This window comes from Actinospongiicola halichondriae (assembly GCF_049103745.1).
GTDB classification, from domain to species: Bacteria; Actinomycetota; Acidimicrobiia; order Acidimicrobiales; family Salinilacustritrichaceae; genus Salinilacustrithrix; species Salinilacustrithrix halichondriae.
On sequence record NZ_CP171622.1, the window covers coordinates 1068594 to 1126264 of the forward strand.

48 protein-coding genes (2 of these 48 cut by a window edge) are annotated in these 57671 nt (G+C 68.8%); 38 read left to right on the top strand and 10 right to left on the bottom strand.

Going from position 1 to position 57671, the window contains the following annotated elements; all coding sequences use genetic code 11:
• From AB8619_RS05465 to ispG, 9 genes are all read left to right on the top strand, one after another.
• Positions 1-1346: the 3' portion of a peptidoglycan DD-metalloendopeptidase family protein gene (locus AB8619_RS05465; RefSeq protein WP_436795450.1), read on the top strand. 250 nt of this gene lie to the left of the window's left edge; only the last 1346 of its 1596 coding nucleotides appear in the window; its start codon lies beyond the left edge, outside the window; the stop codon is at positions 1344-1346.
• Between the two features lie 197 nt (positions 1347-1543).
• Entirely contained in the window at positions 1544-2521 is a 978-nt protein-coding gene (rpsB, locus tag AB8619_RS05470) for a 30S ribosomal protein S2 (protein WP_436795451.1), read from the top strand.
• A 5-nt stretch (positions 2522-2526) separates the two neighbouring features.
• Positions 2527-3321 (top strand): translation elongation factor Ts, encoded by a 795-nt coding sequence (gene tsf, locus AB8619_RS05475; protein ID WP_436795452.1) that lies wholly within the window; start codon positions 2527-2529, stop codon positions 3319-3321.
• A gap of 47 nt (positions 3322-3368) precedes the next feature.
• Positions 3369-4088 (top strand): UMP kinase, encoded by a 720-nt coding sequence (gene pyrH / locus AB8619_RS05480; RefSeq protein ID WP_436796347.1) that lies wholly within the window; start codon positions 3369-3371, stop codon positions 4086-4088.
• 94 nt (positions 4089-4182) lie between these two features.
• On the top strand, positions 4183-4740 hold the full coding sequence (frr, locus tag AB8619_RS05485; RefSeq protein WP_436796348.1) for a ribosome recycling factor: 558 nt from the start codon (positions 4183-4185) through the stop codon (positions 4738-4740).
• 21 nt (positions 4741-4761) lie between these two features.
• Positions 4762-6273, top strand: a complete 1512-nt coding sequence (locus tag AB8619_RS05490) for a phosphatidate cytidylyltransferase (protein WP_436795453.1) — start codon at positions 4762-4764, stop codon at positions 6271-6273.
• Between the two features lie 42 nt (positions 6274-6315).
• The gene (locus AB8619_RS05495; protein ID WP_436795454.1) at positions 6316-7491 is read left to right on the top strand and encodes a 1-deoxy-D-xylulose-5-phosphate reductoisomerase; all 1176 of its coding nucleotides are present in this window, start codon (positions 6316-6318) and stop codon (positions 7489-7491) included.
• A complete protein-coding gene (locus AB8619_RS05500) occupies positions 7488-8822 on the top strand; it encodes a M50 family metallopeptidase (RefSeq protein WP_436795455.1) in 1335 nt (444 codons plus the stop codon). The genes AB8619_RS05495 and AB8619_RS05500 overlap by 4 nt, the downstream gene beginning before the upstream one ends.
• 6 nt (positions 8823-8828) lie before the next feature.
• Complete coding sequence (gene ispG / locus AB8619_RS05505; protein ID WP_436795456.1) at positions 8829-10058, top strand: flavodoxin-dependent (E)-4-hydroxy-3-methylbut-2-enyl-diphosphate synthase; 1230 nt, start codon at positions 8829-8831, stop codon at positions 10056-10058.
• A gap of 92 nt (positions 10059-10150) precedes the next feature.
• On the opposite strand, the gene recD is transcribed toward ispG, so the two are convergent.
• Genes recD through recC form a run of 3 tightly spaced genes read right to left on the bottom strand, consistent with a single transcriptional unit; the run spans position 10151 to position 18848 of the window.
• Complete coding sequence (gene recD / locus AB8619_RS05510) at positions 10151-12022, bottom strand: exodeoxyribonuclease V subunit alpha (protein WP_436795457.1); 1872 nt, start codon at positions 12020-12022, stop codon at positions 10151-10153.
• Positions 12019-15396 (bottom strand): UvrD-helicase domain-containing protein, encoded by a 3378-nt coding sequence (locus tag AB8619_RS05515; protein ID WP_436795458.1) that lies wholly within the window; start codon positions 15394-15396, stop codon positions 12019-12021. Before AB8619_RS05515 ends, recD begins: the two co-directional genes overlap by 4 nt.
• Positions 15393-18848 (bottom strand): exodeoxyribonuclease V subunit gamma, encoded by a 3456-nt coding sequence (gene recC, locus AB8619_RS05520; RefSeq protein WP_436795459.1) that lies wholly within the window; start codon positions 18846-18848, stop codon positions 15393-15395. The genes AB8619_RS05515 and recC overlap by 4 nt, the downstream gene beginning before the upstream one ends.
• A gap of 105 nt (positions 18849-18953) precedes the next feature.
• Between recC and proS the strand changes: the two genes are divergently transcribed.
• The 6 genes from proS (at position 18954) to AB8619_RS05550 (ending at position 25936) form a co-directional block, all read left to right on the top strand.
• The gene (gene proS / locus AB8619_RS05525; RefSeq protein WP_436795460.1) at positions 18954-20363 is read left to right on the top strand and encodes a proline--tRNA ligase; all 1410 of its coding nucleotides are present in this window, start codon (positions 18954-18956) and stop codon (positions 20361-20363) included.
• 122 nt (positions 20364-20485) lie between these two features.
• Positions 20486-21010, top strand: a complete 525-nt coding sequence (rimP, locus tag AB8619_RS05530; RefSeq protein ID WP_436795461.1) for a ribosome maturation factor RimP — start codon at positions 20486-20488, stop codon at positions 21008-21010.
• The gene (gene nusA, locus AB8619_RS05535; protein WP_436795462.1) at positions 21007-22308 is read left to right on the top strand and encodes a transcription termination factor NusA; all 1302 of its coding nucleotides are present in this window, start codon (positions 21007-21009) and stop codon (positions 22306-22308) included. Before rimP ends, nusA begins: the two co-directional genes overlap by 4 nt.
• Positions 22305-22589 (top strand): YlxR family protein, encoded by a 285-nt coding sequence (locus AB8619_RS05540; protein ID WP_436796349.1) that lies wholly within the window; start codon positions 22305-22307, stop codon positions 22587-22589. Before nusA ends, AB8619_RS05540 begins: the two co-directional genes overlap by 4 nt.
• A gap of 153 nt (positions 22590-22742) precedes the next feature.
• On the top strand, positions 22743-25640 hold the full coding sequence (infB, locus tag AB8619_RS05545) for a translation initiation factor IF-2 (protein ID WP_436795463.1): 2898 nt from the start codon (positions 22743-22745) through the stop codon (positions 25638-25640).
• A complete protein-coding gene (locus AB8619_RS05550) occupies positions 25640-25936 on the top strand; it encodes a DUF503 domain-containing protein (RefSeq protein WP_436795464.1) in 297 nt (98 codons plus the stop codon). The genes infB and AB8619_RS05550 overlap by 1 nt, the downstream gene beginning before the upstream one ends.
• Positions 25937-26011: 75 nt before the next feature.
• Here AB8619_RS05550 and AB8619_RS05555 read toward each other — a convergent pair whose 3' ends face one another.
• From AB8619_RS05555 to AB8619_RS05570, 4 genes are all read right to left on the bottom strand, one after another.
• On the bottom strand, positions 26012-27259 hold the full coding sequence (locus AB8619_RS05555) for a DUF222 domain-containing protein (RefSeq protein WP_436795465.1): 1248 nt from the start codon (positions 27257-27259) through the stop codon (positions 26012-26014).
• 62 nt (positions 27260-27321) lie between these two features.
• Entirely contained in the window at positions 27322-28536 is a 1215-nt protein-coding gene (locus tag AB8619_RS05560) for a hypothetical protein (RefSeq protein WP_436795466.1), read from the bottom strand.
• Positions 28533-29048, bottom strand: coding sequence for a sigma factor-like helix-turn-helix DNA-binding protein (locus tag AB8619_RS05565; RefSeq protein WP_436795467.1), 516 nt, complete (start codon positions 29046-29048; stop codon positions 28533-28535). Before AB8619_RS05565 ends, AB8619_RS05560 begins: the two co-directional genes overlap by 4 nt.
• A 66-nt stretch (positions 29049-29114) precedes the next feature.
• A complete protein-coding gene (locus tag AB8619_RS05570; RefSeq protein ID WP_436795468.1) occupies positions 29115-30302 on the bottom strand; it encodes an acyl-CoA dehydrogenase family protein in 1188 nt (395 codons plus the stop codon).
• Between the two features lie 86 nt (positions 30303-30388).
• Between AB8619_RS05570 and rbfA the strand changes: the two genes are divergently transcribed.
• The 16 genes from rbfA (at position 30389) to AB8619_RS05650 (ending at position 48763) form a co-directional block, all read left to right on the top strand.
• Positions 30389-30808 carry a 30S ribosome-binding factor RbfA gene (rbfA, locus tag AB8619_RS05575; protein ID WP_436795469.1) on the top strand — a complete coding sequence of 140 codons (420 nt, stop codon included), beginning with the start codon at positions 30389-30391 and terminating at the stop codon, positions 30806-30808.
• The gene (gene truB / locus AB8619_RS05580) at positions 30805-31701 is read left to right on the top strand and encodes a tRNA pseudouridine(55) synthase TruB (protein ID WP_436795470.1); all 897 of its coding nucleotides are present in this window, start codon (positions 30805-30807) and stop codon (positions 31699-31701) included. Before rbfA ends, truB begins: the two co-directional genes overlap by 4 nt.
• Positions 31702-31881: 180 nt before the next feature.
• On the top strand, positions 31882-32307 hold the full coding sequence (locus tag AB8619_RS05585) for a TadE/TadG family type IV pilus assembly protein (protein ID WP_436795471.1): 426 nt from the start codon (positions 31882-31884) through the stop codon (positions 32305-32307).
• Positions 32292-33881 (top strand): pilus assembly protein TadG-related protein, encoded by a 1590-nt coding sequence (locus AB8619_RS05590; RefSeq protein WP_436795472.1) that lies wholly within the window; start codon positions 32292-32294, stop codon positions 33879-33881. Before AB8619_RS05585 ends, AB8619_RS05590 begins: the two co-directional genes overlap by 16 nt.
• Before the next feature lie 117 nt (positions 33882-33998).
• Positions 33999-34835 carry a hypothetical protein gene (locus AB8619_RS05595; RefSeq protein ID WP_436795473.1) on the top strand — a complete coding sequence of 279 codons (837 nt, stop codon included), beginning with the start codon at positions 33999-34001 and terminating at the stop codon, positions 34833-34835.
• Positions 34832-36010: an AAA family ATPase gene (locus AB8619_RS05600; protein WP_436795474.1), complete on the top strand. Its 1179-nt coding sequence runs from the start codon at positions 34832-34834 to the stop codon at positions 36008-36010. The genes AB8619_RS05595 and AB8619_RS05600 overlap by 4 nt, the downstream gene beginning before the upstream one ends.
• Positions 36011-37399, top strand: coding sequence for a CpaF family protein (locus AB8619_RS05605; protein WP_436795475.1), 1389 nt, complete (start codon positions 36011-36013; stop codon positions 37397-37399).
• Positions 37396-39333, top strand: coding sequence for a type II secretion system F family protein (locus tag AB8619_RS05610; RefSeq protein ID WP_436795476.1), 1938 nt, complete (start codon positions 37396-37398; stop codon positions 39331-39333). The genes AB8619_RS05605 and AB8619_RS05610 overlap by 4 nt, the downstream gene beginning before the upstream one ends.
• Positions 39334-39341: 8 nt before the next feature.
• The gene (locus AB8619_RS05615; RefSeq protein WP_436795477.1) at positions 39342-40256 is read left to right on the top strand and encodes a type II secretion system F family protein; all 915 of its coding nucleotides are present in this window, start codon (positions 39342-39344) and stop codon (positions 40254-40256) included.
• A 41-nt stretch (positions 40257-40297) separates the two neighbouring features.
• On the top strand, positions 40298-41284 hold the full coding sequence (locus tag AB8619_RS05620; RefSeq protein WP_436795478.1) for a bifunctional riboflavin kinase/FAD synthetase: 987 nt from the start codon (positions 40298-40300) through the stop codon (positions 41282-41284).
• 83 nt (positions 41285-41367) lie between these two features.
• Positions 41368-42573: an alpha/beta fold hydrolase gene (locus AB8619_RS05625; protein WP_436795479.1), complete on the top strand. Its 1206-nt coding sequence runs from the start codon at positions 41368-41370 to the stop codon at positions 42571-42573.
• 236 nt (positions 42574-42809) lie between these two features.
• Positions 42810-43082, top strand: coding sequence for a 30S ribosomal protein S15 (gene rpsO / locus AB8619_RS05630; protein ID WP_436795480.1), 273 nt, complete (start codon positions 42810-42812; stop codon positions 43080-43082).
• Positions 43083-43332: 250 nt separating this feature from the next.
• Entirely contained in the window at positions 43333-45795 is a 2463-nt protein-coding gene (locus AB8619_RS05635; protein WP_436795481.1) for a polyribonucleotide nucleotidyltransferase, read from the top strand.
• A 79-nt stretch (positions 45796-45874) separates the two neighbouring features.
• Positions 45875-47131 carry a M16 family metallopeptidase gene (locus AB8619_RS05640; protein WP_436795482.1) on the top strand — a complete coding sequence of 419 codons (1257 nt, stop codon included), beginning with the start codon at positions 45875-45877 and terminating at the stop codon, positions 47129-47131.
• 274 nt (positions 47132-47405) lie between these two features.
• A complete protein-coding gene (gene dapB / locus AB8619_RS05645) occupies positions 47406-48200 on the top strand; it encodes a 4-hydroxy-tetrahydrodipicolinate reductase (protein ID WP_436795483.1) in 795 nt (264 codons plus the stop codon).
• Positions 48197-48763, top strand: coding sequence for a DUF421 domain-containing protein (locus tag AB8619_RS05650; protein WP_436795484.1), 567 nt, complete (start codon positions 48197-48199; stop codon positions 48761-48763). The genes dapB and AB8619_RS05650 overlap by 4 nt, the downstream gene beginning before the upstream one ends.
• On the opposite strand, the gene AB8619_RS05655 is transcribed toward AB8619_RS05650, so the two are convergent.
• Positions 48745-50001 (bottom strand): M48 family metallopeptidase, encoded by a 1257-nt coding sequence (locus AB8619_RS05655; protein WP_436795485.1) that lies wholly within the window; start codon positions 49999-50001, stop codon positions 48745-48747. The genes AB8619_RS05650 and AB8619_RS05655 overlap by 19 nt on opposite strands.
• A 129-nt stretch (positions 50002-50130) precedes the next feature.
• On the opposite strand from AB8619_RS05655, the gene AB8619_RS05660 reads away from it, so the two are divergent.
• Positions 50131-51072 (top strand): hypothetical protein, encoded by a 942-nt coding sequence (locus AB8619_RS05660; RefSeq protein WP_436795486.1) that lies wholly within the window; start codon positions 50131-50133, stop codon positions 51070-51072.
• 67 nt (positions 51073-51139) lie between these two features.
• Positions 51140-52150 carry a hypothetical protein gene (locus AB8619_RS05665; RefSeq protein WP_436795487.1) on the top strand — a complete coding sequence of 337 codons (1011 nt, stop codon included), beginning with the start codon at positions 51140-51142 and terminating at the stop codon, positions 52148-52150.
• A gap of 88 nt (positions 52151-52238) precedes the next feature.
• Here AB8619_RS05665 and AB8619_RS05670 read toward each other — a convergent pair whose 3' ends face one another.
• Positions 52239-52994, bottom strand: coding sequence for an SDR family NAD(P)-dependent oxidoreductase (locus tag AB8619_RS05670; protein ID WP_436795488.1), 756 nt, complete (start codon positions 52992-52994; stop codon positions 52239-52241).
• Positions 52995-53103: 109 nt separating this feature from the next.
• Here AB8619_RS05670 and AB8619_RS05675 point away from each other — a divergent pair, with 109 nt between their 5' ends.
• Complete coding sequence (locus AB8619_RS05675) at positions 53104-54045, top strand: hypothetical protein (RefSeq protein ID WP_436795489.1); 942 nt, start codon at positions 53104-53106, stop codon at positions 54043-54045.
• A gap of 33 nt (positions 54046-54078) precedes the next feature.
• On the opposite strand, the gene AB8619_RS05680 is transcribed toward AB8619_RS05675, so the two are convergent.
• Entirely contained in the window at positions 54079-54810 is a 732-nt protein-coding gene (locus AB8619_RS05680) for a DedA family protein (RefSeq protein WP_436795490.1), read from the bottom strand.
• A 149-nt stretch (positions 54811-54959) separates the two neighbouring features.
• On the opposite strand from AB8619_RS05680, the gene AB8619_RS05685 reads away from it, so the two are divergent.
• The 4 genes in view from AB8619_RS05685 to AB8619_RS05700 are tightly spaced (at most 51 nt apart) and all read left to right on the top strand, a layout consistent with a single transcriptional unit that may run on beyond the window.
• Entirely contained in the window at positions 54960-55901 is a 942-nt protein-coding gene (locus tag AB8619_RS05685) for a DUF5995 family protein (protein ID WP_436795491.1), read from the top strand.
• A 51-nt stretch (positions 55902-55952) separates the two neighbouring features.
• On the top strand, positions 55953-56714 hold the full coding sequence (locus tag AB8619_RS05690; RefSeq protein ID WP_436795492.1) for an SURF1 family protein: 762 nt from the start codon (positions 55953-55955) through the stop codon (positions 56712-56714).
• Entirely contained in the window at positions 56711-57265 is a 555-nt protein-coding gene (locus tag AB8619_RS05695; RefSeq protein ID WP_436795493.1) for a TetR/AcrR family transcriptional regulator, read from the top strand. Before AB8619_RS05690 ends, AB8619_RS05695 begins: the two co-directional genes overlap by 4 nt.
• 51 nt (positions 57266-57316) lie before the next feature.
• A protein-coding gene (locus tag AB8619_RS05700; protein WP_436795494.1) for a TetR/AcrR family transcriptional regulator crosses the window boundary here: on the top strand, positions 57317-57671 show its 5' portion. 305 nt of this gene lie beyond the right edge of the window; only the first 355 of its 660 coding nucleotides appear in the window; its start codon is at positions 57317-57319; its stop codon lies off the right edge, out of view.

Genomic DNA, 57671 nt, shown 5'->3' on the forward strand with positions numbered 1-57671 from the left:
GGACCCGACATGTGACCGTGCTGCACGCCGACGGGCTGCGGACCAGCTATTCGTTCCTGGAGTCGGTCGTCGTACGTCGGGGGGTCGACGTGTCGGCCGGCGACATCGTCGGCACCGGGGGAGTCGGGTTCCACTTCGGGGTGCGCGACGGCGACGTGTACCTCGACCCGGCATCGTTGTTCGGCGTCGTCGAGGTCCGCGTCCGGCTCGTGCCTCACGACGAACCGCGGCCGCCGACCGACGAGGGGCTGCTCCGAGAGCGGATCGCCCTCACGCGGACAGTGCGGGAGAAGGGACTGGTCCGCCGTGCCGTCGAGTGGGGCACCGACCTCGCCGAACGTCGAGTCGAGCGGGCGTTGGGCACCGTCCACGTCCTGCGCCAACTCGATCCGTCGAGCATCGTCGTCGACGGCATGCGGTCGCTCCTCGAGCAGCGACTGCAGGACTGTACGGACGATGCCATCGAGACGCCGGTGCGCCCCGCCGCCGACCACGTGGCCCTGCTCGTGGCCGGCTACGGGTCGGATTCGCGTTCGGCCGCCGTCGACGACATCGCCACCAGCGAGCTCGGCTACGCCGACGACGACGTCGCCCGGTTCAGCTATGCGGGCGGCCGTACGCCGCCGGACGAACCCGGTGGGAGCGCCCTCACATCCCTCCTGACCAGGGACTACACGGCTGACGACACCTTCACCGACCTCCGTCTCCACGGCGTCGCGCTGGCCGACCTGGTCGAGGCCGCAGCGGCCGCCCGCCCCGGTGCCCCCATCGACCTGCTCGCGCACAGCCAGGGTGGGATCGTGGTCCGGTTGGCGTTGCTCGAGTTGGAGGAGCGGGGTCGACTCGACCTCCTCGGGTCCGTCGTCACCATCGGGTCACCACATCGCGGGGTCGACCTCGGCACCGGGGCGCTCCTCGCAGACCCGCTCGTGCACGGCCTGCTCGCTCCGGTCGCCGAGTGGACGAACGGTGGCGTGGACTCCGATGCGCCGTCGGTCCTGCAGATGGCCGAGACGTCGACCGTGATGCTCGAACTCGAGCGCGACGGCGTGCCCGACGGCGTCGACTTCCGCACGATCGGCGCCGTGGGCGACCTGGTCGTCACCGGCGACAAGACCACGGTTCCGGGTCACCCCGCAGCGTTGGTCGATCTCCGCGGGCCCGGTGCGCACGGGGACCTGCCCGGTGCGGCGTCCACGACCCGGGAACTCGCCCTCGCCCTGGCCGGTCGCGATCCCGGATGCCGCAGGTTCCGGGAGTCGGTCGTCGGCGCGTTCGTTCCGCAGACGATCTCGTTCGTCGAGAACGCCGTCCTCGCCTCCATGGTGGCCTCGACGCCGCCGTGATCCGGTCGCGCCGACCCGACCCGGTTTCCCCGCAGGCCCGGGGGTCCCTACACTGGCCCGTCGGCCCAGGCGTCCGCCCGAGCCGCAACGAAGCAACCAATCCTCCCGTCGGGTCACCCCACGGTCGCAGCGTCCCTTCCGGGGCCGGTGCGCCGGCCTGGCGGCAGTTCAACCGAGGGGCAACAAGAGGAGTACCCGTGGCCGTCGTCACGATGAAGCAGCTGTTGGAAGCCGGAGTCCACTTCGGTCACCAGACCCGCCGGTGGAACCCGAAGATGAAGCGTTTCATCTTCGGTGAGCGCAACGGCATCTACATCATCGATCTCGATCAGACGCTCGATCGCATCGAGACCGCCTACACCTTCGTCCGCGACCTCGTCGCCGACGGCGGCACGATCATGTTCGTGGGCACCAAGCGCCAGGCGCAGGACGCCGTGCAGTCCTACGCCGAGAAGTGCGGCATGCCCTACGTCAACCACCGTTGGCTCGGCGGCATGCTCACCAACTACCAGACCATGTCGAAGCGCGTCGCCAAGATGCAGGAATACCGACGCATGAAGGTCTCCGGTGAGTTCGAGGCCATGCCCAAGCGTGAGGCCCTCCAGAAGAGCCGCGAGCTCGACAAGCTCGAGAAGTACCTGTCCGGCATCGCCGGCATGGAGCGCCAGCCCGACGCCGTGTTCATCCTCGACACGAAGAAGGAGCACATCGGCGTCACCGAGGCCAACAAGCTCGGCATCCCGATCGTGGCCGTCGTCGACACCAACTGCGACCCGGACACCGTCCAGTTCGTGATCCCCGGAAACGACGACGCCATCCGCTCGGGCACCCTGATGTGCCGCGTGATCGCCGACGCCGTCGCCGAGGGTCGCTACATGGCGTCGCGCAAGGCCGAGGCCGACCAGGCCCGCAGCCTGCTCGACGAGGACAAGGTCGCGGCCGAGCAGGCCGAGGCCCGCCGCCTCGCCCTGGCCGAGGCCAAGGCCCGTGAAGCCCGCCTCGCCGGTGCTCCCACCGCGCCGTCGGTCGCCAACGCCGCTCCCGAAGAGGTCGCGGCTGCCGCGGCCGATCAGCAGGCTGCTGCCGCCGAGACGGCTGCTGCCGTGGCCCCCGCCGCCGATGAGGCGCCGGCCGAGGCCGCTCCCGAGACCACCCCTGACACCACGGAGGCCTGAGTTCGATGGCCGAGTTCACCGCGAAGGACGTCCAGGCGCTCCGCCAGGCCACTGGCGCCGGCATGATGGACGCGAAGAAGGCGCTCGTCGAGGCCGAAGGCGACTTCGATGCAGCCGCGAAGAAGCTGCGTGAGAAGGGTCTGGCCAAGGCCGCGACCCGCGCCGACCGAGACAACGTCGAAGGCGTCGTGGCGGTCGCCGACAGCGATGCCGGCGCAGCGATCATCCAGCTCAAGTCCGAGACCGACTTCTCGGCCAAGTCCGACGACTTCGTCGCTCTCGCCCAGGCGATCGCCGACGCGGTCGCTGCCGGTGGCCCTTCGGCCGCCGACGGGCTCCAGAGCCGGATCGACGACCTCAAGGTCACGCTCAAGGAGAACATCGAGCTCGGCTCGGTGACCCACGTGGCCAAGTCGGCCGAGACCGTCATCGACACCTACGTCCACGTCCAGGACGGACGCGGCGTCAACGGTGTCATCACCGTCCTCGAGGGCGGCGACGCCGACCTCGCCCACGACATCTCGATCCACATCGCCTTCACCAAGCCGGCGTACCTCACCCGCGACGAGGTCCCGCAGGCGGCGATCGACGAGGAGCGTGAGACGCTCACCGAGATCACCCGCAAGGAGGGCAAGCCCGAGGCGGCGCTCGAGAAGATCGTCGAAGGCAAGCTCGGCGGTTGGTTCCGGGATCAGGTGCTCATCGAGCAGAAGTTCGTCCGTGACGAGAAGCAGACGATCGAGAAGCTCCTCGGTGACGCCAAGCTCGTGAAGTTCGAACAGGTCGTCATCGGCGCCTGATCGTGTCCTCGACCGATCTGCCGCCAGCCCCCACGCCCGACGAACCCGTGCCCGAGACCCGTTGGAAGCGGGTCCTGCTCAAGTTGTCGGGCGAGGCGTTCGCCGGAGAGGCCGGGTTCGGCATCGACGGTGACACCGTCGGCCAGATCGCCGAAGAGGTCCTCGACTGCCGCCGCATGGGCGTCGACGTCGCCGTCGTCGTCGGTGGCGGCAACCTGTGGCGTGGCATGACCGGTGCCGGCAAGGGCATGGATCGTGCCCAGGCCGACTACATGGGCATGCTCGGGACGGTCATGAACGGCCTCGCGCTCCAGGACATCCTGGAGCGCAAGGGCCAGCCGACCCGGGTGCAGACCGCCATCCACATGGCCCAGGTCGCCGAGCCCTACATCCGTCGCAAGGCGATCCGGCACCTCGAGAAGGGCCGTGTCGTCATCTTCGCCGCAGGCACGGGCAACCCGTTCTTCACGACCGACACGACGGCGGCGCTCCGTGCCGTCGAGATCGAGGCCGAGGCCGTGCTCAAGGGCTCGCACTCCGGCGTCGACGGCATCTACACCGCCGATCCGCACAAGGATCCCGACGCGACCAAGATCGACGAGTTGTCCTATCTCGACGTGCTGAATCGTGGCCTCGCCGTGATGGACAGCACGGCGATCACGCTGTGCATGGACAACCACCTGCCGATCCTGGTCTTCGACCTGATGACGCCCGGCAACGTGCGGTCCATCTTGTCGGGTGAGGCGATCGGTACGCTGGTTTCGTGACCGTCGTTCGTCGGCCCCTGGGGGGCCTCCTCTCTGTCGAGTTGCTCGGCAGAGCCTCGCAACTCGCCGCCGGAGGTGTCTCGTGAGTGACGAGATGGTGGAGCTCATCCTCGACGACGTCCGCGAGAAGATGGCCGCGACCGTGTCGCACACCCGTGCCGACTTCTCGACCATCCGTACCGGCCGTGCATCGCCGGCGCTCGTCGAGAAGATGACCGTCGAGTACTACGGGTCCGAGGTGCCGATGCAACAGCTGGCCGGATTCAGCGTGCCCGAGGCCAGGACGCTCGTGATCACGCCGTTCGACAAGGGTGCGATGGCCGACATCGAGCGGGCCATCCAGCAGTCGGACCTCGGTCTGAACCCCGCCAACGACGGCGCGGTGATCCGCCTCCTCTTCCCGCAGCTCACCGAGGAACGACGCAAGGACTTCGTACGGGTCGTCAAGCAGAAGGCCGAGGACGGCCGGGTCCAGATCCGCAACCAGCGTCGGGCGGCGCGCCAGGAACTCGAAGCACTCCAGAAGGACGGCGACCTCTCCGAGGACGACCTGCGTCGAGCCGAAGCGGAGCTCGACAAGGTCACGCAGTCGAGAGAGGCCGAGATCGACAAGGCACTCGACCAGAAGGAGCAGGAGCTTCTCGAGGTCTGAGTCGCCGGAGGTGAACCCCCTATGACTGACGACGCAAACCCTGACGAGCCCCGTCGCCCCGATCCCGAGGGCGTGCGGATCATCGGCGCCGACGAGGCCGAGGCCGCGCTCGAACGCGACGACATCGCTCGTCGCCGCGGACCTGACGATCCCCGGCCCGGTGATCGGCCGCGCCGACCACCAGCCGACGCACCAGAGCCGGTGCTCCGGTTCCCGCTCTCGTCGACCGCAGGTGACGTCGAGGAACCGGCGCCCGACCTCCCACACTGGTCCGACCCGCCCACGGGCGAGTTCGGCGCGATCGGCGGCAGCCTCTTCGACGACGAACCGGCCGCGACCTCGGACTCCGAGTGGTCCGCACTCTCCTCTGGAGCGCCGCGGTGGCGCGACGGCGACGACGCCTGGTCCGACGAGCAGGACGTCCGCACCTTCGGGGACGACGACACCCGTATCGGCGCACTCGACGAGTCGGATCGCCCCGACCCCGAGGACTTCTTCAGCTTCGACGAGATCGCCGATCCGACACCAGGCCGGTCGGTCTTCGACGAAGGCGCTCCCGAGGAGTTCTACGACGACGACGCCGCCGAGTACTACGACGACGAGATCGACGATCCCGGCGATCCCCGCAAGATCGTCGTCGGTGGTGGACGGGTGACCCCCGGCGCTCCGGCCCGAGCCCGTGGCACCGCCGCCGCAGGCGTGGGGGGCGATCGAGACATCCGCCAAGCCGCCATCGTCGGCGTGGGCCTCATCGCCGTCGCCGCGATCCTGTTCATCCTCGGACCGGCATGGGCGACGATCCTCGTGGTCACCGTGGTCACGCTGGCCGCGGCGGAGTTCTTCACCAAGGTGACCGAGTTGGGCTACCAGCCGGCGACGCTCCTCGGCGTCGTCGGTACCGCCGGTGTCGTCATCGGGGCCTATCACCGCGGCGAGGCGGCGATCCCCGTCGCGATGTTCCTGATGCTCGCCGGCTCGATGTTGTGGTTCCTGATCGGCGCCGGCAAGGGACAGGCCACGCTGAACATCGGTGTGACGCTGCTCGGGTTCGTGTGGGTCGGTGTCTTCGGCTCCTTCGCCGCGGCGCTGCTCAGTGTGCAGGGCGGCGAAGGCGTGGGTTACGCCGGCAAGGGCATCCTCTTCGGCGCCATCCTCGCCACCGTCGGCTACGACGTCGGCGGCTACTTCGTGGGCCGGGGCATCGGGACGTCCACCTTCTCCGCAGCCTCCCCGAACAAGACCATCGAAGGGCTGATCGGCGGCTTCGTCTGCGCCCTCTCGGTCGGGATCATCTATGGCTTCCTCTCCGAGCCGCTCGGGACGTTGGGGGACGGATTCGTGCTCGGGCTGACGGTGGCCATCGTCGCCCCGCTCGGCGATCTGTGTCAGTCGATGATCAAGCGTGATCTCGGGATCAAGGACATGGGGTCGGTGCTCCCCGGTCACGGAGGGCTGCTCGACCGCTTCGATGCCCTCCTCTTCGTGCTCCCGGCGGTCTACTTCAGCGCCAAGCTGAGCGACTTCTTCCTCTAGGCCACGGCATCGTGTCGCCGTCACGTCGGTAGCCTCGTGGCTGTGACGACGACTGTCTCCATCGCCGGTTCGACCGGTTCCATCGGCACCCAGACACTCGAGGTCGTCGCCGCCGAACCCGACCGGTTCGAGGTCGTCGCCATCGGTGCCAACAGCTCGGTCGAGCTGCTGGCCGAGCAGGCCCACGCCATCCGGCCCAAGGTCGTGGCCATCGCCGACGACTCGCGAGCCTCCGAGCTCGCCGATGCCGTCCCTCCCGGTACCGAGGTCCACGCCGGGCCCGACGCGCTGGCCGACATCAGCAGCGCAGCCGACGTGTGTGTCAACGGTGTCGTGGGCTTCGCCGGCCTCCCCGTCACCCTGGGCACGCTCCACGCCGGCAAGCGGCTCGCGTTGGCCAACAAGGAGTCGCTCATCGCCGCTGCGCCGGTGGTGCAACAGGCCCGCCAGACCCCCGGCGCCGAGTTGGTGCCGGTCGACTCCGAGCACTGCGCCGTGCACATGTGCCTGCGGGCCAACGACAACGACGAGCGCATCGAGCGGGTGGTGCTCACCGCGTCGGGCGGCCCCTTCCGTGGCCGGACCCGTGACGAACTGGCCGAGGTGTCGATCGACGACGCCCTCGCTCATCCGACCTGGAGCATGGGCCCCAAGATCACCATCGACTCGTCGACGCTGATGAACAAGGGGCTCGAGGTCATCGAGGCCCACGAGTTGTTCGGTGTCTCCTACGACGACATCGACGTCGTCGTGCACCCGCAGTCGATCGTCCACTCGATGGTCGAGTACACCGACGGTGCCACGATCGCCCAGCTCTCGATGCCCGACATGTGCCTGCCGATCGCCTACGCCCTGGCCTACCCGGATCGCATCGGGACGCCCTTCGGTGCCATGGACTGGACCGCGGTCGGGCGACTGGACTTCGAGCCACCGGACCTCGAGGCCTTCCCGTGTCTGGGGTTGGCCTACCGGGCCGGACGGGCCGGAGGATCGGCCCCGGCGACGTTGAACGCCGCCAACGAGGTGGCCGTCCAGGCGTTCCTCGACGGGCGGATTCGCTGGGTCGACATCCCTGACGTACTCGATGCGGTCCTCGACCGGCATGATGGAGGGAGCGCCGACACCCTCGACCAGGTCCTGGACGCCGACGCATCTGCCCGACGGGTCGCCGCCGACATCATCGACGCCCGCTTCACCGACACAGGGTTCCGCTCGTGACCGATCTCCAGAAGCCAGAGCATCCGCCGACGCCGCCGGCCCCCGAGGGTCGACCGGCGGAGCCCGCTGCCGAGGGATCCTCGCCGGCGAAGCTCGGCATCCTCGCGGCACTCCTCGCGGTCGCCGGCTACTTCGGCGGGCTGTCGATGGTCATCGTGATCCTCTCGGTCGTGGTGATGATCTTCCTCCACGAGCTCGGCCACTACCTCGCCGCTCGCTGGGCCGGGATGAAGGTCACCGAGTTCTTCATCGGCTTCGGGCCGCGCATCTGGTCGTTCCAGCGGGGCGAGACCGAGTACGGGCTGAAGGCGATCCCCGCCGGTGCCTACGTCCGGGTCATCGGGATGAACAGCCTCGACGACACCCACGACCCCGCCGACGAGCCGCGGACCTATCGTCAGGCCTCGTTCCCCAAGCGATTCATCCTCGCCGTCGCCGGCTCGGGTATGCACTTCGCCCAGGCGTTCATCGCCCTCGTCGTGGTCTTCGCGATCGTCGGCATCCCCGGCGGACGGGACTTCGATCCCGACACGGTGGTCGAGCCCGCCCCGGTGATCGACCGCGTGCTCGGCGACTCCGCCGCAGCCGCCGTCGGCCTCCAGCCGGGCGACACGATCCTCGAACTCGACGGCGTGCCGGTCGACAACTGGAACCAGTTCCGGGCCGAGATCGGGGAGCAGCCGAACGACCAGGTCGAACTGACGATCCTCAGCGGCGGGGCCGTCTCGACCGTGCAGGTCGACCTGCAGGAGATCGCCGACCCTGACGGCGGAACGCGCGGGTCCCTCGGCGTGTCGCGGGTCCCGCCGGAGCGACCGCTCGCCACCGTGGGCCCCATCGACGCGGTCGGCGACGCCGCCTCCGACTTCAAGTACATCGGCGGTGAGGTCTTCGGGTTCCTCGGTCGGTTCTTCTCGCCCTCCGGCCTCAACGACTTCAGTGACGTCGTCGTGAACGCCGACACGAGCAACGACACCGTGTCCGCGGTCACCGGCGGCAGCGCCGTCGCCGAGGACGTCGCCGATCGACCGATGTCGCTCGTCGGCGCGGTCCGTCTGGGCTCCGACATCACCGACGCCGGCCTGTGGGGATTCCTCCTCTTCTACGCGCAGATCAACATCACCATCGGGATCATCAACCTGATGCCGTTCCCGCCGCTCGACGGAGGCCATGTGGTCGTCGCCGTGTACGAGCGAATCCGTGAGGGACGACGCGGCAAGCGCCACATCATCGACTACCGCCGTCTGATCCCCGTCGCCTACGCGATGTTCGTGTTGCTGGGACTCGTCTTCGTGACGACCACCTACCTCGACATCCTCGACGCGGTCTAGGCGCCCGTGGAGATCGGCGAATCGTCCTACCCGCGTCGCGAGACGCGGCAGATCATGGTCGGCGACGTCCCCGTCGGGGGCGGCGCACCGATCACCGTTCAGTCGATGACGATCACCAAGACGGCCGACGTCGACGGGACCCTCCAGCAGATCTACGCGCTGGCGGCGGCCGGTTGCGACATCGTCCGCTGCACGTGCAACGAGCCCGAGGCCGCCGAGGGCCTGGCACGCATCATCCCGCGCTCACCGGTGCCGATCGTCGCCGACATCCACCACCAGTACAAGCGAGCGCTCGAGGCGCTCGAGGCCGGCGTCCACTGCCTGCGACTGAACCCCGGCAACATCCGTAAGCCGGAGCACATCAAGGCCGTCGCGATGGAGGCCAAGGACCGGGGCGTGCCGATCCGCATCGGCGTCAACGGCGGCTCGCTCGATCCGGAGCTCTACGAGAAGTACGGCGACAAGGTCACGGCCGAGGCCATGGTCGAATCGGCCAAGATCGAGATCGGTCACTTCGAGGACGTCGGCTTCGACGACATCAAGATCTCGGTGAAGGCGTCGTCGGTGCCGCTGATGATCGAGGCGTACCGCCTCCTCGCCGACACCGTCGACTACCCGCTCCACCTCGGCGTCACCGAAGCCGGTCCGCCGCCCGGTGGCCTCATCAAGGCCACGGCCGGCATCGCCACCCTGTTGGCCGAGGGGATCGGCGACACCATCCGCTACTCGCTCACCGCCGACCCGGTGCAGGAAGCCAAGGCCGGACGCCAACTGCTCGAGGCGCTGGGTCTGCGTGAGCGCAAGAACGTCGACCTCATCGCCTGCCCGTCGTGTGGTCGGGCCGAGATCGACGTCTACAAGGTCGCCGAGGAAGCGCAAGCCGCCTTCGGTGATCTCGAGATCCCGCTCCAGGTCGCGGTCATGGGTTGTGTCGTCAACGGGCCGGGCGAGGCACGCGACGCCGACATCGGGATCGCCGCCGGCAACAAGCGTGGCCACCTCTTCGTCCGCGGCACCAACGTGGCGGTCGTCCCCGAGGACGAGATGGTCGACACGCTGGTCGAGTGGGCGACCTTCATGCACGAACACGGTGTCGAGAAGGCGATGGCGAAGGCCGACCTCACCGCCGCCAAGGAGGCCGCCGAGGCCGATCGAGCCCTCCTGCTCGAGGAGCAGGGCGACGACGCCAACATGTCGGAACAAGTCGTCGACCTCATCCGCAAGCACCGTGACTGACCCCAGTTCCTGGTTCTGGCCCTGATTTCTGGTTCTGGGTGCGCGATCGGGACGCTCAGCGTCCCGATCGCGCACCCGGAACGAACAAGGGGTCAGGGCCAGAGGCGGTCGCGGAGGCCGGAGGCTCGGCTGACCGGGCGGTCGACCGCGGCCCGTACCGATGCCTCCGTCGCGACGAGGGTCACCGAGGTCTCGGCCCGGGTCACGGCGGTGTAGAGGAGTTCGCGGGTCAGGATCGGCGACGACTCGTCGGGGAGGATCACCACGACCTGCTCGAACTGCGAGCCCTGGCTCTTGTGGATGGTCATCGCGTAGAGCGTCTCGACGGCGGAGAGTCGGGTGGGGGACACGTGGACGATCTCGCCCCGCCGTTCGAACGCGCTGGCCAACCGATCGGTCTCGGTGGCCACGACCACGCCGGTGTCGCCGTTGAACAGCCCGAGGTTGTAGTCGTTGGCGGTGATCAGCAGCGGCCGCCCGGCGTACCAGCCGTGGGGCGTGTACCCGTCGATCGACTGGGTCAGCCACCCCTCGATCCGGCTGCGCCATGTCGACACGCCGTGGGGTCCCCGGCGGTGGGCGCAGAGCAACTGGACCCGCCGCATGGCCGCCAGCGCTGCCGCTGCATCGCCTCGGCGGCTGGCCTCGACGACGTCGGTCGCGGGACCGACGATCGCCGCTCGGACGGCCGAGTCGACCGGGCCGTCGTGCGCGTCGGTGCCGGCATCGTGGTCGAGCCACGTGACGCCCTCGGCTCCCTCGGTGAGGAGGCCGACGACCGCGTCGGCGTCGCCGCCCTCGATGGCGCGGGCGAGGGTCCCGATGCCGCCGGCGAACCGGTGCACGGTCCGGAGCACGACGATGCCTTCGGCCAACGGGCCGTGTGCGTCGTCGTCGTCGACCGCCGGACCGACGAGGTCGCCGAGCACCGCGCCCGCCTCGACCGACGCGAGCTGCTGAGGATCGCCGACGAGCACCAGTCGGGCGGTGGGGCGCACGGCCTCGATGAGACGTGCCATCAACGACAGCGAGACCATCGACGTCTCGTCGATGATCACGACCTGATGCGGCAGTTGGTTCGTCCGGTCGTGGCGGAACCGACTGTTGCTCCCCGGCGCCCGACCCAGCAGGCGATGGATCGTCGAGGCCTCGGTGGCGAGGATGGCGTCACGGATCGCCGGTTCGAGGTCGAGTCGCAGCGCCTGGGCGTGCACCGCCTCGGTGAGGCGAGCCGCCGCCTTGCCCGTCGGCGCGGCGAGCGCGATGCGCGGTGGCGTGCCGCCGGCAGCGACCTGCTCGTGCAGCAGCGCGAGCACGGCCGCGACCGTGGTGGTCTTGCCGGTGCCCGGTCCGCCGGCGATGACGGAGAACGAGCGCCGGACAGCGGTCTCGGCTGCGGCTCGCTGCGCGTCCGGCCCGTCGTCGGGGAACAGGCGAGCGAGACCGCGGGCGAGCGCGGCGCCGTCGATCTCGGGAACCGTCGTCTCGATCCGGCCGAGGACGTCGGCGACGATCGCTCGCTCGTGGCGCCAGTACCGGTCGAGTGCCAACCGGGTCCCGAGCAGTCGCACTGGACGAGCGTCAGCCTCGACTCGATCGGGGGCGTCGTCACCGACCGCGACCAGCGGCGACGCTTCGACCGCCCGGACCCATGCGACCGGGTCGGGCCACGGGAGTGCCGTCACATCGATGTCGACGCCCTCGTCGACCGTGGCCGTCGTGGCGATGGTGGCGAGGTCGACGGTGACGCTTCCGAGTCGCACGGCACGCACGGCGAAGGCGATGCCGAGCGCCACCAGTCCCGCAGTGTCGTCCTCCGACTCCGCGAGCCGGACGAGGGCACGCGCGACGTGGACGTCGGCGGCATCGAGCACCGTGGCCTCTGCGAATGCTCCGAGGAGCCCAGCGGCTGCGTGCGCTCGCCGAGCACCATCGAGGTCGACCACGGTCAGCGGCTGCGTCATCGGGCCGCCTCGTCGCGGCCGCGGTCCAACACGTCCGAGAGCCCGGTCACCAGCGCGACCGGCGGCTTCCACGCGAAGACCCCGCAGGGCTGTTCGTCGACCCGAGGGGTGTCGGGGCCGACCATGCCGCGCAGGAACAGGTACAGGACCCCACCGAGGTGCGTCGCCGGGTCGTAGTCGGGCTGGCGCCAGCGGAGGAACCGGTGCAGCGAGACGGAGTACAGCATTGCCTGCAGCGGGTAGTGGGCGGCCACCATCGCATCGCGGAGTGCGTCGGGGCGGTAGTGCCACGCCGACAGTTCTTCCCCGTCGACACCCAACCAGTTGCTCTTGTGATCGACCACGTAGAAGCGGGAGCCGGAGCGGAGCACGATGTCGATGGAGCCGCTGAGATAGCCCCGGACGGTCTGGTCGAGCTCCGGTGCTCGCAGGTGTTCGTCGTAGCCGTGGAGGACGTCGTCGTCGGGCAGCGTGCGGGCGACGACATCGGCGATGGCGTCGACCGACAACCGGTCGGCGCCGTTCGGTCGGTCGCCGCCGACGAGGGGAAGTTCGAAGTGCATCTCGTCGAGACGGTCCGCAGGCGCGACATCCCGTAGGGCCAGATCGTCGATGATCGGGCCGAGTGGGGTGTGGACGGCGGCGACGAGACCGGCCACCAGGCGGTCGGCGTCGATCTCGTCGTGGCCGCTCTTGTGGGCGGCCGACAGGGTCGAACGGATCTCGCCCGGGAGGTCAGAGGCCGTGAAGTCGACCTCCTCGAGCACGGCGTGGACGAGGGTGCCGAAGCGGGCGCCGCCGGCCATCTCCCCGAACACCGAGGGCACGGAGCGCAGCGTCTCCTCGCGGTCGTCGTCCGACCCGGCGGGGGAGGTCGTGTCGATGGTCAGGCGCTCGTCCTCGATCCCACGGTCGTCGTGTTCCGGGGCGAATCCGCCGGCATGGGCTTCGTAGGCCGCGGCCGTCAGCGCCGAGTACGAGGTCCGGCGCCACGACGTGTCGACGTCCCGTCCGAACCGGCGAACGCCGAGGGAATCGGCGGTCTCGTCGGCCGGCTGCCACGTGACCCCGGTTCCGCCGCTGGCCACCTCGATCGCCACGTCGCCGGGCGCCGACGCCGCCACGAGGTCGAGGATCGTGCGCGCCTTGTCGTCGTCCGGCGTGCGGGGCTGTTCTCCCGAGGACCGTCGCGGGTCGAGGAGGAGTGCGCCCAGCGGCGACTCGAACGCTCCGTACGTCGATGCCCACCACACCACGACCTGGTGCTTCGCCCGGGTCAGCGCCACGTAGGCCAGACGGAGTTCCTCGCCACGTGATTCCGCGATGTGTCGATCGATGTTCTCCTGGTGCCCGCGGCGGCTCCCACCCACGTCGATGCAGCGTTCGCCGTCGACGGGGTCGTGGTACAGCGGCGGGGCGTCGGGCGGGATCCACGCAGGACGCCACAGGAACGGCACGTGCACGATCGGGAACTCGAGTCCCTTGCTGCGGTGAATCGTCCACACCTGCACGGCCTGCGCGTCGGTGTCGAGCCGACGACTCTGCGCCTCGGCGTCTCCCTCTCGCTCGCTGTGCCGGATCCGTTCGCGCAACCACGCGATCAACGTCGACGGAGCGGTGTCGGCCGCCGTCCCGTGCTGGTGCAGCAACTCGGCGACGTGGCGGATGTCGGTGAGGGTGCGCTCGCCCCCCAGGACACCGAGGAGGCGCCCGGGGAGCTGCTCACTGCCGTTGACCTGCTCGAACAGCGCGGCGACGCCATGGGCCGCCAGCACCTGACGCCACTCGTGGAGCCGTCCGTGGACCTGGTCCCAGGCGGCGTCGTCGTTGGTCGCGACCTGCTCTGCGGTCCACCCGAAGAACGCCGTCATCGCGGCACTCCGCACCCGGGTCGTCGCTGCGGGCTGCTCGATGGCCTCGAGCAACGCCAGCCACTCGCGCGCGGCGACGGTGTCGAACACGCTTCCCGCGCCGTTGACCACCGTGGGCACACCGACCTCGGCCAGCGCGTCGCGGACGAGGTCGGCGTCCTTGTGGCGTTGGACGAGCACGGCGATGTCGCCAGGCCGGATCGGCCGTGTCGACTCCGAGCCATCGGGCCGGCGCTCGATCAGGGTCGCATCGCCGGAGAGTTGGAGGACGACGTCGGTGGCGAGGTCGCGTGCGACGAACGCGCGCGCCCAGTCCATCTGGAGGTCGCCGCTGTTGGGGGTGTGCGCCGCGCCGCCCACGTCGCGGCGGACGTGTCGGATCCGCAGTGGCGTGGTCCGGCGATCGCCGACCAGGCGCGATTCCTGGTGATGGGGCGCAGCGTTCGTCGACACGTAGGCGATGTCGGGATGCCCGAGCGTGGACTCGCCGAACACGGCATCGAGTCCGCGGAGCAGTCCGGCGTCGCTGCGCCAGTTGGTGGTCAGCGCCTCGGTCTTCTCGGCGCCATCCTTCGCGGCGAGGTAGGCGTGGACGTCGGCACCCCGGAACGCGTAGATCGCCTGCTTGGGGTCGCCGACGAGCACCAGCGACGTGCGGGACCCGGTGAAGGCATCGCGCAGGATGTGCCACTGCACCACGTCGGTGTCCTGGAACTCGTCGACCACGACCAGGCGGTACTGCTCCTCGAGACGACCCCGGACCACGTCGGCCTGGGGCCCCGACAGCGCTCGCTCGAGGCGGGTCAGCAGGTCGTCGTAGCCGATGACCCGCAGCTCGCGCTTGCGCTGTTCGAGTCGCTTGCGGACGGCGGCGGCGAAGCGCGAGCGCATCGCTCCCCAGGGGCTCTCGTCGTCGGGGCCGGGGACGATCCGAGCGTGGGGGTTGGTGATGACCTCGTCGGCGATCTGGCGAGCGATGCCACGCTCGAACGTGAACGCCACGTCCTTGTGGAACCGCTGCACGAGGAGGTCGTCGACGACCTGCTCGGTGAGGTCCCTCGGGTCCTCGAGGAACTCGACGTCGCGCTCGACGTCGCCGGCGAAGCCGACACGGCTGAGCACCTGCTCGCAGAAGCCGTGGATCGTGGCGATGGTGGCGGCGTCGAACTCGGCGACGACGCCGCGGAGTCGATCGCGGCGGAGCTGCACGGTGGCCGGGTCGCCCTCGCAGAGCCGCTGGCTCACCTCGTCGGCGGGCAAGACCCCGACGGCGAGGAAGGTCGCGAGGTCCGCCTCGGTCGCGACCAACCGTTGCCAGACGCGGTCGCGGAGTTCGCCCGTCGCCGCACGCGTGAACGTCACGAGGAGCAGTGCGTCGACGGGGAGTCCGTCGGCCACGGCCTCGACGGCCAACGAGGTGACCCGGTGGGTCTTGCCGGTGCCGGCGCTGGCTTCGATCACCGTGATGCCCGGAGCGATCCCGGCGATCGTCGTGGTGCTCATCGCCGACGCTCCACTGCGAGCAACGGATCCCACAGTCGACGGGAGAGGCGTCCGAGTCGGGAGGGTTCGTCCTCGGCCCAGCCCTCGCCTCGTTCGGCTGCCGTGGGTTCCATCGCGACCAGTTCGTCGAGACGACGGACGCCGCCGAACACGATCTGGTGGCTGCGGTCGGCGTCCTCGCCCGGGAACCGGTGGTTGGATTCCCAGTCACGAGCCGCGGACTTCTCGGGCTCCCGGCCGCGAGCACGTGCCTCGGCCCACGCTCCGGCCGTCTTGCACGGGATCGGGAGCGGCTCGCGCAGGCCTTGGCTGCGGAGTCGCACGAGGTCGGTCAGGTGGCCGATCGCCACCTCTCGCCGTCGATCCGGCGGTCCGTCGATCGGCCCCACCTCGACCACGCCGCCGCCGTTGCGCTGCTTGCCGACGGTGAGCGCCCGCCAGGGGCTTTCCGGTCGAGCGGCCGACAGCGCCAGCAGCCGGACCCACGCAACCAGCCGCTGGCGGGCGCCGATGCTGCTGAAGGACACCTGGCTGGTGGCGTCTCCCCGGATGCCCGTCACCGTCCCGACCAGCGACACGCTTCCGAGCGCGTCGACCTCACCCAGTGGGACGTCGATCTCCACCGACGACGTCACCCCGGCGGCGTCGACCGACTCGGCGACAGCGTGGATCCGGCTGGCGATTCCCTCGATCGACTCGATCGTCGCCCGGCCCATCGCCTGCGGAGGGAGCGCCCCGACCGCGAGTTCGGCCTCGACGGCCGCTTCGATCTCGTCGCCGGCGAGCAGTCGCTGGAGCAGGCGTTGACCGATCGCCCATCGCTGGAGCGCGTCGAGTTCGACGGGGATCGCATCGTCGAGCGCGTCGTCGTCCTCCCAGACGTTGAGGCCGAGGCGCTGCCGGAGGAACTCGCGCACCGGATGCTGCACGAAGCGCACGAGGTCGTCGAGGGCGATGACGGCGGTGGTCGGCGCCGGCGGCAGCGTGACGGGGAGGAACCGTGGCGCGGCCGAGCGGGGGGCCTGTACGGCACGGGCGCCGGCCAGGCCGACCAGGTCGAACGCCCACGGACCGCGGTCTCCGTCCACGCGATGCGCCGCCGGGTCGAACGGCTGGAGCGGATGCGATGTGGTGACGGCAGCACCGCCGTCGACCCCGTCGCTGGTGACCGCGGTGCGGTCGATCACGTCGAGCAACTCCGACAGCGGGACCGCCGGCGGTCGAGGCTCGTTGGTGCGCACGTCGGCGCCGGTCGTGGTGATGATCAGCCGGTCGGTCGCCGCGAGGAGTGCGTCGAGGAGCAGTTGGCGGTCCTCGGTGCGAGGGTCGCGGTCGCCGACGTGGGGGAGTCGCCGCAGCAGGTCGTCGCCGTCGGCGCGACCCGTACGAGGGAACGTCCCGTCGTCGAGCCCGAGGATGCAGACCACGCGGTGGGGCACCGCCCGCATCGGCACCAGGGTGCACATCGTGATCGCTCCGGTCCGGAAGTCGGCGCGCGTGGGCATGCCGCGCAGCCGATCGCGGAGGAGGGCACGGACCTCGGCCAACGACAGCGGCCCCTGCGCCGACTCGCCGTCGGCGGTCGCCTCGTCGAGCACCTCGCGGAGGACGTGGTCGACCTGCACGCGCTGCCAGGCATCGGCCGGTCGTGCGGCCATGAGGAGATCGACGCTCCGGCCGAGCAGTTCGACCCATTCACCGATGGGGTGCGCTTCCGCCGCCGAGCCGACGACGGTGTCGATGCGGTCGAGCACCTCGGCGAACCGTCCGGCGAGGTCGACGTCGCCGCTCTCGACGTCGTCGAGGGGGAGTCGTCCGCCCAACAACCGCGATCCGTCGGTGCTCATCGCCACGCCGAGCAGGACGCGGTCGAGTCCCGCTCTCCACGTGTTCGCGTCGACGTCGGCGAGTTGGTAGCGGGCCCGACGTGCACCGTCGAGCCCCCATCGCGCCCCGCTGGTCGACGTCCACTCCGCGATGCGCTCGATCGCGTCGTCGTCGAACTGGAACCGGGTCCGCACCGGTTCTCGGCCGATGAAGCTGATGAGGTCGGGGGCGGTGAGCCTGCTGTCGACCAGCGCGAGGAGCGTGTCGAGCGAGGCGAGCAGGGGGTTCGTCTGACGCAGCGACCGGTCGGCGAGGCGGTAGGGGAGGTACGGGACGCCGCGCTCGGGCGGTGCCGGCGCGCCGGGGTCCGGCCGCGGCGCAGCAGCACCGAACGTGGCGTGAAGCAGCGGCGCGAACTTGTCGATGTCGGGACACAACACGATGACGTCGCGCGGCTCGAGCGTCGAGTCGTCGGCGAGCGCGTGGCAGATGGCGTCGCGGGCGACCTCGACCTGGCGCGCCCGGCCGTGACACGAGTGGACCTCGATCGAACGATCCCGGTCGTCGAGCACGTGCCGCTCGTCGTCAACCCCAGGTCGTGGCCGGCCGACCGGTGCTCGGTCGTCGCGGACGTCGGCCTGGACGCGCTGCAGGAGGGATGTCGGCGGGCCGTCGTCGATCGGATGATGTGCGTGCACCGCGTCGGCGGCCGCCGTCAGCACCAACTGCATCTCACGCGTGTCGGTGCCCCAGGTCCGCAGCAGCGGGTTCTCGGCCAGGCCGGCCGTCGGGTCGTCGGCGCGAGGCAGGGGGAGCGGGGGGACCGACGTGGCTGCGACACGGTCCCACAACGTCGACGAAGGGTGGAGCGCGAAGAGGTGCACATCACGGCTCACCGCGATGGCGCGGAGCACGTCGAGGTAGGTGGCCGGCAGCCGGGTCAGTCCGAAGAGCGAGATCCGATCGGGCAGGTCGACCTCGATCGTGCCGGCCCGCAGACGCGCGCATGCCTGGGCGATGCGCTCCGGAGGGCTCGGCGTGGCGACCCGATCGCGGAGCGCCAGCCACAGCCGTGGCTGCCACTGGGCGTCGTCCGCGACCCCGTCATGGTGCGACGCGCCGCGGTGGTCGAGCCACGAGAGCACGAGGTCGGGGCGATGGATCCCGTACTGGTCGAACAGGTCGGCGAGGTGCCGTGCGGTGGCGAAGCGTCGGTCCTGGCGGAGGTCGTCGCCCGCCGACGTACCGGTCCCGTACCCGAGGTGGGTGGCGAGGAGGGCGAGCCATTCCTGCCCCATCGACTCGTCGATGACCTCGAGCAGCGGCCACACCAGCCGCTCGGGACGCCACGGATCCTCGCGACGGTCGACCCCGCTCGCTTCGGCGAGCACGTCGCCGACCAGCCGCCCGGGGAACGGGAAGTCGACGTTGGCGCAGACGCCGTCCTCGCGCCCGGGTCCGGTGCCGGCCGCAGCCGCGATCCGGTGCGTGAGCCAGCGCTCGACGCCCCGGGTCGGGACGGCGATCAGTTCCGGGGTGAAGGGATCGCCCGTGGGCGCGGTGACGACGTCGACGAGCGCGTCGACGAGTGCATCGGCTCGCGCACTGCGGTGGATCTGGAACATGGACTCCGGGGTACCCCTCACTCGTGACGGGTGATCCTGCCACCTCCGCGGCCGACCCCGAACCGATCCCGGTCCGCCCGCCCCTGCCACGTAACCTCGCATGCCATGGCTCGCAAACCCGTGCTCACGCCCCAGTCGGAGGACTTCCCCCGCTGGTACCAAGACGTCATCAACAAGGCGGAGCTGGCCGACAACGGCCCGGTGCGCGGGACGATGGTCATCCGCCCCTACGGCTACGGCCTGTGGGAGCGGATGCAGTCCGAGATGGACGATCGCATCAAGGCCTGCGGCGCCGAGAACGCGTACTTCCCCCTCTTCATCCCCCAGAGCTACCTGACCAAGGAAGCCGATCACGTCGAGGGGTTCGCTCCCGAGTTGGCGGTCGTGACCCACGGCGGCGGCAAGGAGCTCGAGGAGCCCATCGTCGTCCGGCCGACGTCGGAGACCGTCATCGGCGAGTTCATGTCGAAGTGGACCCAGAGCTACCGCGATCTGCCGCTCCTGTTGAACTCGTGGAACAACGTCGTGCGTTGGGAACTGCGGCCCCGGATCTTCCTCCGCACCACCGAGTTCCTCTGGCAGGAGGGTCACACCGCGCACACGACCCGCGAGGACGCCAACGCCTACGCCACCCGGATCCTGCACGAGGCATACGCCGACTTCATGGAGAACGTCCTGGCGATGCCGCTCTTCCTCGGGATCAAGCCCAGCTACGACCGCTTCGCCGGCGCCATCAACACCATGGCGTGCGAGGCGATGATGCGCGACGGCAAGGCCCTCCAGATGGGGACCTCGCACGAGCTCGGCCAGAACTTCGCCAAGGCCTTCGACATCAAGTTCCAGAGTGTCGATGGGCAGGAGGAGATGGCGTGGACCACGTCGTGGGGCACCTCCACGCGCATGGTCGGTGGCCTCATCATGTGCCACGGCGACGACAACGGCCTCCGGGTCCCTCCGGCACTGGCCCACATCCAGGCCGCCGTGCTCCTGATCCGCGACGAGGACGGCGCCGGCGAGGTGGCGGCGAAGCTCCACGACGATCTGGTCGAGGCCGGCATCCGGTCGCGCCTCGACGCCAAGGTCGACTCACCCTTCGGGCGTCGAGCGACCGACTGGGAGCTCAAGGGTGTCCCCGTCCGGGTGGAGATCGGCCCGCGCGACGTGGCCGAGAACCAGGTCACCATCGTCCGTCGCGACACCGGCGAGAAGCGTCCGGTCCCGATCGACATGGCTGCCGCGACCATCAAGGGTCTCCTCGAGGAGATCCAGACCTCGCTCTACGACGAGGCGCTGGCCTTCCGCGACGCCCACACGACCGACACCACGTCGGTGGCCGAGGTCCTGGCTGCGGCCAAGTCCGGGTTCGCCCGCGTGCCCTGGAGCGTCGTGGCCGACGCCGAGAAGGAACTGGCTGCCGAGGCCGTCACCGTGCGCTGCATCCAGCGAGCCGACGGCTCGGTGCCGGCGAACGAGGACGAGGCCGACCTCGTCGCGATCTGCGCCCGCTCGTACTAGCGGTCGTCGCAGCTGGGACGGAGGCGGTAGAGTCGTCGCAGCAATTCGTTCCAGTCTCGGAGCGTGGGCCTCGGGCCCACGCTTCTTTCGTGTCCACCGAGTGTTCGAAGGGAGTTCACCCCATGGCCAAGACCGATCTCGTCCACACCATGGCCGAACCCCTCGCCGCCGCCGAGGGTGCCGACGTCTACGACGTGACCTTCAACGGCGGCAAGTTGTCCGTGGCCATCAACCGCCAAGGCGGCATCGACCTCGACACGCTCACCGCCATCAGCCGTGAGCTGGGCGAACAGCTCGAGGAACGCGACGTCATCAGCGGCAGCTACACGCTCGAGGTCACGAGTCCTGGCCTCGAACGCCCGCTCCGAACGCCCGGCCACTACGCCGGTGCCGTCGGCGAGGACGTCACCATCCGCACGACGCCCGACACCGAGGGCGAGCGCCGCGTGCGCGGCACGATCATCGCGTCCGACGAGACCACGGTGACCGTCGAACTCGAGGACGACGGCGGGCAGCGCACCCTCGACCTCGACACCATCGAACGGGCCCGCACCACCTTCTCCTGGGGCCCCGAGCCCAAGCCCAACTCGCGTCCGGGGAAATCCGGATCCGGGAAGCAATCCCAGAACAAGAAAGAACGATCATGAGCAGCTCCGACATGTTCGACGCCCTCCAGGCCCTCGCTGCCGAGAAGGGCATCTCCGTCGACACCCTCATGGCCGCGCTGGCCGATGCCCTCGAGTCCGCCTACAAGCGGATGCCCGATGCCTACGAGTACGCCTGGGTCACCATCGATCCCGGCACGTTCGACATCCGGGTGTTCGCCCAGGAACTCGACGAGATCGAGGGCACGCCGATCGGCGACGAGTTCGACGTCACGCCCGAGAACTTCGGTCGCATCGCCGCCCAGACCGCCCGCCAGGTCATGACCCAGCGGATCCGCGAGGCCGAGCGTGAGCTCAAGTACGAGGAGTACGCCGGCCGCGAGGGCGACATCGTCACCGGCATCGTCCAGCAGAACGACAGCCGCTACACCCTCCTCGACCTCGGTCGGGTCGAGGCGCTGCTGCCCCAGGCCGAGCAGGTCCCGCACGAGCGTCCCGAGAACAACGCCCGGCTCAAGGCCTACATCGTCGAGGTCCGCAAGACCGCCAAGGGCCCGCAGATCGTCGTCTCCCGCACGCACCCCGGCCTGATCCTCGAGCTGTTCAAGCTCGAGGTGCCCGAGATCGCCGACGGCATCGTCGAGATCAAGGCCTGCGCCCGCGAGCCAGGACACCGCACCAAGATGGCCGTGGCCTCGAACCAGCCCAACGTCGACCCGGTCGGCGCCTGCGTCGGTGCCCGCGGTTCCCGCGTGCGTCAGGTCGTGACCGAGCTGCGGGGCGAGAAGATCGACATCGTCGCCTACTCCGAGGATCACTTCGAGTTCGTCGCCAAGGCCCTCCAGCCCGCACGGGTCAAGGAGGTCCGCATCGACGAGATGAGCGGCACCGCCATGGTGATCGTTCCGGATCACCAGCTCAGCCTGGCCATCGGCAAGGAGGGCCAGAACGCCCGCCTCGCCGGCCGCCTGACCGGTTGGGCCATCGACATCAAGTCCGAGACCCAGCTCGCCGAGGCCGAAGCCGCCTACGCCGAGCAGGACTGGGCCGAGGGCGAGTGGGTCGTCGACGAAGAGACCGGCGAACAGGTCTGGCAGCCTGCCGAGGGCGGCCCGGCCGTGTCGGCCACCGAGTACATGGAGACGCCGGCCGAGGAAGCTCCCGCCGAGGAGGCCTCGACCGAGGAAGCCCCCGCCGAGGACGTCGCTGCTGCCGACGAGGAAGCTCCCGCTGAGGAGGCCTCGACCGAGGAAGCTGCCGACGAGGACGCCCCTGCACCCGCCGAGGAGGCCGCAGTCGCGGCCGAGCCCGCGGAGCCGACGGAAGACGAGACGACCTGAATCCACCGCAGCGGACGTGCGTCGGGTGTCACCGGATCGGTGACGCCGACACGCTCGCCCGCTTCGTCCAGCAGGAGGGAACCGTCCAGTTCGGTCCTACACTGCCGGGACGAGGCGCATGGTTGTGTGCCGCGACACTCGTCGAGTGCGCGGAAGCAGCGGTGCGTCGCAAGGCCTTCGAACGGGCATTCCGGTGTCCGATCGTTCCTGGTTCCGTCGAGGCTGCAGTCCAGACCGCAGCCACCTCGGTTCGTCCCCCGCCCCAGAACGCGCGAGGATGATCAATTGCGGCTCGGTTCCTAGGACCCGGGCCGATGTCACGCACCGGCGACTGGTCTCACCGAACGGCCCGCCCAGACAGACAGCATCTCACCGCATGTAACCGCCCAAACCGAAACACAGCGAAACGAAGACTTTTGGCATCGAAGATCAGGGTGTACGAGCTCGCACGAGAGCTCGGGCTCAGCAACAAGGAAACCGTCGACCTCTGCAACGACCTGGGGATCGGCGTCAAGAGCCACTCCTCCAGCATCGTGGAGGCCCAGGCTGACCGCGCGCGCCGCAAGGCCGAGCGCGAGGGCCTGATCCGGGAGCCGATTCCGGAGCCCGAAGCGGCACCGGCCAAGGAAGAGGTGCCGGCCAAGGCTGCGTCCTCGAAGAAGGCGGCGCCGAAGAAGGCCGCTGCGGCCAAGAAGGCCGCTCCGGCGTCCGAGGCACCGGCGAGCCCCGCTCCCGACGCCGCTGCGCCCGCCGCCGAGGCACCCACCACGCCGGCCCCGCCCGCCGCTGCGCCGACGGCTCCCGCCCCGCCGGCACGCGCCGCCGGCGATGCGCCCGCCGCCCCGCGGCCCGACCCGTCGAGCGCCCCGCGCCCGCCTGCGGTCCGGCCCACCAAGATGGTCCGATCGAGCGGCAGCAGCGGCCCGCCGCCCCGGCCGGTCGAGGAAGCGCCGGCTCCGCCGGCAGCGCCCGCCGCCGAGGCTCCGCGTCCGCCCGCTGCGGCACCGCGTCCGCCGTCGGCTGCCCCGATGCCGCCGAGCGCCGCCCCGACGCCGCCTCCGGCCGCCGCCCCCGCGCCGCCCGCCGAGGCTCCTGCTGCCGAGAAGCCGGCCGAGTCGCGCCCCGCCGCGGCCCATGCCGATCCCGGCGCCAAGCCCTCGTCGCCCACGGCGCCTCCGACCTCCGCGTCGGGCAAGCCGATCCCGCCGCCCCCGCGCTCCGCGTCGGGCAAGCCGATCCCGCCGCCCCCCGGCGCCGGCGGTCGCGGTCCGGTGTCGCCCAGCGGCCCCGGCAACCGTCCCGCCCGTCGTGGCGCAGCCGGCCAGGTCCGCTACACCCCGCCGCCTCCCGGTGGCGGCCCCCGCCCCGGCGGTGGCCCCGGTGGCGGTCCCGGTGGTGGACGTCCCGGTCCCGGTGGCGGTCGCCGCCCACCGAAGCGCCGTGGTGGTCGTCGCCGTCGCAACCGTGACGAGCTCCAGCCGATCGAGGCTCCGAGCTTCACGCCGGCCGACGCGCCGATCCCCGAGGGCGAGATCGTCATCGAGCGATCGAGCACGCCGCAGGACATCGGTCCCAAGTTCAACCGCACGGCGTCCGACGTCGTCCGCTTCCTCATGGAGCAGGGCGAGATGGTCACCGCGACCATGTCGTTGACCGACGACATGATCGAGTTGTTCAGCGCCGAGCTGGGCGCCGAGGTCCGCCTCGTCGATCCCGGCGAGGAACAAGAGGTCGAGCTCCAGAAGCGTCTGGGCGTCGACGAGCTCTTCGGCTCATCGGGCGAAGACGACGACGACGAGGACGACGACACGCCGCATCGGCCCCCGATCGTCACGATCATGGGTCACGTCGACCACGGCAAGACCAAGCTCCTCGACCACATCCGTCAGGCCAACGTTGCCGAAGGCGAAGCCGGTGGCATCACCCAGCACATCGGCGCCTACCAGGCGGCGAAGGACGGCCAGGCGCTGACCTTCATCGACACTCCGGGTCACGAGGCGTTCACCGCCATGCGTGCTCGCGGCGCCGACGCCACCGACATCGTGGTGCTGGTCGTGGCCGCCGACGACGGCGTCATGCCCCAGACCCTCGAGGCCCTCAGCCATGCCAAGGCGGCCGAGGTCCCGATCGTGGTCGCGGTCAACAAGATGGACCGTGAGGGTGCGAACCCCGAGCGGGTCATGCAGCAGCTCTCCGAGCACGACCTGATCCCCGAGGAGTGGGGCGGCGACACGATCTTCGCCAAGCTGTCCGCCCTCACCGGTGACGGCGTCGACGATCTGCTCGACAGCCTCCTCCTCGTCGCCGAGGTCGAAGACCTCCGAGCCGATCCCGAGGGTCGTGCCGCCGGCACCGTCCTCGAGTCGCATCTCGACGTCGGTCGCGGCCCTGTCGCCACCGTCCTCGTCCAGCGCGGCACCCTCAAGGTCGGCGACCCCCTCGTGGCGGGTGCGGCCTTCGGTCGTGTCCGGGCCCTCATCGACGATCACGGCAACCAGGTCAAGGAAGCCGGCCCGTCCGTGCCCGTCCAGGTCCTCGGCCTCAGTGATGTGGCCGACGCCGGCGATCAGTTCGTCGTCGCTCCGGACGACAAGACGATGAAGGATGTCGCGGGCAAGCGCGACCACTACCACCGTCAGGCCAACCTCGGCCGCGAGGCCGCCGGTCTCGGCGGCGGCGCCAAGCTCGAGGACATCTTCTCGGCCATCCAGGCCGGCGAAGCCGCAACCCTCGGTCTGTTGATCAAGACCGACGTGAGCGGTGCGCTCGAGGCACTCACCGAGTCGCTGAAGAAGCTCGAACGCGACGAGGTCAAGATCAGCTTCGTGCACCGCGGTGTCGGTGGGATCACGGAGAACGACATCCAGTTGGCCGCTGCGGCCGATGCCACCATCATCGGCTTCAACGTGCGCCCGGACCGCAAGGCCCGCCAGCTCGCCGATGCCGAGGGTGTCGAGATCCGGACCTACGAGATCATCTACAAGGTGATCGAGGACATCGAGGCCGCCGTGCTCGGTCTCCTCGAGCCCGAGTACGAAGAGGTCGTCACCGGCGACGCCGAGGTCCGCGAGATCTTCTCCGTGCCCCGCATCGGCAAGATCGCCGGTTGCATGGTGCAGAGCGGTGTCATCACCCGGAACTCCAAGGTGCGCTTCCTCCGTGAGGGAACGATCATCTGGAAGGGCACGATCCAGTCGCTCCGTCGCTTCAAGGACGATGCCACCGAGGTCCGTGCCGGCTTCGAGTGCGGTATCGGCCTGTCGGACTTCCAGGACCTCAAGCCTGGCGACATCATCGAGACCTTCGACGAGAAGGAAATCGCTCCGACCTGATGGGGCTCAAGAGCGCCGTGCTCGAGGTCGAGTTGCGGATCCCGCTCGGGGATTCATTGAAGGCGAAGCGCTCGGTCATCCGGCCGATCCTGGACGGCGCGCACCGACGCTTCGGTGTGTCGTCGGCCGAGGTCGATCGTCAGGGCGACTGGGACGAAGCCGTCCTCGCGTTCTCGACCGTCGCCAGCTCGGTGTCGCAGGTGAACGACGTCCTCGACTCGGTCGACCGCTTCGTGTGGTCGTTCCCCGAAGTCGACGTCGTCGCCACCGAGCGCTACTGGGTCGACACCGCCTAGCGACCGGCACAACAGCCAGCACGCGTCGAAGCACCCGGATCGGGCCGAGTACTTCGACGGAATCGATTGTCCTGCTCAGCGGGCGGTGGTGAACAGGTCGTCCTGGATCGACACGCCCGGTGGCGGGTCGTTGGTCATGGGATCGGGTGGTGCGTAGCGCCGGGCTCCGATCGGGCCGACGAGTCGGAGTCGCTTCCGGGTCTTGATCCGATGATGATGCGGACAGAGCCAGCAGAGATCGTCCAACTCGGTCTTGCGGGTGAGTGTCCAGCCGGTGACGTGGTCGATCTCGAGATGGTGGGTGCTGCCGCACCCGTCGATCTCGCAGCAGTAGCCCCGTAGTTCGAGCGCCGTGCGCTGGTGCGCGGTGACCTGTCGACCCAGGTGGGTGACGTTGCGGATGTCCTTGCCGTCGGTGAACACGATGGTCACGAAGGCGTCGGCGAGCATGGCGCGGATGGCGGAGACGGAGACCGGCCCGACGCCGGCGATGACCGAGGTCTCGCCAGGGAGGATGTGCCCACGGTTCAGGGCGGCGACGTCGACGATGCCGATCACCTTGCGCTCGGGCCGGACAGCCGAGGACCCGGACCTGGCGCCACCGGATGCCCCGGTCAGCAGCCCATGGACGACGTCGGCGGCGTAGGCCTCGAGCGGTTCGAACCGTCCGGCATCGCGAGCGTCGGCAAACGCACGGTCGATGCCGGGCTTCAAGGCGGCGTCGACCTCGGCACCCATCTCGCCTGGGAGCTTGAGGTGCAGGTTGTACATGCCGTCCTCGTCCTTCCACCGGTGGAGGCGGCGGGCAGCGTGGTGACGCCGGCGGGTCGCTTCGCGATCCTTGTCAGCTCGGGCTCGTGCGTCGGCGGCCCGCTGCTTCAAGGTCTGGAGCGACTCCTTCTTCGCAGTGCGGAGGAGCTCGTCTTCGTCGTCGGGGGACGCCGACGCCCCTGACGACACCGCGTCGGCCTGGTCGGGGGAGAGGTCGCCCTGCCGCAGCGCGTTGTCGACGCCGGGGGTGTTGGTCAGGTTCTTGCTGGTCTGCAGCGAACGCCGGGCCCGCCCGACGGACGTTCCGGTCTTGCGGGCGATCTCGTCCTCGGCGGATCGTGACCCGTTGCGCTTCCAGTCACCCACCTCGTCGAAGCGGGCGGACATCCGCACCACGGCGCCGGTCACCAACTTCTGCATGTGGACCAGCGCATCGAAGACGGTGGACACGTCATCGGCGTGGATCAGCGCAGGATCGAGCGAGGAGCAGAGCAGGGCGATCGCCTGCTCCTGCACCTCCACATCTCGGACGCCTACGCCAGACTCGAACATGAGTTCGAGAATAGCAGTGCATTTCAACCCTTGCAAGGGTTTCTGGAGATATTTCCCCTCCCCTAGGCACACCCCTCGTCGTCGCCCCAGAACGAGGCGTCGCTGACCTTCACCGTCTGGACGGCATCGCCTTGGAGATAGAAGGTCAGCGCCCGGTCGCCGCTCTGCACGGCAGCGACGTCGCGGTAGTAGGCGAGCAGTCCGTCGGTCGGTGCGTCCCAGCCGTCGGCCCGATCGACCACGAGGTCGTCGCCGTAGATCCGCTGGAGACTCTCGAGCGTCGTCCCGACGCCGACGCCGGAAGCGGTCCGGTAGCGGGGGTTCTCCCAGACCTCGATGCTGATGACGGTGCCGACGTCGCCCTCGATCGACACCAGGCCGCCGGGGGGTTGGTCGCCGTCGTGCGTCGGCTCGCCCGGCCCCCAGTAGCCGCACGTCGCCTCAGGACTCTCGTGTCGTTGGAAGTCCGACGGTCCGAAGGTCTGCCCGAGGGCGACGTCGCCGACTCCGTCGAACGTGATCTCCCGGCCGGGCTCGGGCGCCGCCAGGTCGGGGCCCTCGGGGGCGGGCAACCCACTCGACCCGGGCTGCGGCGGGGTGAACGAGGCGAAGTTCTCGGACTGGTCGACCATCAGGACGTACGGGCCCTCGCCGTCGAGCAAGGTCTGGCCGAGCACGAAGTCGAAGGTCGCCGGCAGGTCGGCCCGATCGACGGCGAGCAGGATGGTGCCGGGCGACAGCGAGCTATCACAGGCCTCGACGGGCTCCGAGAAGTGTGGGCGAAACGAATCTCCGTCGCGGTCCAGGCCGCTGACTGCGCCGCCACACCGTGCTGCTGCTGACACCGTGAAGGACAGGACCGCCCGCTCGGTGAAGTCGACGGACGGGATCTCCTCGGGCGACCCGAACGCTGTCCATTGGTCGACGAACGCGTCCTCGATGCCCAGGAACGCGATCGAGCCGAGTTGCGAGGCGTCGAGGAACGCGCCGAGCGAATCCCCGGGAACGTCGGCCTCATCGACCGGGACAGGAGGTGCGCTGGTCGACGTTTCCTCGCCGCCATCAGCCACGAGTTGCTCGTCGTCGCCCCCGGCCACGACGACTCCGATCACCGCCACGAGGGCGATGACTGCCGCCGCAGCGACCAGCAGGACGGGTCGGGGCCGACGAGCGGCCCGGGAAGGCGTCGACCCCGATGCCCGGTCGATGTCGACGTCTGCCTCGACGTCACGTCGCAGGCGCTCGGCCTCGTTACGGAGTCGGTCCTGGATCCTCATGACTCGTCCTCGATGTCGTCGGATTCGTACGTGTCGCCCAAGCGCTCGGCCAGGGTGCGGTGGGCTCGGTGCAGATGGACACGAGCCGTCGCCTCGGCGCAGCCCATGGCCTCGGCGATCTCGGCTGTCGACAGGTCCTCGACGTAGCGGAGCGCGACGGCGGCCCGTTGTTGCGCCGGCAGCGACGCGACCTCGGACCACAGCGGATCGAGCACAGCGGGCCCAGACCGACCGCTGCTGCCGCCCCGCATCGCTCCCAGCCGACGCAGCGCCCGGCCCTCTCGCCCCCGCCGTCGGCGCTCGTTCGACGCCCGACCGATCAGCGCTCGGCGCGTGAAGGCGATGGGGAGTTCGTATCTCGAGACGTCAGACCATCGTTCGTGGGTGATGCGCAGCGCTTCCTGCGCCAGGTCCTCACCGGTCGCCCGATCGCCGGTCAGCGCAGCGCCGAGTGCGACGAGCGACGCGTACTGCGCTCGGAAGAACTGCTCGAAGGTGGAGACCTCGGCCACGACGATCACACCCTCACACACACCGCAGGACGGTGATCCGTTTACGGCGGCGGGCCGACCGTGGCCTCAGAGGAAGACGAACCCCTCGACCCGGTCGAGCCAGACCTGTGAAGCGGTCACGTACGTCGAGTCGTCGACGAAGATGTGCTGCGTCCCGGCGAGGATGTCGCGCATGCATCGCTGCAGCGGGTGGCCGTCGCGCAGGGCATCGCCGCCACCGAGTCGGTAGCACCAGAGGATGACGTCGGCGGCGACACGGGTGGCGTGCGTGGTCGACACCCGGACGTCGGCCTTGAGCTCGAGGGTGGCCGACCCGTCGGTCTCGGCTGCCGCCTGGATCGCGCCGAAGGCCTCCAGCACGTAGGCCCGTGCCGAGCGGAACTGCGCGGTCTGCTCGCCGAACTCCTTCTGGAACAGTTGCTGCGCGGCGAGGACGTCGGAGGCTCCCATCCGCTGCTTCACCGCGGCGAGCGACGCGATCTCCTCGAGCGCTCGTCGGCACACGCCAAGTGCCCACCCGGCGTGGCCGGCCGACGTCATGGGCATGATCCCGATCGAGAACTGCGGTCCGCCCCGCAGCGGCGACTCACTGAAGAGTTCGAACGTCCGCCCGGTGGGCACGAACACGTCGTCGACCGAGTAGTCCTGGCTTCCCGTGCCCTGCAGGCCCAGCACGTGCCAACCGCCGGCGAGGGTGACCTCGTCGCGGGGGATCGCCGCCACCCGCATCTCGGGCATGCCGTCGTCACCGAAGACCATCTCTCCCGAAGCGTCGAGCACGGCGCCTCCGGCCATGATGAACGCGGCGTGGCCCGATCCGGAGGCGAAGCCGTACTCGCCCGTCACGCGGTAGCCGCCGTCGACGGCCTGGAAGCTGCCCCGGGGCGCGAACTGTCCGGCGCAGACCGATCGACCGTCGGCGAACATCTCGGTGGCGTCGGCCATGAACGCGGCGGCGAAGGCCGTCGAGGTCGCGCACGCCATGTGGCTCCAACCGGCGGCCGGCTCGGCAGCGGAGAGCTCCTCGAACAGGAGCACCTGGGTGACGAGGTCGGCCTCGGCGCCGCCGCACGCCTGGGGGAGCGCGGCGGTCATCAGGCCGGAGTCGAACAGCGCCTCGGCCACCGGCCGGCTCATGTGGCCCGACTCGTCTGACGCCGTTGCCTCGTCGACGAGGAGGGAGCGCAGGCCCCGAGCCCGTTCGAGCAGCTCGTCGGTCGAGGGGGTTGGCGGTGCGCTGGTGCCGGCGGTCATGTCACAGGATCGCGCATCGGATCTGACGGCGCGTCAGGTCTGCCGGAGCGGGTGGGAAACGACAAGTCCTGTGGCAGGCTGCGACCATGGCTCGACGACGACAGACCGGTGCCCGTCGCTATCCCCGGACGGCACGTCTCAACGAGGTCGTGCGCGAGATCGTCGCCGAGGAGATCGAGCGGATCGACGACGAGCGCCTCGGCTTCTTCACCGTCACCGCGGTCGAGGTCGACCCCGGCATCGAGCACGCCAAGGTCTACTGGTCCGACATCGGTGCCTCCGACGAGACCGTGCTCGAGGTGCTCCAGGAGCACCGTGCGCGCCTGCAAGCCGAGGTCAACAAGCAGACGCACTTCCGTCGCACGCCGATCCTGTCGTTCCATGTCGACACGGTCGACCGCGAGGCGAGCCGCATCGAGGAGATCCTCCGCGATCTCGACATCCCGGCCGACGACGAGGATGCGGTCAGCGACGCTGACGCGGACGCCGACACCGAGTCCGAGTGAGCCGCACGAAGCCCTCGCCCCACAACGGGCTGGTGCTCGTCGACAAGGAGCCGGGCTGGACCAGCCACGACGTCGTGGCCAAGTCGCGCGGCGTGCTGGGTACCCGCAAGGTCGGCCACGCCGGAACGCTCGACCCACCCGCGACCGGACTCCTGCTCGTCGGTGTCGGCTCGATGACGCGGTTGCTCCGGTTCCTCACGGCGCTGCCGAAGACCTACGTCGGCGAGATCGTCCTCGGGTCGGAGACCGACACGCTCGACGACACCGGCGAGGTCACCGCCACCCACGACATGGCTGGCGTCACGCTGGCCGAGGTCCGGTCGGCTGCGGCCGACCTGACCGGCGACATCCTCCAGATCCCGCCGATGGTCTCGGCCATCAAGATCGACGGCAAGCGGCTGCACGAACTCGCACGTGAGGGCAAGGAGGTCGAGCGCGAGCCGCGGCCGATCACGATCCACGAGTTCACGGTCGGCGAGCCGGTCGACGACGGCGTGTTCCCGATCGAGGTCACGTGCTCGTCGGGGACCTACATCCGGACGTTGGCCGCCGACGTCGGGACCGCACTGGGCGGGGGAGCGCACCTGCGCAACCTGCGCCGGACCCGAGCCGGGTCGCACGACGTGTCCGACGCCCACCGCATCGACGACGTGATCGCTCCCGACCACGTGCTGTCGCCCGCCGAGGCGCTGCGCGATCTACCGACGGTCGTCGTCGACCAGGCCACCGCAGTCGACGTCGGCCACGGCAAGCCGCTCGAACGTGCCCGCCTCGGCCTGCCCGACGACCACGACGGGCCGTGGGCGGTCCAGTCGCAGGACGGCGTGCTGCTGGCGGTCTACGGCCCCCACCGCGAAGGAACGGTCAAGCCCGAAGTCGTCGTCGCCCCGTAGGACGGTCAGCAGCCACCACTCTCGGTGTTGGTGAAGCCCCGCAGAGTATGGATCTGACCGCGCAACGTATGTTGACCGGGACGTATTGTCGCCATTCCGGCAGATGCGGCAGACTCCGTGACCTCGCGCGCTGCGGAAGACGTACGCTCGTGAGGTTGGGCGGCAGAGGGAATCAGGGCGATGAAGTTGCGACGAAGAAACGAAGACGGCGCAGCGCTGGTCGAGTTCGCGCTGGTCTTGCCACTGCTGGTGCTGTTCCTCTTCGGGATCGTGCAGTTCGGGTTGGCGTTCGACATGAAGCAATCGATTAATGCTGCTGCCCGCGAGGGCTCGCGCACCGCTGCGATCCCGGTCAGCACCGTCTCTCAGGTCGAGGATTCCGTCGAGAACGGCTTCGACGGCATCCTCGACGGAACGGTGTCGACGACGATCACCGTGAACGGCGGTGCGCCGATCCTCGACCCGACCGCCAAACCGTGTGAGGGCAATGCTGGGCTGACCGTCGTCGTAGTCGCCCAGGTAGATCACACTCTGACGATCCCGTTCTACGGAGCCCCGGACATCACGCTCGAGGGAAGAGGAGAGTTCCGATGCGAACTGGCCTGACGCGCCGTCGCCGCGCTGATCGTGGCGCAACGCTGATCATGGTGTCGGTGTTCCTGATCGTCGCCGTGATCATGATGGCGGCAGTCGTGGACCTCGGTGGACAACGACAGGAACGCAAGGAGGTCACGCTCTCCACTGACGCGGCGGCCCTGGCTGCGGCATCGCTCGCGGACACCGAAGATCCGGACCTTCTCGCCGTCTCGGCTGGCACCCTCGTCGACTGCGATCAGGTCGGGATTTCGCCGCACGCAGCCAACCCGGAGAGCTTCGGTACCGTTCGCGCTGCTGTGGACGACTATCTGTCTCGCAACGGTGGCTCGAGCTACGTCGACTGCAAGGTTGTCCGGACTTCGTTCCGCGAAGGATATGTCGTTGTGTCTGCGGATGAGATCGTCGAGTACGCGTTCGCTCCCGCGATCGGAATCAATGAGGGCGATGTCGCCGGCGCGAGCGTCGCTGCGATTGAGGTGAACTCCGGTGGCGGACTGCGTCCCGTCGGGATCTGCGCACTCACGACGACCATGGCGGGAGTTTCGGGATACCCAGAGATCACGCTCAACGATCTGTACAACACGACCAGCGCTGGCTATGACCTCGACGCCGACGGCTACGTGGTCCCTGTCGGGGACACCACTCGTACGACCGTTACGGCACGATTCGCCATTGACAAGGTCAAGGGTGGCGAGTGCACCGGAGCTTCAGGTGGCGGTTCTGGCAACTTCGGAAAGCTCGACTTCGGTGGCAGTACGAGCACAAGTTGCACCGAGATCGGACACTTCTGCAAGGACTATGCAGATGGCTACTACGGCACGCTCACAAACCCGACAAAGGGCGACACCGGAAACAACTGGGGCAACAACGCCAACGAGGACTCGACTCTGAACCTGGAACAGAACGTCGGACAGTTCTGGGCACCGGTGTTCCTCGGGCTTGCGGGCAACGGCGGAAATGCGGACTTCTCGCTCCTGTACTTCGTGCAGATGGAGATGGTGAACCACTGCTTCGGTGCTCATGCCTGCAAGTTCGACGGAGCAACGTGGTTCGACTTCCGGGTATCTCGGATGCTGCCGTTCGCTGAGGCCGGTCCGCCGCTCACGGATGATGCAAATCAGAAGCGTCCACGGTTGTGCGCAGTGGAGAACGATGCAGCGGCCATCGCTGCCGGCTGCCCGCAGATCGTCGCCGGCCCCACCTCCACCGTCGCTCCGTCGTCCAGTACGACGACGACATCAAGTACGACTTCAACCTCATCGACGACTGTCGCGCCGTTGTGTCAAATCACTCGGGTGACAGCGAATCGCACGTCGGTGGCAACGAACGGGTCGGGCAAGTTGAAGGACGATCTCACGCTGACCATTGAGGTCGTCAACGGGAGCCACTGCGCAGGTATCCAGTCGGCTCTGCAGAAGGGCGTGGTGATCAACCTGTCGCAGATGTCGGGTAGTGGAAACGTCTTCGTTGGGACTGAGTCAGAGAATGCTGACAAGTTCGACCCCGGCACATACGACTGGGTAGTCCGACACAACGGCGGACCACTCAACTACGGCGGCCCCATAAGCGTGGTCGTCTCCTGAATTTGGCAGGCATCGGCCGCCGGCGAAGAGTCGAAGGGCGTACGCCGGACCTGTCACTGCAAATGTCAACTCGGTACTGTTCCGGGCACATCGAATCCTGAGAGAGGATCTCCAAACGTGAACAAAAAAGTGGTGGGCATCATTGCCGCGGCGGTCATGGCGGTGATCGGCACGGTCATCCTCGTGGTGTTCGTCCGAGGCGCCGAGGACCGAGCCCTCGAGGGCGAAGAGTTGGTCACCGTGTTGGTGACCGAGCAACAGATCCCCGCCGGCACGCCGGCGGCACAGATGGAGAGCTTGGTCACGACCGAGCAGATCCCGGCCAAGATCGCCCCGGACGGCGTGGTCTCCGACCTCGTCCAGGTCCAGGGTCTGGTGAACTCGGTCGACTTCCTCGCCGGCGAGACGCTCTTGTCCGGCCGGTTCGTCGAGCCGGAGAACTTCAACGCTCGTCGTGGATCGGTCGAGGTGCCCGAAGGGCTCCTCGAGGTCACGGTGGCCATGTCGCAAGAGCAGTTCATCGGCGGCATCCCGACCCCGGGCGACCACATCGCGCTGATCGCGAACGGTCGGCGAGTCGACTTCATCCCGCAGAACACCGATCCGCTCGCGCAGGGCGCCAACCCGGACGATCCGAACTCGGGCAACCTGAGCAGCACCGACCTGACGGTCACGAAGATCATCCTCCAGCAGGCCCTGGTCACCAACGTGCAGGGCAACCCCCTCCCGCAGGCCGTGAGTGGTTCGGCGGAAGATCGGGTCGCGGCGGCCGAGGGATCGGTCCTCGTGACGCTGGCCCTGAACGGCCCCGACACCGAGCGCCTGCTCTACGTGCGTGACTCGCAGTCGCTCAATGCCAACCTCCACATGGCGTTGCACAACGGCGATGCGCTCGTGACCAGCGAAGGCATCAGCGTCGAGAACATCATCAACCCTGAGGCGCCGGTCGGATGACCATCGTCGTCCTCTCTGATGCGAGCAGCCTCGAGGAGGCAGTTCGCGCAGCGGTTGGGGACAGCGTCGCGGTCGAGACCTTTCCACTGTCGACCGGCGTCCGGGTCGATGCCGATGACCTCGCGGTCGTCATCATCGACGGTGCCCGCGACCTGGATCAGGCACTGCGGATCGCCAAGGACTTCGACGACCGTCGTCAAGACGTCACCGTCGTGCTCGGCGCGCCCTTCGACAGCGACGTCGTCGCCCGCGCCATGCAGGTCGGCGTGCGTGACCTCCTTGCACCGGGATCGAGTGACGACCGGATCCGCGAGGCCGTCAAGCGCGCCATCGAGGTGGCCGATCGTCGCCGCGAAGCCATCCGGGGAGCCGATGCGACGACCGACAACCGCCTGATCATGGTGATGTCGCCCAAGGGCGGCGCCGGCAAGACCACCATCGCCACGAACCTCGCCGTCGGTCTCGCCAAGCGGGCACCGAAGGAGGTCGCCCTCATCGACGGCGACCTCCAGTTCGGCGACGTCGGCAACGCGCTGCGCCTGTTGGCCGAGACCAACATCCGCGACGCCATCGCCGGTGGCCTCCAGGACGTCACCGAGGTCAAGGTCCACCTGACACCGCACCGGTCCGGGCTTTTCGCACTCTGCGCCCCCGACCTGCCCGGCGTCGCCGACGAGATCACCTCCCAGGCCTTCACTCGGGCCGTGGCGATGCTCGGCGACGAGTTCCGCTTCGTCGTCGTCGACACCGACCCCGGTCTCGGCGAGCGGACGTTGGCCGTCATGGACCATGCCACCGACCTCGTCTTCGTCGCGGCGACCGACGTGGCGAGCGTGCGCGGTCTGCACAAGACGATCGACGCGCTCGACAGCATCGGGATGACGAGCCACACCCGACACTTCGTGCTCAACCGGAGCGACGCCAAGGTCGGCCTCGAGATCTCCGACATCGCGGCCACCATCGGCATGGATCCCGACGTCATGATCCCCAGCCATCGCTCGCTGCCGGTCTCGATGAACCAGGGCACGCCCATCCTCGAGATGGAAGATCCCTCGCCGGCCGCCGGGCCGCTGTGGGAGCTCGTCGATCGGTTCCTCCCGGATCCCGACGGCGACAAGGACGAGTCCGATGCAGGGAGGAAGCCGTCCGGCGGACTCCTGAGGAGGCGGAACTAGATGAGACTCGGAGACCGACTGAAGCAGGCGAGCGGCAACGACCCGGTCGACGCCGCCACGGCTGAACCAGGACCACGCACCGATCCGTACGCGCGCATCAAGAGCGTCGTGTCCGGCGCGCTGATGGAACGCATCGCCGCTCGGCACAACGACGCCGAGATGAGCGACGACGACCTCCTCGAGCTGGCGCGCGACACGCTCGCAGAGATCATGAACGCCGAGGACACCGCGCTGTCGGCCGACGAGAAGGCTCGGCTGGTCGACGAGATCAGTGCCGACGTCATCGGCTACGGGCCGATCACGCCGTTCCTCGACGACGACGAGGTCTCCGAGGTGATGGCCAACAACACCGACGGGATCTGGGTCGAACGACGCGGCCTCCTCGAGGACACCGGTGTCGCGTTCGGCGACGACGAGACCCTCCGCCGGGTGATCGATCGCATCGTGAGCGCCATCGGCCGACGCATCGACGAGGCCTCGCCCATGGTCGACGCCCGCCTTCCCGACGGCTCCCGCGTGAACGCGGTCATCCCGCCGCTCGCGGTCGACGGTCCGTCGCTCACCATCCGGAAGTTCTCCAAGCTCGTGCTGGGCGAGGACGACTACATCCGCACCGGTGCCGCCACCCCCGTGCTGGTCGACTTCTTGTCGACGTGCGTCGAGGGGAAGCTGAACATCCTGGTCAGCGGGGGTACCGGCACCGGCAAGACGACGCTGCTGAACGTGCTCTCGAACTTCATCCCGAGCGGCGAGCGCATCGTGACCATCGAGGACGCGGTCGAGCTCAAGCTCAACCAGCGCCACGTGGTCCGTCTCGAGGCTCGCCCGAGGAACATCGAGGGCAGCGGCGAGGTCACCATCCGCGACCTCGTGCGCAACGCGCTCCGCATGCGCCCCGATCGCATCATCGTCGGCGAGTGTCGTGGCGGTGAGGCGCTCGACATGCTCCAGGCCATGAACACCGGCCACGAGGGCTCGTTGGGCACGCTGCACGCCAACACGCCACGCGACGCCCTCTCCCGCATGGAGACCATGGTCCTCATGGCCGGCCTCGAACTGCCGATCCGGGCCATTCGCGAGCAGATCGCCAGCGCCATCGACCTCATCGTCCACATCAGCCGACTCCGTGACGGCTCGCGCCGCATCACGCAGGTCGTGGAGATCGTGGGCATGGAGAACGACACGATCACGGCCAACACGCTCTTCGACTTCGACTTCGGCAAGGGCGTCGACGACAACGGGCGCTTCCGTGGCCTCCCGGAGCCGACCGGCATCCGCCCGTCGTTCTCGGAGCGATTGTCCGACCAGGGTTTCCTCCTCCCGGCCGTGCTGTTCTCGGACGACGCCGTCGTGAAGGAAGCCATCGCCGCGAATCGGGGCCGCCGGTGAGTCGCCGGTCGTCGACGCCGCGGGCAGCGCTCGCCGCCGTCCTCATCACACTCCTTACGGTCCTGGTCTCGGCATCGGCCGTCGGTGCCCAGGCCGTCCCGGACGCCGAGATCATCAAGACCGATCTCAGCGAGTTCCCCACCGTCCGCCTCTCGGTCGCCCTCTCCGGCGACGCTGCGGTCACCTCGATCGGTGCCGACGACGTCGTCGTCACCGAGAACGGCGAAGTGGTCGAGGCCGAAGTCCAAGGACTCTCGGACGAGACCCTCGACGTGGTCCTCGCGATCGATGTCTCCGGGTCCATGGCCGGAGAACCGCTCGCGCAGGCGAAGGTCGCGTCGCTCCAGTTCATCGACGAACTCCCGGACAACGCACGCGTCGCCATCGTCAGCTTCGGCGACAGCGCCGATCTCGTGTCCGGATTCACGACCAATCGCGCATCGAGTCGCGACGCGGTCAACGCGTTGTCGAGCGGGGGAGAGACGGCGCTCTACGACTCCGTCGTCCTCGCATCGCAGCAGATCGGGGCCTCGGACGCGAGCCGCTCGTCGGTCATCGTCCTCAGCGACGGCGGCGACACGATCTCCGACACCGATCTCGAGGGTGCCGCCGAGTCGCTGTCCGGAACCGAGACCGACTTCTTCGCCGTGTCGCTCCAGTCGGGCGAGGCCGATGAGGTCGCACTGAACACGCTCGCCGACGCGGCCGACGGCTCGGTCGTCGCCGCCACGGACCCCGACGCGCTCTCCGCTGCCTACGTCGATCTCGGCCAGCGCATCGCCAACCAGTACGACATCGTGTTCGAGTCGGTCACCGAGGCACCGACCGCGACCTTCGCCGTCGCTGTCGGCGACACCGAGGCGTCGATCGAGGTCGCGTTGCCCGATCGGGAGACCGGTGCGAGTCCGACCTCCGAAGCCGCGGTGCGAGAGGTCACGCCGCTCACCGGTCGTGGCACCGCGGGAGCGCTCGAACAGAGCTGGGCCCTGTGGGCCGGCGCACTCCTGGTGGCCGTCGCCCTCGCGATCACCGCCTATGTCGTCCTCCCCGATTCCGGCAATCGTCCGCGACGCCGCTCCCTGGGCAGCGATCGCGTGCCGGTCGACGACGGGTCGTCCGCCGGTCAGCGTCTGGTCGGATCGGTGCGCGAGTCGGCCACCCGCTTCACCTCCCGTGCCGTCGAACGGTCCGAGCAGGGATCGACGATCGACGCTGCACTCGACCGTGCCGGTCTGGTCATGCGAGCCGGCGAGTTCGTCGCCGCCGTGATCGGCATCGCCATCGTCGCCGGATTCCTCCTGTTCCTGCTCATGGGCATCGTCGGGCTCGCCATCGGCGTGCTCGTCCCGACCCTCGGGGCACCCACGGCGCTCAAGTTCCTGGCGAAGCGACGCAACAAGAAGTTCGCCGAACAGCTCAGCGACACGCTCCTCCTCATCGCCGGTTCGCTCCGCTCTGGCTTCGGCATCGGCCAGGCCATGGACAGCGTCGCCGAGGAGATGGAAGACCCGATGGGCGCCGAGTTCGGGCGAGCGGTCCTCGAGACCCGCCTCGGCCGTGACATGGAAGATGCCCTCGACGGCATCGCCGGCCGTGTCCAGAACGAGGACTTCGAGTGGGTCGTCGACGCCATGCGCATCCATCGTCAGGTCGGCGGTGACCTCGCGCAGATCCTCGACAAGGTGTCCGAGACCATCCGGGCCCGCAACCGTCTCCGTCGTCAGATCGACGCGCTCACGGCGGAAGGCCGGCTGTCGGGTCTCGTGCTCGGCTCGCTGCCCATCGGCATGGCGCTGGTCCTGTATTCGACGAACCCCGACTATCTCAAGCCGCTCTTCGAGAGCACGGCTGGATTCATCATGGTGGGCGTCGCCGTGACGCTCCTGATCACCGGCGTGGTCTGGCTGCGCAAACTCATCGACGTGGAGCTGTAGGAGTCCTCATGAGCACCGCAATCGTGATCATCGGCGCCGCGCTCGTCGCCTTCTCCGTCGTCGTCCTCGTCTGGGCGTTGGCCGGGGAGAAGTCGATCGACACCGTGCAGGCCAACCTGGCACGCGGAGGCAACATCGGCGACAGTCGCCAGATCGCACTCAGCGCGTCCGCACGCGACCGCCTCCTCGACCCGTTCTTCGCCGGCATCGCTCGCGCTGCCCGTAAGTACACGGGGTCGGGTGCCGCCGCGGCGACGCAGCGCAAGATCGACCTCGCCGGCCTCTACGACACCGGCTGGACGGTGGAGCGGATGCTCGTGGTCCGGGTGCTGTCCCTGCTCCTCGGCGGGTTCAGTGCGTTCTGGATCCTGGCCAACGCCGGCGTCGAGCGGAACACCGTGCTCATCGCCATCATGGTGTTCGGTGTCGGCTACGCCGCGCCGATCGCGTTCCTCGATCGCAAGGTGGCCGAGCGCCAGGCCCTGATCGAGAAGCAACTCCCCGACATCATCGACCAGCTCTCGGTCAGCGTCGAGGCCGGCCTCGGTTTCGACGCAGCGATGGCCCGCTCGGCCGAGGGGCGCTCCGGCCCGCTCGCCGACGAACTGACCCGTGTCCTGCAGGATCTCCAGGTGGGGGTGCCCCGCCAGGAGGCGCTCGATCGGATGGTCGAACGCACCGACGTCGCCGACCTGCGCCAGTTCGTCGTCTCGGTCCGCCAGTCGACCAAGCACGGTCTGCCCATCGCTCGCATCCTCAACGTGCAGTCGCAGGAGCTCCGCGAGAAGCGCCGGGCCCGCGTCGAGGAGAAGGCAGCCTCGCTGCCGGTGAAGATCGTGTTCCCGCTGGTGTTCTGCATCCTGCCGTCGCTCTTCGTGGTCATCCTCGGCCCGGCGGCCCTGAACATCCGCACGACGTTCTGACGCAGTTTCGGCGGCGGCCAGCGCGGTCGTAGCCTCCCGTTGTGCAGATCGTTCGCGACACCCAGGCGCGACCCGCCGTCGGCGACGGCACCGCGGTCACCATCGGGGCCTACGACGGACTGCACCTCGGCCATCGAGCGGTGATCGAGCGTGTCCGCTCCGTGGCGGCGGAACGTGGACTGGCGTCGGCCGTCGTCACCTTCGACCGACACCCTGCATCGGTGGTGCGGCCCGAGTCGGCACCGAAACTGCTCTGCGACCTCGACCAGAAGCTCGAGCTGCTCGAGTCGACCGGCATCGACATCGTCGTGGTCGTGACCTTCGACGAACTACGAGCCTCCGAGACGGCCGAGGAGTTCGTCCAGGAAGTCCTCGTCGACTGCCTGCGCGCCCGCTCGATCATCGTCGGAGAGGACTTCCACTTCGGCAAGGGCCGCGGGGGCAACGTCGAGCTCCTCGATCGCCTCGGCCCCGGTCTTGGCTTCGACGTGCTCGGCATGGATCTCGTCGGTGCCGACGGTCGCCCCGCCGCCACCGGCGATCGTGTGTCGTCGACGGCCATCCGCCGAGCCATCGCCGAGGGCGACCTCGCGTCTGCATCGGCGATGCTCGGTCGCCACCACGAGGTGCGCGGCGTCGTCGCACACGGTGACGCTCGTGGCCGAGAGCTCGGGTTCCCGACGGCCAACGTCTCGGTTCCCGGGAGCATCCTCCTGCCCGCCGACGGCATCTACGCCGGCTGGTTCGAGCGGCCAGTCACTGCGGACGCGCCGGGTGCGGTCCTCCCGACGGCGATCTCGCTCGGTCGTCGACCGACCTTCTACGAGACCGCCGACGCGAGCCTGCTCGAGGCCCACGTGCTCGACTTCTCGGGCGATCTCTACGACGAAGCGGTCGCCGTCCGCTTCGTCGAGCGCATCCGTGGCGAGGTGAAGTTCGACTCGGTCGAAGCGCTGGTCGACCAGATCGGCCACGACTGCGACGATGTCCGAGTTGTCCTGGGTCGTCCGGATCAATCGGCCTCCTGACCGGCCGGAATGGCCGGAATGCAGAGTGATCCCTGGCATACTCGGTGCATGCGGAGAGTGGGGCGTGTCGAGTGACCGAGGCGGTGCGACTGCCGAACGATCTCCCCGCTGACGCCGTGGTGATCCCGATCCGTCGGGACGACATCCCGTCGGCGGCCGAGGCTCGGGACCGCGCCACCGACACATTGCTCCGCCTGCTGCCCGAGACCGAGACCCCGGTCGTCGGCCCCGAATCCGATGGTGAGGTCGCCACCGGCGAGGTCGCGGCACCACGGTTGGCTCGCCACGTCTTCACGCTCTCCGACGGCCATCAGGTCGGGGTCGCCGTGTCGGGTGTCGGCGTGCCGCTCGTGTTGGTCCACGGCTTCACGGCCGAGGGATTCCTCTACGCCCAGACGTTGTCGCGTCTCGTGTCGATGGGGTTCAAGGTCATCGCGATCGACACCGCCAACCACGGCAGCACCCAGGGTCTGCCATCGGGTGGCGCCAACTTCTCCGAGTATGCCGAGCTGCTGGGCCGGGTCCTCGACGAACTCGGCATCCGGCGGGCGTTCTTCGCCGGGCACTCGATGGGCGGCCGGGTCATCACCCAGCTGTGCGCCAACGAGCCCGAGCGGGCGCTCGGCGTCATCCTCATCGACGCCATCGTCGGCGACTCGTGGGACCGTCTGGTCAACCTCGGTCGCATCTTCCCTCCGGCCATGGCCGGCGTCGTCATCCTCCTCGCCCTCGACGCCATGAGCACGCCGCCGGTGCTCAAGAACCCCGAACAGGCCGTCAAGCTCGGCAAGCTCTTCCTGCCCACCGTGGTCGGTCACGTCACTCGCCCGTGGCGCCTGCTCGGGCCGGCGGTGTCGATCCTGCGCAGCCGCGGCAGTCGGTGGATGCTCCAGCGCCTCGCGCAGGAACAGGTCCCGGTGGTGGCGATCCACGGGACCCGCGACTTCGCGGTGCCGTTCCAGACGGCGAAGGACGCGGCGCGTCGGGCGAAGGGAGAGTTCGTCATCGTCGAGGGTGCCAGGCACTGCTGGCCGCTCCGAGACCCCGAGACCCTGCCCGCCATCGTCGGCGACCTCCTCGACGGTCCCTTCGGCGAGGCCTATCGCCAGGCCGTCCGCGATCACGGACTCGACCCCGACGTGGCCACGCTGCAAGAGGTCGACGACGCGTTCTTCGTGCCCCACGCGCCCATCCGCAAGATGACGCCGCCGCTCGAGTTCGCCAAGGTCGGCACCCGGCGCCGCAAGCCGGCGTACAAGTACTCGATCAAGCCGGCACGCGAGTCCTGACCCGCCCATCACCCCGAAAATCTCGTCACCCGCTCAGGAGGGACCTGAGCAAGTGACGCAATTTTCGGGGGTGGGGGCGGATTCGCACCGTTCTCGTGATCCCGGGGTAGAGTGACATCTGGCTTCGCGCCGTCCCACGTCCGTGGGGCGAACGGGGTCGCCGCTTCCCCCTCTCGTACTGACACGGCGGGGGCAGCCGGGTCCGATACCCACCAAACACCAGAGGTTCTTCACGTATGTCCGAAAAGATCGATGCCAACAAGGCGAACGTCATCGCCGAGCATCGCAAGCACGACACCGACACGGGCTCGCCCGAGGTCCAGATCGCACTCCTCACGGAGCGCATCAGCCACCTCAACGAGCACCTGGCGGCCCACAAGAAGGACCATCACACGCGCCGCGGCCTGCTCAAGCTGGTCGGTCGTCGTCGGCGGCTCCTCGACTACGTTCGCAAGAACGACGTCGAGCGCTACCGCACGATCATCGCCACGCACGGCCTGCGTCGCTAATACACTCGGGGAACGGACGGCCTGACGGCCGTCCGTTGCTCATCCAGAGCAAGTAGCCAGACAGATAGACCAAACCAACCATCGGTAGCAGCCTCAAGGTCAGCTGCCAGTCGCCCACCTCCGAGACACGAGTTTCGGGAGTCGCCGACTGGGAACTGGCCCTGCTACCTCGTACCGGACATCCCGTCACACGAAAAGCCCAGAGGGGGCGTGACGGGCGCCGGGCCATACACAGGAGCAATTCCCAAACATGACAACCGAACCCACGCGGGTCTCTGCCGCGATCCCTGGAGCCGACAAGGAACTGGTCTTCGAGACCGGCAAGCTGGCCCAGCAGAGCCAGGGCGCAGTCCTGGCCTCCATCGGGGGCACCAAGACCCTCGTCACCGCCAACGGCGCCAAGTCGGCCCGTGAAGGCATGGACTTCTTCCCGCTCACGATCGACGTCGAAGAGCGCATGTACGCCGCGGGTCGCATCCCGGGCTCGTTCTTCCGCCGTGAAGGCCGACCGACCGACCTCGCCATCCTCACCTGCCGCTTGACCGACCGCCCGCTGCGGCCGAGCTTCCCGGCCGGCTACCGCCACGAGACCCAGGTCGTCTCGACGATCATGGGCGCCGACGGCAAGAACCCCTACGACGTCCTCACCATCAACGGTGCGTCCGCCGCGCTCATGCTCAGCGGCCTCCCGTTCGACGGCCCCATCGGCGCCGTCCGCATGGCCTTCGACACCGACGGCGAGTGGGTCCCGCACCCCGAGCACGACGAGATCGAGGAGTCGACCTTCGACCTGGTGGTCGCCGGTCGCGAGAACGACGCCGGCGAAATCGCCATCATGATGGTCGAGGCCAACGGCACCGAGCGTGCGTGGGAGCACTACCAGAACGGCGCTCCCTTCGTCACCGAGGAAGCCATCGCCCAGGGCCTCGAGGACTCCAAGGCCTCGATCAAGGCCTCGATCGACCTCCAGCGTGAGCTCGTCGCCGCCTACGGCGCCCGCGAGCCCATCGAGTGGAGCGCAGCGACCGACTACGAGGACGACGTCCTCGCCAAGGTCGCCGAGGTCGCCACCGACCGTCTCCGCGACGTCGGCGCCATCGCCGTCAAGGCCGAGCGCGAGGCCGCCGAGCGCGAGCTCAAGGACGCCGTCCGCGCCGAACTGGCCGACGAGTTCCCCGGCCGTGACAAGGAGATCGGCGGCGCCATCAAGTCGGTCTTCAAGAAGGTCATCCGCGAGCGCGTCGTCAACGAGGGCATCCGCATCGACGGTCGCGGCCCGGCGGATCTCCGCCCGGTCTCCGCCGAGGTCGGCGTCCTCGACACCGCCCACGGTTCCGGCCTCTTCCAGCGTGGCGAGACCCAGGTCCTCAACGTCCTGACGCTCGGCATGCCGAAGATGGACCAGCTGCTCGACAACCTCGGGCCGCAGGAACGCAAGCGGTACATGCACCACTACAACATGCCGCCGCACGCCAACGGCGAGACCGGCCGCGTGGGAAGCCCCAAGCGTCGCGAGATCGGCCACGGCCTCCTCGCCGAGCGCGCCCTGCTCCCCGTCATCCCCAACATGGAAGAGTGGCCCTACACCTTCCGTCTGGTGTCCGAGGTCCTCGCCTCCAACGGCTCGACCTCGATGGCCTCGGTCTGCGCGTCGTCCCTGTCGCTCATGGACGGCGGTGTGCCCATCAAGGCGCCGGTCGCCGGTATCGCCATGGGCCTCATCTACGAGGACGGCAAGTACACGACCCTCACCGACATCCTCGGTGCGGAAGACGCCTTCGGCGACATGGACTTCAAGGTCGCCGGCACGAGTGAGTTCGTGACCGCCCTCCAGCTCGACACCAAGATCGAAGGCCTCCCGGCCGACGTCCTGGCCTCGGCGCTGCAGCAGGCCAAGGAAGCTCGCACCGCGATCCTCGACGTGATGAACGAGTGCATCCCGGAGCCCCGCGACGACGTCCAGGGCACGGCCCCGAAGATCGTCAGCTTCGAGATCCCGATCGACAAGATCGGCGAGGTCATCGGCCCCAAGGGCAAGATGATCAACACGATCCAGGGCGAGACCGGCGCCGACATCGGCGTCGACGACGACGGAGCGGTCGGCACGGTCACCATCGGTGGCACCGACAAGGACGCCGTCGAAGAGGCTCGTCGCCAGATCGAGCTGATCGTCAACCCGCCGGCGGCCGACGTCGGCGAGGTCTACATGGGCCGCGTGGTGAACATCACCAAGTTCGGTGCGTTCGTCAACATCCTCCCGGGCCGCGACGGTCTCCTCCACATCTCGAAGATCGGTGGCAAGCGCCGCATCGACAAGGTCGAGGACGAACTGGAGCTCGGCCAAGAGGTCGAGGTCCGGGTCGACGACATCGATCCCAACGGCAAGGTCAGCCTCTCCATGGCGTCCGAGCCGGCCGACGACGGTGACTCCGACGGTTCCTCCAACGGTGGTGGCCGCGAGCGCGGTGACCGTGATCGTGGTGGCCGTGGTGGCCGCGACGGTGGCGGTCGTGACCGCAAGCCCCGCTCCGAGAAGTCCGACAAGGGCTCCGACGACGACAAGGGCGAGAAGGCCAGCGACACCGAGTTCGTCTCCTTCGAAGACGCCTTCGACGAGGAGTTGAAGGAAGAGTTCGGTGACCTCGGTCCCGAGAACAAGCCCACCGGTGGCAACGGTGGCGGTGGTGGCCGCGGACGCGGTCGTCGTCGCTGATCCACCTCAGCAATCCGCTTCGACCCCCGCATCCGGCCCTGCCGGTGCGGGGGTCGTGTCGTTCCCGGAGACCTTTCCCATGACGAGTCCCAGCCCCCAGATCACCACCCTCGACAACGGCATCCGTGTCGTCACCGATCCGATGCCCGAGGCGCGATCGGTCACGACCGGGGTCTGGGTGGGCGTCGGCGGCCGCGACGAGGCACCGAGCATCGCGGGGGTCAGCCACTTCCTCGAGCATCTGTTCTTCAAGGGCACCGAGCGTCGATCTGCCCGTCAGATCGCCGAGTCGGTCGACGCGGTCGGTGGCGACCTCAACGCCTTCACGTCCCGGGAGCACACGGCGTTCCACACCCGGTTGCCCGCCGACGAGTGGCGCCTCGGCGTCGAGTTGTTGGGCGACATCCTCTCGGCGCCGGCCCTGCGCCAGGTCGACATCGACGCCGAGCGCGAGGTGATCCTCGAGGAGTTGTGGGCGGCGATGGACACCCCCGAGGACCTCGTCCACATGCTCGCCGCCGACGGCATGTTCCCGTCGCACCCGCTCGGCCGCGAGGTGCTCGGCGACGCCGACACCGTCCGGGCCATGCGTCGTGACGACATCGTCGAGTTCTTCGAGCGTCACTACCGTCCGGCCAACCTGGTCGTGGCCGCCGCCGGTCGTGTCGTCCATGACGAGTTCTGCGAGGCGGTCGCCACCCACCTCGACCTCGTCGCCGGTGGCGAACGTCCTGGGCGCACGACGCCGGGCGACGACATCGTCCCGCTGCACACCCACGAACGGGCGGGCGAACAGGTGCACCTGGTCCTCGGCTGGCGGGGGCTCCCGTCGGGTCACGACGACCGGTATGCGCTCGCCGTCGCCAACCAGATCCTCGGTGGCGGATCGTCGTCACGACTGTTCCAGACCATCCGCGAAGACCGCGGCCTCGCCTACACGGTGTACTCGTGGATCGAGGCCCACTCCGACGCCGGCATGCTCGGGACCTACGTCGGCACCTCGCCGGGCCGGTCGGCCGAGGTCCTGGAAACGCTCGAAGCCGAACTCGCCACCATCGCCGAGACCGGCGTGACCGACGACGAATTCCGCGTGGCCGTCGGCTATCTCGCCGGGGCCACCGAACTGGGACTCGAGGATTCGGGGAGTCGGATGGGCCGAATCGGCCGCATGTTGCTCTCGACCGACACCGTCGTCGACCTCGACGAGCAACTGGCGCGCCTCCGAGGCGTCACCATCGAGGAGGTCGACGCGCTGCTCACTCGCCTCCTGGCGACGCCGCGCACCGTGGCCGCAGTCGGACCGGTCGACGCCGGGGCGCTCGCCTCCGCCGTCTGATCACCGGCGTCCGGTCTCCCGTCAGGGAGTGGGACGAGTGTGGATCCGTGGCCGTCGTGGGTGCTGGTGGCCGACCGGACGCACGCGTCGTCGGACTCGGCAGTTGGGTCGCTGACCGCGGGTGGCGGGTCGAATGCGGCATCGCTTGCGTTCGAAATCCATGGTCACTCCCATCCGTCGTCGAGCCGAACCCTTCGGACGGTACCCAAGTGCTGGGAGCGCCGGTGCGGTCCTCCCGCCGCGTTTCGTGCCGCCGTCTCCTACTCTTCCGGAGGTGACCGTTCGAGTAGGAGTTTTTGGCGCCGGTGGGCGCATGGGGAGCACGGTGTGTGCTGCTGTCGCTTCGGACAGTGCGACCGAGTTGGTCGCCGCCGTGGACCCGCACCACGAGGGGATCGACCTCCACCTCGTCGCGCGCGGTGCTCCGATGCCCGACCTGACCGTCGCCGGCGGCGTCGAGGCGTTCGAGCGCGCCGGCGTCGACGTCGTGGTCGACTTCACCCGTCTCGATGCCGCGCGCGACAACCTGGCGTGGGCGGCCTCGCACGGCGTGCACGCCGTGGTCGGCACCACCGGATTCGACGAGGCCGACCACGAACGCTTCCGGTCGACGTTCACGAAGTCGAACTGTCTGATCGCTCCGAACTTCGCGATCGGTGCCGTCTTGATGATGCGGTTCGCCGAGATGGCGGCGCCGTTCTTCGAGACCGCGGAGGTCATCGAGTACCACCACGACGCCAAGGTCGATGCGCCGTCGGGCACGGCCATGCTCACGGTCGAGCGCCTCGCTGCAGCGTCGGACGACTGGGCCGACGACCCGACCGAGGCGGAGGTCGTCGAGCACGCCCGCGGCGGCAAGGGCCCGGGCGGGATCCCGGTCCACTCCGTCCGCATGCGGGGGATGGTCGCCCACCAGGAGGTCATCCTCGGCACCACCGGTCAGACGCTCACCGTGCGACACGACTCCTACGACCGAGCGTCGTTCATGCCCGGCGTGCTCGTCGGCATCAAGAAGGTCGCCGATCTCCCCGGCCTGACGATCGGCCTGGACGAAGCACTGGGTCTGTGACCGAGCGCTGGCTCTCCACCGACCTCCACCAGGCGTGGCTGGTCGTCGTCTCCGCCGTCGCCATCTTCGTGGCGGTCGTCGTCGTCGCACGCATCGTGGGTCTGCGGGCCTTCTCGAAGATGTCGAGCTTCGACTTCGCCGTCACGGTCGCCACCGGCTCGGTGATGGCGTCGGTGGCCGCATCGTCGACCTCGCTGGCCAACGGCGTCCTCGCGCTCGTCGTGCTCTACGCCTGCCAGTGGATCGTGGCCCAACTCCGCCGCCGTACCCGGTCGGCCGCCGACCTGGTCGACAACCAGCCGGTGGTCCTGATGCTCGAAGGCGAGTTCATCGCCGAGAACCTCACGTCGTCACGCGTCACCGAAGCCGACGTCTACGCCAAGCTGCGCGAGGCCAACGTCCGGCGGATGGCCGATGTGCGCGTCGTGGTCCTCGAGACGACGGGCGAGGTCAGCGTGCTGCACGGCGACGGCCCGGTCGACGAGGCGATCCTCGCCGACGTCCGCGGTTTCGATCCCACCCAGACGGACGCTGTGCGCGCCCGTCAGTCGGACGAGGGCTGATCGGCCGTCACGGGCGGCACCGGTGCTGCCTCCGGGGGTACGACGTCGACGTCGTTCATCGTCGCCCAGTCGATGCCGAACTGCATCCGCTCCGCCGGCGCGGGGTGTGAGGCATTCCATCGCTCCCACGGACCCGGCTCGAGATCCGACTTGTTGAGGGCGACGAACCGCGGCCACATCGACACGAAGTTGGTCGGGTCGCCGAGCAGTTGCAGTGCCTCGAGGTCGGCCTCACGCTCGTTGCGCCGCGAGACCCATGCCGAGACCAGACCGAGCGCCAGCGACGGCACGCCGAAGGAGAGCAGGAACAGGGGAGCGGCGCCCGGCTCGCCGAGGTCGTCGACGCCGGCCCAGCCGAGGACGGTGTCGCTCCCGCCGACGTACTGGACGAAGGCGAGCGAGATCAGCATCTGCAACCCGGCGAGGGGGAACGTCTTGGGGATGTGGTTGAGCCGGTAGTGGCCGATCTCGTGGGCGACGACCTGGGCGATCTGTTCGAGCGGGAACTCGAGCATGGTGTCGAATACCACGACCCGCTTGGTCGGGCCGAACCCGGCGACGAACGCATTGCCCCGGCGGGACCGCTTCGACCCGTCCATCGTGTAGACGCCCTCGATCGAGGTCTCGGCCAGTTCGGCGATCTCCTCGATCCTGGACCGCAACTCGCCCTCGGGCATCGGTGTGAACTTGTTGAACCGCGGCATGATCGCCACCGGGTACACGAAGTTCAGGACCAGTGAGATGGCGAAGAAGATGAGGCCGCCGACGAGCCACCACGTGTCGATGCCCCGGACCGCGGCGTAGACCGGTACGAGCAGCGCGCCCACCAGGACCACGCCGAGGACGGCCTCCTTGACCTGGTCGCCGATCCACAACCCCGCGGTCTGGTTGGACAGGCCGTGGCGCTTGTCGTGGACCATCGTCGCCCACCAGTCGAACGGGAGCTGGAGCACCTGGGTGATGAGCCCGAACACACCGGCGACGACGAGGATCCGGACCGGCCACGGCGCACCGGACACGGAGTCGTCGAGACTCGGGCCGAGGTCGAGGCCGAAGAGGAGGACGAGGTCGATGACCGTGCCGAGGACCCGACCCGCCAACCGCACCCGCTTGACCGGCCGGGCGTAGGCACGTAGATCGGCGAGCTGCTCCTCGTCGAAGAAGTCCTCGGTGCGCGCCGGCGTACGGGCGCCGAGTGGAGGATGAGCGGAGGTGCGGCGAGGGCTCGTCGTGGTCACGGCCTGACCCTAGGGGCGCCACGGGAGCACGGTCGCTGGCCGCATCGCCGCGCGGCATCTGTACCTCTTGGTATGTTCAACGACGATCGAGGAGCGGACCTCGACGAAGCGAGCGGAACGGCGGTAATCATGAAGAGACTTCTTCGCGTACTCCTGGCGACCATGGCCATGGTGGCCGGGGTCCTGGCGACAGACTCGTCGGCTGGTGCCGGGGGATTCCCGGACGTCGACTCGTACAACGAGTTGTTCACCAGTCAGGCCTTCCAGGTGATGGGCGACTACGTGCCGATCATGGGCGTGTCCGACTGCGGCGAGACGGAGACCGTGTTCATCCTCTGGTACGCGGCGGGGACGGCGCCGGACCACCTCTGGACCATCGACTCGCTCGAGCCGCTGACCTGGACGTCCGCACCGGTCACGATCAACGGCACCTACGAGCCGCTGATCGGTGACTTCGACGGTGACAACTGTGACGACCTCTTCTGGTACGCCGCCGGCGGCGCCGTGGACTACGTCTGGTACAACGACGGCGACGGCACGTTCACCTCCGAAGCGGTGTCGGTCAACGGCGCCTATCGACCGGTCGTCTCGAACTTCGACGAGGGTGCCGACGACATCCTCTGGTACGCCCCCGGATCGGGCAACGAGTACTTCTGGACCGGTCAGGAAGACCGGACATTCGACAGCGTGCTCGCGCCGCCGGTCAACGGCGACTACCGGGCCGCCGGATCCAACGGGTCGGTGCTCTTCCACAAGCCGGGGCCGGGACAGGACTACATCTGGGGGAATTTCTCCGAGGGACTGTCGGGGCCGCCGAAGACGATCGCGATCGACATCAACGGTTCGTACACACCCCTCGTCGGACCGCTCTCGGTCCTGCTGTATGCCCCGGGCAGCGCCCAGGACCACGCGATCACCGGAATCGAGGAGAACGGCGACCTGACGACGGTGCCCGCCACCATCAACGGGGACTACACCCCGGCGGTGCGCTCGCCGGCGGCGTTGAACCTCGGGTTCCTGTGGCATGCGCCGGGCGCGGCCTCGGACCACTTCTGGATCCTGAACCGATGATCATCCGGGAGCACGGAGCATTCCGCCGGGACCACCGGGTTCCGGCATCAACGGAAGGAAAGCAACGATGAAGCGAATCCTCGCAGCCATCGTCGCGGTCGCCAGCATCTTCGCCAGCATCTTCGCCGGCACGATCGCCACGAGTGGTACCGCACTGGCCGGGGGACCCCCACCCGGATTCCTCTACAACGACTACTTCGAGAGCATCCCCCTCACGGTGAACGGCGACTACGAGCCGCTGTTCCTCTTCTGCGACGCCGGAGACGGTGGGGCCTCGATCCTCTGGTACGGCGCCGGGTCGGCGCCGGACCATCTGTGGCACTTCACCTCCGAGGATCCGATCGCGTACACCTCGACGCCGAAGACCGTCAACGGCGTGTACGAGCCGCTGCTCGGGGACTTCGACGGTGACGGTTGCGACGACATCATCTGGTACACCCCCGGTCCCGGCGCCGACTACGTGTGGTGGGGCGGCCCCGACGACACCTTCACCTCGGAGGCGCTCACGATCAATGGCACGTACGAGCCGGTGGTCGGGTACTTCGGCGAGGACGACAACGCGGACATCTTCTGGTACGCCCCCGGCTCGGGTTCCGAGTCGTTCTGGACCGGTGCTGCGGATCGCTCGTTCACGAGCACGCCGGGTCCCGCGGTCAGCGGCACCTACCGAGTGGCTGCGGTCGGGAGCGCGATCCTGTTCCACCGCCCCGGTCCCGGAGCCGACTACCTGTGGACCGACGTCGAGTCCGAGACCGGCGCGCACGATCAACAGGTGACCGCCATCAACGGGACCTACGAGCCGCAGGCCTCGCTGGTCGGATTCCTCTTGTACGCACCCGGACCGGCCAAGGACTACGCTCTCGTCCGCATCGAGGAGGACGGGACCCCGTACACCTTCCCGGCCACCATCAACGGCACGTACGAGACCGGGATCCGATCGCCGAGGGGCACCCTGGTGCATCTCTGGTACGCGCCCGGCCCCCAGGCCGACTACCTCTGGGTCCCGAGCAGGGCCGAAGGCGGAGCGGCTGACGCATTCGACGCGTCGGCACCTCGGCCGGAGTTCGGCGGCCGGTGACGACGTGACGTCCCGCTGACGTCCCACCCGCGTGTGCTGGTGCCGGGTCTGCGATCGCAGGCCCGGCACCGTCGCGTCCGGGCGGTGGTCAGCGCGGCTCGGGGCCGTCGGAACTGCGATGGGACCGGAACGCGTCGGCCTGGTCGCGAGGCTTGACCACGATCTGGTCGATGTTGACGTGGCTGGGAAGACACGCGGTCCACCGGATGCACTCGGCGACGTCGACGGCGGTCAACGGGGTGAGGCCGGCATACACCGCGTCGGCCCGCTCCTGGTCCCCGCCGAGTCGGACGACGCTGAACTCGGTCTCGACCATCCCCGGCAGCACCTCGGTCACGCGGACGGGTCGGCCCAGTAACTCGTGGCGCAGCGACTCGGTCACCCCGCGGGCGCCGAACTTGGCGGCGTTGTATCCCGAACCGCCGGGGTAGCCCTGCAACGCCGCGATCGAGGTCACGTTGACCACGTGGCCGTCTCCCGAGTCGATCAGGCGGGGGAGCAGTGCCCGTGTCATCCGCATGAGGCCGAGGACGTTGGTCTCGAACATGGTCTGCCACTTCTCGTCGACGGCGTCGGCGAGCGGCTCGACCCCGACCGCGCCGCCGGCGTTGTTCACGAGGAGACGGCACTCGTCGATGGTGTCGCAGAACGCCTCGACCGACGCGAGGTCGGTCACGTCGAGCGGATGGGCACGGCCGCCGATCTCGTCGGCGAGGGCATCGATGCGGTCGGTGCGCCTGGCTCCGACGACGACATCCCAGCCGTCGGCGGCGAGGAGGCGAGCGGTGGCAGCACCGATGCCGGAGCTGGCACCACTGACGACGGCGACGGGGGCGTGGGACATGGATGGAGGCTAGACAGCGGCGGTCCACGGAACGGGACTGGTACTTTGCGATCCGTTCCGTTCGGGACAGGTGTACGGCGACGCCTTCGGGCAGAGAAAGAGGTAGGACATGCGGCGGATCATCGCGGGGCTTCTCGCGTCAGTAGCCCTCATCGGCGGGCTGGTGGTGAGCTCGGCTCCGGCTGGTTCGGCGCCGCCGGACAACTACAACGAACGCATCCACGCGCAAGGGTTCCAGGTGTCGGGTTCGTACCAGCCGCTGGTCGGCCTCACGTCGTGTGTGGAGGATTCGGAATCGATCTTCATCCTCTGGTACGCCCCGGGGACGGCGGCTGACTACCTGTGGCGCATCGAATCCGCAGACATCTCCGGGCACACGTCCGAACCCCTCCCGATCAACGGCGTCTACGAGCCGCTCGTCGGTGACTTCGACGGCGATGGCTGCGACGACATCTTCTGGTACGCACCTGGCTCGGGACGCGACTACATCTGGTACGGGAGCGTCGACGGCTTCACCTCCAAGGCCATGACCGTCAACGGAAGCTACGAGCCCGTGGTCGAGCGGATGAGCGAGGATGCCACCGACGATGTGTTCTGGTATGCCCCCGGCTCCGGTCAGGAGTACATCTGGGACGGTCACGCCGACCGCACGTTCACGAGTCACATCGGCCCGAGCGTCAACGGGGACTACCGGGTAGCGACCTACTCGTCGACCTGGCTGTTCCACAAGCCCGGTGCCGGCCAGGACTACATCTGGACCGGTGTGCTCGCGGGAGCGACCGCACCCGAGAGCAGCATCCCTGTCCAGATCAACGGCTCGTACGTGCCGCTCGCTGGGCCTGGGACGATCCTGCTCTACGGGCCCGGGTCGGCCGCGGACTTCGCGATCATCGACGTCGACGAGGAGAGCAGCCAGGTCGTGACGATCCCGGCGACCATCAACGGCGACTACGTACCGGCCGTCCGTTCGCCTCGTACCACGGACTTCCTGTTCCTCTGGCACGCTCCGGGCGCGGCGTCCGACCACGTCTGGTGGGGCATCGCCTCGTGAACCTCGTGTGACTGGCGGTACCTTCCGCTGACGTCAGTCTGCGTCGGACGCCGGATCGTCGGCGTCCGACGCCAGCTCGTCGTCGAGGTGGACCAGTTGGTCGATCTCGCCGCCGCGCCCGCCGAACTCATTGCGGAGGCTGATCGCCACCGCGATGGCGCTCACCGCGATGAACCACCAGCGGTATTCGGCGACGAAGTCCTGGAACGTGTCGATCGGTGACGAGAACGCGTCGCCGAGCACGCGGATGAGGTAGAGCCGGCCGACGGTGCCGGTCAGGTTGAGGGCGAAGAACCAGGCGATGCGCATGCCGGCGGCGCCGGCGAACAGGCAGATGAAGTTGTTCGGGGCGATGACGACCAGCGGCCAGGCCGCCTTGCCGAACGCGCCCTGGAACTTGCGCAGCATGGGTCCGTAGGTGGGCGCCTTGCGGTCCATCCACTCGAGCGCACGGTCGCCGTACCAGTAGCCGAGCAGGAAGAACAGCGGGTCGGAGACGAGTAGTCGCATCGTCCCGACCACGTAGTACTCGACCGCCCCGAGCTGGTCCGACACCAGGATCAGGTAGCGGTTGATGCTGCTCAGCGCGATGAGCAGGAGCGGATGATCCTCCTGCAGCGTGGGCCACATCACGTTGGCCACGTTCGAGCAGATTACCAGGAAGATCACCGGCGCCACGAGGAGTTTCAGCGTGTGGGGGCTCGGTGGGGTCCGGGCTGCTGGACCGGGGTTTCCGGCGTCGCGGCTGTCGGCGTCGTCGCTCACCGAGGGGAGTCTGTCAGGCGGCCACTCGACCGACGTGGGCCACGGGCCCGCCCGGTCGGACCCGTGGGAAAACCCCCCGATCGGGCCATGGCCCCACGAATCCTCAGATGTGACGCTGGGTGCCGGGCAGAATACGGAGAGGGGCACCCGTGCGCAGGGCAGCACTGACAGTGATGGGCATCGTGATGGCGGTCGTCGCATTCGCGGCGATGCAGCCGGCAAGTGCGGGATCGGGCGACTACGACGATCCGTTCTTCCTGAACTGGCCGGAGTTCCTCCCGGCCTCGGCCACGACCTACACGGTGTCCAACGACGTCGAGTGCCACAGCGGGAAGAACAACTGCGTCGACAAGGTGATCCGTGAGATGACCCGTCGCTTCAACGGTCTGCGCTGCGACCACGACTCGACGTTCGCCTTCACGTATCTCCTCACCACCGAGGAGTATCGCGAGGCGGTCGAGGACCCGAACTTCTTCGAGGACAACGCCTTCATCAACAATCAGGACGCCGTCTTCGCCGACTTCTACTTCGACCAGTACGACGACTTCCATGCCGGACGGGTCGAGCAGGTCTCGCCGGCTTGGCGCATCGCCTTCCAGACGGCCAACGACCAGAAGGTCTCGGGCATGGGCAACGTGTTCCTCGGCATGAATGCCCACGTGAACCGTGACCTGCCCTTCGTGCTGGAGTCCATCGGCCTGGTGAAGCCCGACGGCACCAGCCGCAAGCCCGATCACGATCGGGTCAACGACTTCCTGGCCGCGGTGAACCAGTACCTGCTGAGTGAGGCCGCCCAGTACCTCGACCCCACGGTCGACGACGGCGACATCCCCGGCATCACCCTCGACAACTCGGTCGCCGTGCAGGCGCTGGTCGGATGGCGGGAGCAGGCATGGCGTAACGCCGAACGCCTGGCCGCCGCCACGACGCCGGCCGCTCGCGACGCGGTCGCCCAGGACATCGAGTTCACGGCAGCGCTCGAAGCGCTCGTGATCCGTACGACCTTCCGGTACACGTCGCTCCACAACCTGCTCGGCATGGGCAAGTCCGCTCGCAACTCGTTCTGCAACTCGCACTTCGTGAGTCGCTAGGCGGAGGCCCCGGCTTCGGGGCGGAGGTGGCGGTCCGTAGGCTCCGGAGCGGTGTACCGCTTCGCCCTCCGTCCGCTGTGGATCGTGTCGCACGTGTTCGTCGCGCTGCTTGTCGTGATGTGCGTGAGTCTCGGTTTCTGGCAGCTGCGTCGCCATGACGAGCGGGCCGAACGCAACGCTCAGGTGATCGCTCGGAGCGAGGCGCCGGTCGCCGAACTCGACGACCTGGTGGCATCGACCGACGACCTCGAGTCGACGCGCTATCGACCGGTCACCGTGACCGGCGAGTACGCCCTGGGCAGTGATCTCCTGGTCGACAACCGGTCCAACGACGGACTGCCGGGATCGTGGGTGGTCACGCCGCTGCGCACCGCCGACGGCACGGTCGTCGCCGTCAGTCGAGGGTTCCTCGGCTTCGAGGGAGGGGAGCTCACGCCGCCCGCCCCGCCGTCCGGGACCGTCACCGTGACCGGTACGGCGTTGCCGTGGCGCGACAGCTGCGGCGAACGTACCGACGATGCCGGCGTGGTCATCGGCGCCGCATGCATGGACGAATCCGCGGTCGAGGCCGTCGCGGGTGGGCCGGTCGCACCCCTCGCCATCCAGCAGGAGGTCTCGTCGGCCGGTGATCAGGGCCTCGTTCCTGTGCCGTTGCCCGAGCTCGACTCCGGTCCCCACCGGGGCTATGCCGTGCAGTGGTTCATCTTCGCCACCATCGGCCTCATCGGGTACCCGTTGGTCATCCGCAAGGTCGGGAACGACAAGGCGCACGAAGCGGCCGCGCCCACCGACGAACCGGTCGATTCGCCATGAGCGACGACCTCCGCGACCGCGTGCTCGACGCCACGTTCGCCGAGGTCGCCGACAACGGGTTGGGTGGATTGACGGTCGAGGCGATCGCCACCCGGGCCGGGTCGTCACGAGCCACGATCTACCGACACTTCCCCGGCGGACGTGAGGAGTTGGTCGAGACGACCATCCGGCGCGAGGTCGGGCGCTTCTTCACGACGTTGTCGGCCGAGGTCCCGGCCGATGGTGATCTCGTGGCCCGCGTCGTGGCCCTCGTCGTCGGGGCCCGCAGGCTGCTCGGCGAACACGAGGTCCTGCAACGGCTGCTCGAGGACGAAGCCGAGGCGCTGGTCCCGTCGCTCGCCACCGTCCATCCGATGATCCAGGACGCGCTGGTCGGCGTCCTGCGGTCAGAACTCGCGGTCGACGGCCGATCGGCCGACGTCGACCTGGCCGCCGACCATTGTGCGCGCATGGTGCTGTCGTACGTGGGAGCGGCCGGCACCTGGGACCTCGACGACCCGGCCCAGGTCGATGCCATGGTCCGGTCCCGGATCCTCGCCGGCATCGTGTGACGAACGACACGTGGACAGTGAGACAGATTCGGCCTTAGTGTCTCATCTCAGATGGGGGCATTGCTGACGATCGACGCGAACGGGGCGAACCGGATCGACGACGCGGTCGACGACTCGGTCGACACCGACGAACGTGTCCGCAGGGCGACGCTCGGCTGCATCGCTCGTTTCGGGCTGACCAAGACCACACTCGACGACATCGCTCGCGAGTCCGGCGTCTCCCGAGCGACGATCTACCGCCGCTTCCCGGGCGGTCGCGACGTCCTGTTCCAGTCGGTCATCGTCCGCGAGATCGACCGTTTCTTCGCCGAGTTGGACGCAACGGTCGCTGCGCTCGACGATCTCGAGGACATCGTCACCGCAGGCCTCGGCGCCAGCATGCGATTCCTCCTCGAGCACGCGGCGC

What these genes read in the sequence shown, in the direction of transcription:
- AB8619_RS05605 (WP_436795475.1), top strand. Translation starts at nt 36,011, where the DNA reads ATGAGACTCGGAGACCGACTGAAGCAGGCGAGCGGCAACGACCCGGTC.
- AB8619_RS05560 (WP_436795466.1), bottom strand. Translation starts at nt 28,536, where the DNA reads ATGAGGATCCAGGACCGACTCCGTAACGAGGCCGAGCGCCTGCGACGT.
- AB8619_RS05550 (WP_436795464.1), top strand. Translation starts at nt 25,640, where the DNA reads ATGGGGCTCAAGAGCGCCGTGCTCGAGGTCGAGTTGCGGATCCCGCTC.
- AB8619_RS05615 (WP_436795477.1), top strand. Translation starts at nt 39,342, where the DNA reads ATGAGCACCGCAATCGTGATCATCGGCGCCGCGCTCGTCGCCTTCTCC.
- AB8619_RS05590 (WP_436795472.1), top strand. Translation starts at nt 32,292, where the DNA reads ATGCGAACTGGCCTGACGCGCCGTCGCCGCGCTGATCGTGGCGCAACG.
- AB8619_RS05635 (WP_436795481.1), top strand. Translation starts at nt 43,333, where the DNA reads ATGACAACCGAACCCACGCGGGTCTCTGCCGCGATCCCTGGAGCCGAC.
- AB8619_RS05570 (WP_436795468.1), bottom strand. Translation starts at nt 30,302, where the DNA reads ATGACCGCCGGCACCAGCGCACCGCCAACCCCCTCGACCGACGAGCTG.
- frr (WP_436796348.1), top strand. Translation starts at nt 4,183, where the DNA reads ATGGTGGAGCTCATCCTCGACGACGTCCGCGAGAAGATGGCCGCGACC.
- nusA (WP_436795462.1), top strand. Translation starts at nt 21,007, where the DNA reads ATGAGCAGCTCCGACATGTTCGACGCCCTCCAGGCCCTCGCTGCCGAG.
- proS (WP_436795460.1), top strand. Translation starts at nt 18,954, where the DNA reads ATGGCTCGCAAACCCGTGCTCACGCCCCAGTCGGAGGACTTCCCCCGC.
- AB8619_RS05640 (WP_436795482.1), top strand. Translation starts at nt 45,875, where the DNA reads ATGACGAGTCCCAGCCCCCAGATCACCACCCTCGACAACGGCATCCGT.
- recC (WP_436795459.1), bottom strand. Translation starts at nt 18,848, where the DNA reads ATGTTCCAGATCCACCGCAGTGCGCGAGCCGATGCACTCGTCGACGCG.
- AB8619_RS05670 (WP_436795488.1), bottom strand. Translation starts at nt 52,994, where the DNA reads ATGTCCCACGCCCCCGTCGCCGTCGTCAGTGGTGCCAGCTCCGGCATC.
- AB8619_RS05600 (WP_436795474.1), top strand. Translation starts at nt 34,832, where the DNA reads ATGACCATCGTCGTCCTCTCTGATGCGAGCAGCCTCGAGGAGGCAGTT.
- rimP (WP_436795461.1), top strand. Translation starts at nt 20,486, where the DNA reads ATGGCCAAGACCGATCTCGTCCACACCATGGCCGAACCCCTCGCCGCC.
- AB8619_RS05515 (WP_436795458.1), bottom strand. Translation starts at nt 15,396, where the DNA reads ATGAGCACCACGACGATCGCCGGGATCGCTCCGGGCATCACGGTGATC.
- tsf (WP_436795452.1), top strand. Translation starts at nt 2,527, where the DNA reads ATGGCCGAGTTCACCGCGAAGGACGTCCAGGCGCTCCGCCAGGCCACT.
- rpsO (WP_436795480.1), top strand. Translation starts at nt 42,810, where the DNA reads ATGTCCGAAAAGATCGATGCCAACAAGGCGAACGTCATCGCCGAGCAT.
- AB8619_RS05490 (WP_436795453.1), top strand. Translation starts at nt 4,762, where the DNA reads ATGACTGACGACGCAAACCCTGACGAGCCCCGTCGCCCCGATCCCGAG.
- AB8619_RS05695 (WP_436795493.1), top strand. Translation starts at nt 56,711, where the DNA reads ATGAGCGACGACCTCCGCGACCGCGTGCTCGACGCCACGTTCGCCGAG.
- AB8619_RS05585 (WP_436795471.1), top strand. Translation starts at nt 31,882, where the DNA reads ATGAAGTTGCGACGAAGAAACGAAGACGGCGCAGCGCTGGTCGAGTTC.
- AB8619_RS05555 (WP_436795465.1), bottom strand. Translation starts at nt 27,259, where the DNA reads ATGTTCGAGTCTGGCGTAGGCGTCCGAGATGTGGAGGTGCAGGAGCAG.
- AB8619_RS05675 (WP_436795489.1), top strand. Translation starts at nt 53,104, where the DNA reads ATGCGGCGGATCATCGCGGGGCTTCTCGCGTCAGTAGCCCTCATCGGC.
- AB8619_RS05660 (WP_436795486.1), top strand. Translation starts at nt 50,131, where the DNA reads ATGAAGAGACTTCTTCGCGTACTCCTGGCGACCATGGCCATGGTGGCC.
- recD (WP_436795457.1), bottom strand. Translation starts at nt 12,022, where the DNA reads ATGACGCAGCCGCTGACCGTGGTCGACCTCGATGGTGCTCGGCGAGCG.
- AB8619_RS05665 (WP_436795487.1), top strand. Translation starts at nt 51,140, where the DNA reads ATGAAGCGAATCCTCGCAGCCATCGTCGCGGTCGCCAGCATCTTCGCC.
- rbfA (WP_436795469.1), top strand. Translation starts at nt 30,389, where the DNA reads ATGGCTCGACGACGACAGACCGGTGCCCGTCGCTATCCCCGGACGGCA.